Annotated in this window: 63 protein-coding genes (1 of these 63 running past the window's edge); 33 read left to right on the top strand and 30 right to left on the bottom strand. The window is 63.2% G+C overall.

Annotated features, from left to right (window positions below; genetic code table 11):
* Positions 1-53 precede the first annotated feature (53 nt).
* The gene (locus tag AX703_RS01785) at positions 54-659 is read right to left on the bottom strand and encodes a TetR/AcrR family transcriptional regulator (protein ID WP_062342225.1); all 606 of its coding nucleotides are present in this window, start codon (positions 657-659) and stop codon (positions 54-56) included.
* 383 nt (positions 660-1,042) lie between these two features.
* Here AX703_RS01785 and purS point away from each other — a divergent pair, with 383 nt between their 5' ends.
* Together purS and purQ are read left to right on the top strand one after the other, a co-directional pair.
* Positions 1,043-1,276 (top strand): phosphoribosylformylglycinamidine synthase subunit PurS, encoded by a 234-nt coding sequence (gene purS, locus AX703_RS01790; protein ID WP_039332834.1) that lies wholly within the window; start codon positions 1,043-1,045, stop codon positions 1,274-1,276.
* Positions 1,277-1,293: 17 nt separating this feature from the next.
* Complete coding sequence (purQ, locus tag AX703_RS01795; protein ID WP_062342227.1) at positions 1,294-1,971, top strand: phosphoribosylformylglycinamidine synthase subunit PurQ; 678 nt, start codon at positions 1,294-1,296, stop codon at positions 1,969-1,971.
* Here the strand turns inward: purQ and AX703_RS01800 are convergent.
* The 3 genes from AX703_RS01800 to AX703_RS01805 form a co-directional block, all read right to left on the bottom strand.
* A complete protein-coding gene (locus AX703_RS01800; RefSeq protein ID WP_062342228.1) occupies positions 1,968-4,331 on the bottom strand; it encodes a bifunctional diguanylate cyclase/phosphodiesterase in 2,364 nt (787 codons plus the stop codon). The genes purQ and AX703_RS01800 overlap by 4 nt on opposite strands.
* 172 nt (positions 4,332-4,503) lie before the next feature.
* Positions 4,504-4,662, bottom strand: coding sequence for a hypothetical protein (locus AX703_RS27725; protein ID WP_011444689.1), 159 nt, complete (start codon positions 4,660-4,662; stop codon positions 4,504-4,506).
* Between the two features lie 118 nt (positions 4,663-4,780).
* On the bottom strand, positions 4,781-6,376 hold the full coding sequence (locus AX703_RS01805) for an isocitrate lyase (protein WP_062342230.1): 1,596 nt from the start codon (positions 6,374-6,376) through the stop codon (positions 4,781-4,783).
* A 146-nt stretch (positions 6,377-6,522) separates the two neighbouring features.
* Between AX703_RS01805 and AX703_RS01810 the strand changes: the two genes are divergently transcribed.
* The gene (locus tag AX703_RS01810; protein WP_062342232.1) at positions 6,523-7,917 is read left to right on the top strand and encodes a short-chain fatty acyl-CoA regulator family protein; all 1,395 of its coding nucleotides are present in this window, start codon (positions 6,523-6,525) and stop codon (positions 7,915-7,917) included.
* On the opposite strand, the gene AX703_RS26365 is transcribed toward AX703_RS01810, so the two are convergent.
* Genes AX703_RS26365 through AX703_RS01820 form a run of 3 tightly spaced genes read right to left on the bottom strand, consistent with a single transcriptional unit; the run spans position 7,898 to position 10,450 of the window.
* Positions 7,898-8,059, bottom strand: coding sequence for a DUF2474 domain-containing protein (locus tag AX703_RS26365; RefSeq protein WP_082734349.1), 162 nt, complete (start codon positions 8,057-8,059; stop codon positions 7,898-7,900). The genes AX703_RS01810 and AX703_RS26365 overlap by 20 nt on opposite strands.
* Positions 8,046-9,044 (bottom strand): cytochrome d ubiquinol oxidase subunit II, encoded by a 999-nt coding sequence (gene cydB / locus AX703_RS01815; RefSeq protein WP_062342235.1) that lies wholly within the window; start codon positions 9,042-9,044, stop codon positions 8,046-8,048. The genes AX703_RS26365 and cydB overlap by 14 nt, the downstream gene beginning before the upstream one ends.
* Positions 9,041-10,450: a cytochrome ubiquinol oxidase subunit I gene (locus AX703_RS01820; RefSeq protein WP_039332823.1), complete on the bottom strand. Its 1,410-nt coding sequence runs from the start codon at positions 10,448-10,450 to the stop codon at positions 9,041-9,043. Before AX703_RS01820 ends, cydB begins: the two co-directional genes overlap by 4 nt.
* A 239-nt stretch (positions 10,451-10,689) precedes the next feature.
* Between AX703_RS01820 and AX703_RS01825 the strand changes: the two genes are divergently transcribed.
* Genes AX703_RS01825 through AX703_RS01840 form a run of 4 tightly spaced genes read left to right on the top strand, consistent with a single transcriptional unit; the run spans position 10,690 to position 13,585 of the window.
* On the top strand, positions 10,690-11,199 hold the full coding sequence (locus AX703_RS01825) for a GNAT family N-acetyltransferase (protein ID WP_062342330.1): 510 nt from the start codon (positions 10,690-10,692) through the stop codon (positions 11,197-11,199).
* A 22-nt stretch (positions 11,200-11,221) separates the two neighbouring features.
* Positions 11,222-11,791 carry a DUF1285 domain-containing protein gene (locus AX703_RS01830; protein ID WP_062342237.1) on the top strand — a complete coding sequence of 190 codons (570 nt, stop codon included), beginning with the start codon at positions 11,222-11,224 and terminating at the stop codon, positions 11,789-11,791.
* Complete coding sequence (locus tag AX703_RS01835) at positions 11,788-12,390, top strand: CoA pyrophosphatase (RefSeq protein ID WP_062342239.1); 603 nt, start codon at positions 11,788-11,790, stop codon at positions 12,388-12,390. The genes AX703_RS01830 and AX703_RS01835 overlap by 4 nt, the downstream gene beginning before the upstream one ends.
* Positions 12,383-13,585 carry a CCA tRNA nucleotidyltransferase gene (locus tag AX703_RS01840; protein WP_062342241.1) on the top strand — a complete coding sequence of 401 codons (1,203 nt, stop codon included), beginning with the start codon at positions 12,383-12,385 and terminating at the stop codon, positions 13,583-13,585. The genes AX703_RS01835 and AX703_RS01840 overlap by 8 nt, the downstream gene beginning before the upstream one ends.
* Here the strand turns inward: AX703_RS01840 and AX703_RS01845 are convergent.
* The 16 genes from AX703_RS01845 to hisB form a co-directional block, all read right to left on the bottom strand.
* Entirely contained in the window at positions 13,503-14,390 is an 888-nt protein-coding gene (locus AX703_RS01845) for a phytanoyl-CoA dioxygenase family protein (RefSeq protein ID WP_062342243.1), read from the bottom strand. The genes AX703_RS01840 and AX703_RS01845 overlap by 83 nt on opposite strands.
* Position 14,391: 1 nt before the next feature.
* Positions 14,392-14,925, bottom strand: a complete 534-nt coding sequence (locus AX703_RS01850) for a J domain-containing protein (RefSeq protein WP_039332814.1) — start codon at positions 14,923-14,925, stop codon at positions 14,392-14,394.
* Between the two features lie 109 nt (positions 14,926-15,034).
* The gene (pal, locus tag AX703_RS01855; RefSeq protein ID WP_062342245.1) at positions 15,035-15,553 is read right to left on the bottom strand and encodes a peptidoglycan-associated lipoprotein Pal; all 519 of its coding nucleotides are present in this window, start codon (positions 15,551-15,553) and stop codon (positions 15,035-15,037) included.
* A 92-nt stretch (positions 15,554-15,645) separates the two neighbouring features.
* Positions 15,646-17,025, bottom strand: coding sequence for a Tol-Pal system beta propeller repeat protein TolB (tolB, locus tag AX703_RS01860; protein WP_062342247.1), 1,380 nt, complete (start codon positions 17,023-17,025; stop codon positions 15,646-15,648).
* A complete protein-coding gene (locus AX703_RS01865) occupies positions 17,022-17,966 on the bottom strand; it encodes a hypothetical protein (protein ID WP_062342249.1) in 945 nt (314 codons plus the stop codon). The genes tolB and AX703_RS01865 overlap by 4 nt, the downstream gene beginning before the upstream one ends.
* A 10-nt stretch (positions 17,967-17,976) precedes the next feature.
* On the bottom strand, positions 17,977-18,429 hold the full coding sequence (locus AX703_RS01870; RefSeq protein WP_196274954.1) for a biopolymer transporter ExbD: 453 nt from the start codon (positions 18,427-18,429) through the stop codon (positions 17,977-17,979).
* A gap of 3 nt (positions 18,430-18,432) precedes the next feature.
* Entirely contained in the window at positions 18,433-19,134 is a 702-nt protein-coding gene (gene tolQ / locus AX703_RS01875) for a protein TolQ (protein WP_062342253.1), read from the bottom strand.
* Entirely contained in the window at positions 19,131-19,595 is a 465-nt protein-coding gene (locus tag AX703_RS01880; RefSeq protein ID WP_062342261.1) for a YbgC/FadM family acyl-CoA thioesterase, read from the bottom strand. Before AX703_RS01880 ends, tolQ begins: the two co-directional genes overlap by 4 nt.
* Before the next feature lie 75 nt (positions 19,596-19,670).
* Positions 19,671-20,048 carry a histidine triad nucleotide-binding protein gene (locus AX703_RS01885; RefSeq protein ID WP_062342263.1) on the bottom strand — a complete coding sequence of 126 codons (378 nt, stop codon included), beginning with the start codon at positions 20,046-20,048 and terminating at the stop codon, positions 19,671-19,673.
* 1 nt (position 20,049) lies between these two features.
* Positions 20,050-20,373 carry a phosphoribosyl-ATP diphosphatase gene (locus AX703_RS01890; RefSeq protein ID WP_039332801.1) on the bottom strand — a complete coding sequence of 108 codons (324 nt, stop codon included), beginning with the start codon at positions 20,371-20,373 and terminating at the stop codon, positions 20,050-20,052.
* A gap of 33 nt (positions 20,374-20,406) precedes the next feature.
* The gene (locus AX703_RS27145; RefSeq protein WP_156135729.1) at positions 20,407-20,571 is read right to left on the bottom strand and encodes a hypothetical protein; all 165 of its coding nucleotides are present in this window, start codon (positions 20,569-20,571) and stop codon (positions 20,407-20,409) included.
* 98 nt (positions 20,572-20,669) lie between these two features.
* Positions 20,670-21,431, bottom strand: coding sequence for an imidazole glycerol phosphate synthase subunit HisF (gene hisF, locus AX703_RS01895; protein WP_039332799.1), 762 nt, complete (start codon positions 21,429-21,431; stop codon positions 20,670-20,672).
* A gap of 1 nt (position 21,432) precedes the next feature.
* Positions 21,433-22,158, bottom strand: a complete 726-nt coding sequence (hisA, locus tag AX703_RS01900; RefSeq protein ID WP_039332797.1) for a 1-(5-phosphoribosyl)-5-[(5-phosphoribosylamino)methylideneamino]imidazole-4-carboxamide isomerase — start codon at positions 22,156-22,158, stop codon at positions 21,433-21,435.
* Positions 22,159-22,180: 22 nt separating this feature from the next.
* Complete coding sequence (locus tag AX703_RS01905) at positions 22,181-23,320, bottom strand: glycosidase (RefSeq protein WP_062342265.1); 1,140 nt, start codon at positions 23,318-23,320, stop codon at positions 22,181-22,183.
* Between the two features lie 67 nt (positions 23,321-23,387).
* On the bottom strand, positions 23,388-24,017 hold the full coding sequence (gene hisH / locus AX703_RS01910) for an imidazole glycerol phosphate synthase subunit HisH (RefSeq protein ID WP_039332793.1): 630 nt from the start codon (positions 24,015-24,017) through the stop codon (positions 23,388-23,390).
* Complete coding sequence (hisB, locus tag AX703_RS01915) at positions 24,010-24,603, bottom strand: imidazoleglycerol-phosphate dehydratase HisB (RefSeq protein ID WP_039332791.1); 594 nt, start codon at positions 24,601-24,603, stop codon at positions 24,010-24,012. Before hisB ends, hisH begins: the two co-directional genes overlap by 8 nt.
* Positions 24,604-24,689: 86 nt before the next feature.
* Here hisB and AX703_RS01920 point away from each other — a divergent pair, with 86 nt between their 5' ends.
* From AX703_RS01920 to gmk, 3 genes are read left to right on the top strand one after another with little or no spacing between them, the layout of a single operon-like run.
* Entirely contained in the window at positions 24,690-25,187 is a 498-nt protein-coding gene (locus tag AX703_RS01920) for an SspB family protein (RefSeq protein WP_062342268.1), read from the top strand.
* 34 nt (positions 25,188-25,221) lie between these two features.
* Entirely contained in the window at positions 25,222-25,614 is a 393-nt protein-coding gene (locus tag AX703_RS01925; protein WP_062342271.1) for a hypothetical protein, read from the top strand.
* 51 nt (positions 25,615-25,665) lie between these two features.
* Positions 25,666-26,316, top strand: a complete 651-nt coding sequence (gene gmk / locus AX703_RS01930) for a guanylate kinase (protein WP_062342273.1) — start codon at positions 25,666-25,668, stop codon at positions 26,314-26,316.
* Between the two features lie 116 nt (positions 26,317-26,432).
* Here gmk and AX703_RS01935 read toward each other — a convergent pair whose 3' ends face one another.
* From AX703_RS01935 to AX703_RS01945, 3 genes are all read right to left on the bottom strand, one after another.
* The gene (locus AX703_RS01935; protein ID WP_039332784.1) at positions 26,433-27,236 is read right to left on the bottom strand and encodes an SDR family oxidoreductase; all 804 of its coding nucleotides are present in this window, start codon (positions 27,234-27,236) and stop codon (positions 26,433-26,435) included.
* A 70-nt stretch (positions 27,237-27,306) separates the two neighbouring features.
* Positions 27,307-28,446, bottom strand: a complete 1,140-nt coding sequence (locus AX703_RS01940) for an acyl-CoA dehydrogenase family protein (RefSeq protein WP_062342275.1) — start codon at positions 28,444-28,446, stop codon at positions 27,307-27,309.
* 3 nt (positions 28,447-28,449) lie between these two features.
* Positions 28,450-29,610 carry an acyl-CoA dehydrogenase family protein gene (locus AX703_RS01945; RefSeq protein ID WP_062342277.1) on the bottom strand — a complete coding sequence of 387 codons (1,161 nt, stop codon included), beginning with the start codon at positions 29,608-29,610 and terminating at the stop codon, positions 28,450-28,452.
* A gap of 193 nt (positions 29,611-29,803) precedes the next feature.
* Between AX703_RS01945 and AX703_RS01950 the strand changes: the two genes are divergently transcribed.
* The 6 genes from AX703_RS01950 (at position 29,804) to AX703_RS01975 (ending at position 36,050) form a co-directional block, all read left to right on the top strand.
* Entirely contained in the window at positions 29,804-30,652 is an 849-nt protein-coding gene (locus tag AX703_RS01950; protein WP_039332778.1) for an SDR family NAD(P)-dependent oxidoreductase, read from the top strand.
* Complete coding sequence (locus AX703_RS01955; RefSeq protein WP_062342279.1) at positions 30,649-32,076, top strand: MFS transporter; 1,428 nt, start codon at positions 30,649-30,651, stop codon at positions 32,074-32,076. Before AX703_RS01950 ends, AX703_RS01955 begins: the two co-directional genes overlap by 4 nt.
* 105 nt (positions 32,077-32,181) lie before the next feature.
* Entirely contained in the window at positions 32,182-33,474 is a 1,293-nt protein-coding gene (locus AX703_RS01960) for an acyl-CoA dehydrogenase family protein (RefSeq protein WP_062342281.1), read from the top strand.
* A gap of 11 nt (positions 33,475-33,485) precedes the next feature.
* Positions 33,486-34,574, top strand: a complete 1,089-nt coding sequence (locus AX703_RS01965; protein ID WP_062342284.1) for a Zn-dependent alcohol dehydrogenase — start codon at positions 33,486-33,488, stop codon at positions 34,572-34,574.
* On the top strand, positions 34,571-35,647 hold the full coding sequence (locus AX703_RS01970; protein ID WP_197423580.1) for a phosphotransferase family protein: 1,077 nt from the start codon (positions 34,571-34,573) through the stop codon (positions 35,645-35,647). The genes AX703_RS01965 and AX703_RS01970 overlap by 4 nt, the downstream gene beginning before the upstream one ends.
* A 13-nt stretch (positions 35,648-35,660) precedes the next feature.
* Positions 35,661-36,050, top strand: coding sequence for a reverse transcriptase-like protein (locus tag AX703_RS01975; RefSeq protein WP_062342286.1), 390 nt, complete (start codon positions 35,661-35,663; stop codon positions 36,048-36,050).
* A 62-nt stretch (positions 36,051-36,112) separates the two neighbouring features.
* Here AX703_RS01975 and AX703_RS01980 read toward each other — a convergent pair whose 3' ends face one another.
* On the bottom strand, positions 36,113-37,486 hold the full coding sequence (locus AX703_RS01980; protein WP_062342288.1) for a class II 3-deoxy-7-phosphoheptulonate synthase: 1,374 nt from the start codon (positions 37,484-37,486) through the stop codon (positions 36,113-36,115).
* A 146-nt stretch (positions 37,487-37,632) separates the two neighbouring features.
* Here AX703_RS01980 and AX703_RS01985 point away from each other — a divergent pair, with 146 nt between their 5' ends.
* From AX703_RS01985 to AX703_RS01995, 3 genes are read left to right on the top strand one after another with little or no spacing between them, the layout of a single operon-like run.
* Positions 37,633-39,627, top strand: a complete 1,995-nt coding sequence (locus AX703_RS01985) for a TadE/TadG family type IV pilus assembly protein (protein WP_231735313.1) — start codon at positions 37,633-37,635, stop codon at positions 39,625-39,627.
* Positions 39,624-40,208, top strand: a complete 585-nt coding sequence (locus AX703_RS01990) for a TadE/TadG family type IV pilus assembly protein (protein WP_039332766.1) — start codon at positions 39,624-39,626, stop codon at positions 40,206-40,208. The genes AX703_RS01985 and AX703_RS01990 overlap by 4 nt, the downstream gene beginning before the upstream one ends.
* On the top strand, positions 40,205-40,843 hold the full coding sequence (locus AX703_RS01995) for a TadE/TadG family type IV pilus assembly protein (RefSeq protein WP_062342292.1): 639 nt from the start codon (positions 40,205-40,207) through the stop codon (positions 40,841-40,843). The genes AX703_RS01990 and AX703_RS01995 overlap by 4 nt, the downstream gene beginning before the upstream one ends.
* Before the next feature lie 22 nt (positions 40,844-40,865).
* On the opposite strand, the gene AX703_RS02000 is transcribed toward AX703_RS01995, so the two are convergent.
* Together AX703_RS02000 and AX703_RS02005 are read right to left on the bottom strand one after the other, a co-directional pair.
* On the bottom strand, positions 40,866-43,757 hold the full coding sequence (locus AX703_RS02000; protein WP_062342293.1) for a pitrilysin family protein: 2,892 nt from the start codon (positions 43,755-43,757) through the stop codon (positions 40,866-40,868).
* A gap of 54 nt (positions 43,758-43,811) precedes the next feature.
* Positions 43,812-44,378: an FKBP-type peptidyl-prolyl cis-trans isomerase gene (locus tag AX703_RS02005; protein ID WP_062342296.1), complete on the bottom strand. Its 567-nt coding sequence runs from the start codon at positions 44,376-44,378 to the stop codon at positions 43,812-43,814.
* 114 nt (positions 44,379-44,492) lie between these two features.
* Between AX703_RS02005 and AX703_RS02010 the strand changes: the two genes are divergently transcribed.
* From AX703_RS02010 to AX703_RS28625, 13 genes are all read left to right on the top strand, one after another.
* Positions 44,493-45,071, top strand: a complete 579-nt coding sequence (locus tag AX703_RS02010) for a NifU family protein (RefSeq protein WP_062342334.1) — start codon at positions 44,493-44,495, stop codon at positions 45,069-45,071.
* A 10-nt stretch (positions 45,072-45,081) separates the two neighbouring features.
* Positions 45,082-45,699, top strand: coding sequence for a tRNA (adenosine(37)-N6)-threonylcarbamoyltransferase complex dimerization subunit type 1 TsaB (gene tsaB, locus AX703_RS02015; protein ID WP_062342298.1), 618 nt, complete (start codon positions 45,082-45,084; stop codon positions 45,697-45,699).
* Positions 45,700-45,719: 20 nt separating this feature from the next.
* Positions 45,720-46,193: a GNAT family N-acetyltransferase gene (locus AX703_RS02020; protein ID WP_062342299.1), complete on the top strand. Its 474-nt coding sequence runs from the start codon at positions 45,720-45,722 to the stop codon at positions 46,191-46,193.
* Between the two features lie 165 nt (positions 46,194-46,358).
* Positions 46,359-46,796: a MucR family transcriptional regulator gene (locus AX703_RS02025; protein ID WP_039332761.1), complete on the top strand. Its 438-nt coding sequence runs from the start codon at positions 46,359-46,361 to the stop codon at positions 46,794-46,796.
* Between the two features lie 111 nt (positions 46,797-46,907).
* Positions 46,908-47,330 (top strand): Fur family transcriptional regulator, encoded by a 423-nt coding sequence (locus AX703_RS02030; protein ID WP_039332758.1) that lies wholly within the window; start codon positions 46,908-46,910, stop codon positions 47,328-47,330.
* Complete coding sequence (locus AX703_RS02035) at positions 47,314-48,087, top strand: 1-acyl-sn-glycerol-3-phosphate acyltransferase (protein WP_062342301.1); 774 nt, start codon at positions 47,314-47,316, stop codon at positions 48,085-48,087. Before AX703_RS02030 ends, AX703_RS02035 begins: the two co-directional genes overlap by 17 nt.
* Positions 48,088-48,121: 34 nt before the next feature.
* On the top strand, positions 48,122-49,444 hold the full coding sequence (gene miaB / locus AX703_RS02040; protein ID WP_062342303.1) for a tRNA (N6-isopentenyl adenosine(37)-C2)-methylthiotransferase MiaB: 1,323 nt from the start codon (positions 48,122-48,124) through the stop codon (positions 49,442-49,444).
* 87 nt (positions 49,445-49,531) lie between these two features.
* Positions 49,532-50,554 (top strand): PhoH family protein, encoded by a 1,023-nt coding sequence (locus AX703_RS02045; protein WP_039332754.1) that lies wholly within the window; start codon positions 49,532-49,534, stop codon positions 50,552-50,554.
* The gene (ybeY, locus tag AX703_RS02050; RefSeq protein WP_039332751.1) at positions 50,551-51,054 is read left to right on the top strand and encodes an rRNA maturation RNase YbeY; all 504 of its coding nucleotides are present in this window, start codon (positions 50,551-50,553) and stop codon (positions 51,052-51,054) included. The genes AX703_RS02045 and ybeY overlap by 4 nt, the downstream gene beginning before the upstream one ends.
* A gap of 20 nt (positions 51,055-51,074) precedes the next feature.
* Positions 51,075-52,025 carry a CBS domain-containing protein gene (locus tag AX703_RS02055; protein WP_062342305.1) on the top strand — a complete coding sequence of 317 codons (951 nt, stop codon included), beginning with the start codon at positions 51,075-51,077 and terminating at the stop codon, positions 52,023-52,025.
* A 9-nt stretch (positions 52,026-52,034) separates the two neighbouring features.
* A complete protein-coding gene (locus AX703_RS02060) occupies positions 52,035-52,916 on the top strand; it encodes a LysR substrate-binding domain-containing protein (RefSeq protein ID WP_052242137.1) in 882 nt (293 codons plus the stop codon).
* Positions 52,913-53,314 (top strand): hypothetical protein, encoded by a 402-nt coding sequence (locus AX703_RS02065; protein ID WP_062342306.1) that lies wholly within the window; start codon positions 52,913-52,915, stop codon positions 53,312-53,314. Before AX703_RS02060 ends, AX703_RS02065 begins: the two co-directional genes overlap by 4 nt.
* A 65-nt stretch (positions 53,315-53,379) precedes the next feature.
* Positions 53,380-53,505 carry a hypothetical protein gene (locus AX703_RS28625; RefSeq protein ID WP_255355015.1) on the top strand — a complete coding sequence of 42 codons (126 nt, stop codon included), beginning with the start codon at positions 53,380-53,382 and terminating at the stop codon, positions 53,503-53,505.
* 25 nt (positions 53,506-53,530) lie between these two features.
* Here AX703_RS28625 and AX703_RS02070 read toward each other — a convergent pair whose 3' ends face one another.
* Positions 53,531-54,310, bottom strand: coding sequence for an inositol monophosphatase family protein (locus tag AX703_RS02070; protein ID WP_062342308.1), 780 nt, complete (start codon positions 54,308-54,310; stop codon positions 53,531-53,533).
* A 166-nt stretch (positions 54,311-54,476) separates the two neighbouring features.
* Between AX703_RS02070 and AX703_RS02075 the strand changes: the two genes are divergently transcribed.
* A protein-coding gene (locus AX703_RS02075; RefSeq protein ID WP_062342311.1) for a helix-turn-helix domain-containing protein crosses the window boundary here: on the top strand, positions 54,477-55,088 show its 5' portion. It continues 330 nt past the right edge of the window; 612 of the gene's 942 nt are visible here — the first part of the coding sequence; its start codon is at positions 54,477-54,479; the stop codon falls past the right edge of the window.

Raw genomic sequence — 55,088 nt, forward strand, 5'->3', positions numbered from 1 at the left:
CTCCCGCAAGCGGGAGGGGTCGGGGGTGGGCATCCTGCACCCAGCTCCCCGCCCTACCCGGTCGTCAGCCCGTAAAGCACCAACGCCGCCTGGTTCTCGGCCATCCAGTCCACGTTCAGCGGCTCTGCTCCCACCGGTTCGAACACGTTGCGCCACAGTGCGGCAAAGATGATACCTCCTGCCACGCACTGTGCCGCCGTCTTCGGATCGGGGCAGGCAAACTCGCCCCGGGCAATGCCATGGGCAATCAGCCGCTCGATCGCCCCGAGGATGCATATCATTGCGGTTTCGTGGTAAAATCGGGCAAGTTCGGGGAAATTGCGGCCCTCGCCCACGATCAGGCGCGGCAGGAAGGCCATTTCCGGGCTGGCGATGCGCTTGATCGCGTTCTTCACGAAGGCGCGCAGCAATGCCGGCGCGGGCAGGCTGCCGTAGTCGCTCGGCAGCAGCGACGGCATCATTTCGGTGATGACTTCCGACACCAGCGCACGGAACAGCGCGTCCTTGCTGTCGAAGGCGAGGTAGAGCGCCGCGCGGCTGATGCCGACGCGCCTGGCCACGTCCTCCATGCGTGCGGCGGCAAAGCCCCGTTCGGCAAATTCCTCGCGCGCAGCGTCCAGAATGCGCTCGCGTCTGTCTGCTGGCGTAACTCGTGGCATGGCCGCAAAATAACTGACACGTCAGTCATGTAAAGCGGGAAAAGTCCGGTGGCAGGGTTTCCGGATGCGTTGCGTGGGGTGCAGTTATGGTGTCCAGGCCGCCCTGCCACCGAAAGGAGATTTCTCCTTGCGGAGTAAGGCCTTGATGCCATCTTTCTGCGGCTTCGTCTCAGCGTTTTCCTACGTAAGCGTTTTGTGCTATATCCGGAAAACTGGCGGTTTACCGGGGGTCCCGGCCCATCCCTCAGTGCGCCCGCGTGCCTTTGCCGAAGTTTCTCCGGACAGTGTAAACCCCGTAAACCCTTCGCCTTGCTCTTTCGGCTCTCCCGATGCATAGGCGCCCCCAAGATTCTCCAGCATTCAGGTTCCGAAAGGCCCCGCCGATGAAGGTCCGCGTCATTGTCACCCTCAAGAACGGCGTCCTCGACCCCCAAGGCCGCGCCATCCACCACGCGCTTGAAGGCCTTGGTTTCGAAGGCGTGAACGACGTGCGCGCCGGGCGGGTCATTGAACTCGACGTGGCAGACACCACTTCGGATGCAGCGCTTGACGAGATGTGCAGCAAGCTCCTCGCCAACATGGTGATCGAGAACTACCGCATCGAAAAGGCCGCCTGAGCTTAGGAACCCGCGCCATGGCTTTCACCTCCGCCGTCATCACCTTCCCCGGCTCGAACTGCGATCGCGACATGGCGGTGGCGATAGAGCAGGTCTGCGGCGGCACAGTCCATCGCGTCTGGCACGGCGATGCCGACCTGCCTGAAAATCCCGATTTCATCGCCCTGCCCGGTGGCTTCTCCTATGGCGACTACTTGCGCTCCGGCGCGATGGCGGCACGCTCACCGGTGATGCAGGCGGTAGTGCGCGCGGCTGAGCGCGGCGTGACCGTGCTCGGAGTATGCAACGGCTTCCAGGTGCTGACCGAGGCTGGTCTCCTGCCCGGCGCGCTGATGCGCAACGCCGGCATCCGCTTCGTCTGCCGCGACGTGAAGCTGACGGTCGAGAACAACCAATCGCTGTTCACCGCGGGCTATGACGCTGGCCAGCAGATCACGATCCCCGTCGCGCACCACGACGGCAACTTCTTCGCCGACGACGCGACGCTGGACCGGCTCGAAGGCGAAGGCCGCGTCGCGTTCCGTTATGCAGAGGCCGTCAACGGCTCGGCGCGCAACATCGCGGGCGTCCTCAATGATCGCGGCAACGTGCTGGGCATGATGCCGCACCCCGAGCGCATGATCGAAGCGGCGCAGGGTGGTTCGGACGGCCGCGCGCTGTTCGAAAGTGTCGTGCGCGGGCTCGTCGCCGCCTAACCTGCGGCCCGCTCCTTGAAGCGGGTCTGGCCAAACAGGGCCAGTGCGTCGGTCCGGTTCATCGGTCGGCCGAAGTAGTAGCCCTGGATCTTCTTGGCACCGAGACGGCGGATGCATTCGAGTTCGGCCTCGGTCTCGACGCCCTCGGCCGTCGTCGACATTTCCAGCGCGTCGGCCATGGCCACGACGGCGCGGACAATGGCAATGCTCTCCGGATTGTCCTTGGCCGCGCCCTGCACGAAGCTGCGATCGACCTTGATCGTCGAGAAGCGCATCTTCCTGAGGTAGCCCAGCGACGAGTAGCCGGTGCCGAAATCGTCGAGCGCGACGCCGCAGCCGATGCCCATGAGGTTCTCGAGCGTCATCTGCGCGGTGGTGCCATCGCGCACGAAGATGCTCTCGGTCACCTCGATCTCGAGCCGGTGCGGCGAAAGGCCGGTCGATGCGAGCGCGCCGACGACGGTTTCGGCAAAATAGGGATCGAGCAACTGTTCGCCGGACACATTGACCGCGATCTTGACATGCTCGGGCCAGTTCCTCGCCTCGGCACAGGCAGTACGCAGGACCCAATCACCGATCGGAACGATCAGGCGAGTGTCCTCGGCCAGCGGAATGAACTTGGCCGGGCTGACGAAGCCGTGCTCGGTGCTGTTCCACCGGATCAACGCCTCGAAGCTCAGCACCTGCTCGGTCGTCGCATCGACGACAGGCTGGTACATCAGCGAGAACTCGTTGCGCTCAAGCGCGTGGCGCAGCGAGAATTCGAGCTTGCGGCGTTCCTCGGCGTGGGCGTGCAGCGAAGGCTCGTAAGTACAGTGCCGCCCACCGCCCTCATCTTTGGCGCGGTAGAGCGCAAGGTCGGCGTTACGCAGCAGGGTCTCGACCGTCGAACCATCACGCGGCCCGATCGCCGAGCCGACGCTGGCACCGACATAGAGCATGTGGTGATCGATCTCGTAGGGCTGCGAGAGCGTGGAGATGATTGCCACGCTGAGATCGGTGACGCGCGCCTCGTCGGCCGCATCGCGGATGACGACAGCGAACTCGTCGCCCCCCAGACGTCCGCAGACCTCGCCTTCCTGCATGATCAGCTTGAGCCGATCCGAGACGAGGGCAAGAAGCTGGTCACCGACGAGGTGGCCGAGCGTATCATTGATCGCCTTGAAGCGGTCTAGGTCAATCATCAGGAAAGCGCAGCGCGTGCGCCACTTCTCGGCATAGCCCATCGCCTCGCCGAGGGCCTCGGTCAGCATCAGGCGGTTGGGCAGGCCGGTCAGCGTATCGTAGCGCGCAAGGTAGGCGATCTTCTCGGCGCTTTCGCGCTGCTCGGTCACGTCCGACCCGACGCCCCGGAAGCCGACGAAAGTGCCGTTTTCATCGAACTTGGGCGAGGCCGACAGCTCCCACCAGCGATAGCCGCCATGGAGCGGCACGCGCACAAGCAGGTTGGAGAAGCTTTCGCGGCGCTTGAGGCGCTCGGCCAGATCGTGGAGGCTGGAATGGAAGTGGCCGGAATCCCAGGCTGGCCCTGCGACAAGCTGGATCAACGGCTTGCCGTCGACATCCTCGGGGTCCTCGCCCAGCGCAAAGGCAAAACGCGGGCTGACCGAGCGGACCCGGCGGTTGGCATCGACCTGCCAGAGCCAGTCGGCGTCTCCTTCCTCGAATTCGCGCAGCAGCAGCGACACGACTTCGGCCTTTTCCGCCATGCCTGCTTCGGCGACCCGCGCGCCAAGGAAAGTGCGCGCGGCCTCGACCCCGCCGACGCTGACGATCAGCACAAAAGCGACCGCAACCGCTGCCGCGATGTATTCCCCCCAGAACAGGAATGCAGCTATGCCCGACAGACCGACAATCCCGCCGAACATCACTGTCGCCATCGGCATGGCGGCAAATGTCACGGCCATGCCGGTCATCAGCATGGCAAGGACTGTCCACAGCGTCATGCGCTGCGCCTGATCTCCGAACGGGGAGAAGGCCAGCATGGGGATGGCCCAGATCAATGCAACGAACAACGAGCTGATAGTCTGCCGGTGCATCTCCTGACGGCTTACCCGCCGCCGGTCCGCATCGATAAGTGTGCGATCGAACCTTGCGCCGGAGATAAGGACGCCAACCAGCAGCGCCATCCAACCAACCAGAAACGCGACGTGGACTTCGCCAGCATAGGTCTGCAGAACGAGTAGGGCCGCCATTGCGTGAGCGACAAGCCGGGCGAACGTCAACTTCGCGAGGCTGGAGTACTGCAAGCCGCGCAACCTGCCCCAATCGCCTTCGACCGGATCACGCAATCCGATCACGGCAAGGATCGGCAGCTTCACCGGTAAAGCATCGGGTTCGGGCGCGTTGGGGTTCGTCACGATGGTTGAATTACAAGGAATTCATTATCCAATCGTAAGCAGCGGTAAACTTTGGCGTGCCACCAACCCCGCAAAAAAGGCCCGCCGCGCCTGGCATGAGGCGCGACGGGCCGGACTTTCCTCCCCAGGAAAGGTCCTGTCAGGCAGCGAAGAGTGTTAACGTCGTGAAGTGTTAACGACCGAGGGCGCTGCCAAGCCGGTGGTAAAGGTTCGAGAACTTGACCGATTCGGGCTGGTCCTCGATTGCCTTCAGGTAGTGCAGTACGGCTTCGCGGATCAGCTTGAAGTCCTCGGTCGAGAGGACCGCGCGGGCACGTGCAGGTTCAGCCATGGTGGGTCTCCTTCTTGGATCTTCGAGGCTTGATTGCCGCGAGGATTTGCTTGGGTGGGAGGGGGAGCCCCTCCCCAACCCCTCCCTTGCAGGGGAGGGGCTTTCTGCAATTCGCAGGTTACGCTGCGAACTGGTTCATCGTGTTATGGGCGCCGCCAGCCTTCAGCGCTGCTTCACCGGCGAAGTATTCCTTGTGGTCGTCACCAATGTCGGAGCCGGCCATGTTCTGGTGCTTCACGCAGGCGATCCCCTGGCGAATTTCCTCGCGCTGGACCTGCTTGACGTAGCCGAGCATGCCCTCTTCGCCGAAGTAGCGCTTGGCGAGGTTGTCAGTGCTGAGCGCAGCCGTGTGATAGGTCGGCAGCGTGATCAGGTGGTGGAAGATGCCCGCCTGCGCCGCAGCGTCGCGCTGGAAGGTACGGATGCGCTCGTCAGCTTCGATCCCAAGCTCGGTGCCGTCATAGTCAACGCTCATCAGCTTGGCGCGATCGTAGGCCGAGACGTCCTTGCCCGCTTCGACCATGGCATCATAGACCTGCTGGCGGAAGTTCAGCGTCCAGTTGAACGACGGGCTGTTGTTGTACACCAGCTTGGCGTTCGGGATCACTTCGCGGATGCGGCTGACCATGCCACCGATCTGGCCGATGTGCGGCTTTTCGGTTTCGATCCACAGCAGGTCCGCGCCGTTCTGAAGCGAAGTGATGCAATCGAGCACGCAGCGGTCCTCGCCGGTTCCGCTGCGGAACTGGTAGAGGTTCGAAGGCAGGCGCTTCGGCCGCATCAGTTTGCCATCGCGGGCGATCAGCACATCACCATGGCCGAGGTTCGCGGCATCGACTTCGTCGCAATCGAGGAAGCTGTTGTACTGGTCGCCGAGGTCGCCCGGCTCCTTCACGTAGGCGATCTGCTTGGTCAGGCCGGCGCCCAGCGAGTCGGTGCGGGCAACGATCACGCCATCATCGACGCCGAGTTCCATGAAGGCGTAGCGGACCGCGCGGATCTTCGCGAGGAAGTCCTCGTGCGGAACGGTGACCTTGCCATCCTGGTGGCCGCACTGCTTTTCGTCCGAGACCTGGTTCTCGATCTGGATGCAGCAGGCGCCTGCTTCGATGAACTTCTTGGCGAGCAGGTAGGTCGCCTCCGCATTGCCGAAGCCCGCGTCGATGTCGGCGATGATCGGAACCACGTGGGTTTCGAATTCGTCGATCTTGTGCAGCAGGCGGTGGGTATTGACCGCGTCGCCCGCCTTCTTGGCAGCATCGAGATCGCGGAACAGCATGCCGAGCTCGCGAGCGTCAGCCTGCTTGAGGAAGGTGTAGAGTTCCTCGATCAGCGCCGGAACGCTGGTCTTCTCGTGCATCGACTGGTCGGGCAGCGGGCCGAACTCGCTGCGCAGCGCGGCGACCATCCAGCCCGAGAGGTAGAGGTAGCGGCCCTTGGTGGTGCCGAAGTGCTTCTTGATGGAGATCATCTTCTGCTGGCCGATGAAACCGTGCCAGCAGCCGAGCGACTGCGTGTAGTTCGCCGGATCAGCGTCGTAGGCTTCCATATCGCGGCGCATGATCTTCGCGGTGTAGCGGGCGATGTCGAGGCCGGTGTGGAAGCGGTTCTGCAGGCGCATGCGGGCCACGCTCTCGGGCTCGATGCCATCCCAGGTCTGGGCGAAAGGCGCGATGGCCTTGCCTGCTTCGACGATCTTGCTGTGGTAGGTCATGTCCCGTGTTCCCTCACGTGGTGTGCGTCTGTGTGAGATCGGGGTAACGCTCGAATCGCTGATACGGAACGGCGCGCGGAGTGATGTTGTCAAACTTTACAGGATATGCTTGTAAAGTTGTGCAGGAACGACAAGAGGCGTGTGAAGTGTCGACAAGACCGTTGTACCTTGGACCTCGGCTCAAGCGCATCCGTCGCGAACTGGGGCTGACGCAGCAGGCGATGGCGGACGAGCTGGGTATTTCGCCCAGCTACATCGCGCTGATTGAGCGCAACCAGCGCCCGCTGACGGCAGACCTGCTGCTGCGGCTGGCACGGGCCTACAAGCTGGACATGGCGGACCTCGCCAGTGATGAGCGCGACGATTACGCGCGGCGGCTGACCGATGCGCTGCGCGATCCGATCTTCAACGACATCGACCTGCCGGCACTGGAAGTGTCGGACGTGGCGGCAAGCTTTCCGGGGGTGACCGAGGCCCTGCTGCGGCTTTACGGCGCGTGGCAGCGCGAGCAGCAGGCCCTGGCCGAGCAGCGCAGTGCTGTTCCAGGCACCGGGGCGAGCGATCCGGTGGGCGAGGCACGCCGCTTTGTGGCAGCGCGGCGCAACTATTTTCCGCCGATCGATTCGAAGGCGGAGGAACTTTCGGACGAAATCGCGAAGGCGGGCGGCGCAGCGGAATGGCTGCGGCTGCGCGGAGTGCGGGTGCGCTTTCTCCCGCCAGACGTGATGATGGATGCGGTGCGCAGATATGACCGGCACAACGAGCAATTGCTAATTGATGACACGCTGTCGCCTTCTGGCCGCGCCTGGCAACTGATGCAGCACATTGCCTACACCGCGCTGCGGGGTGAGATCGCGGGCGTGATTCGGGGGGAAAGCTTTGCCAGCGAGACGGCGGCGCAATTGGTGCGGCGGGCGCTGGCAGGATATGCGGCGGCGGCGCTGGTGATGCCCTATGACCGGTTTGCAAGGGCAGTGGATGCCCGCAGGTACGACATCGAAGCGCTGTCCGGGCAGTTCGGCGCGAGTTTCGAGCAGGTGGCGCACCGGCTGACCACGCTCAACCGGCCAGGGCAGGAGCGCGTGCCGTTCTTCTTCATCCGCGTCGATACGGCGGGCAATGTGTCGAAACGGCTGGACGGCGCGGGCTTTCCCTTTGCCGCGCATGGCGGCGGATGTCCGCTGTGGAGCGTGCACGAATGCTTCCGCACCCCGGGCGAGATCGTGACGCAGTGGGTGGAGCTGCCGGACGGGCAGCGCTTTTTCTCGCTGGCGCGGACGGTGACTTCGGGCGGTGGCGGGTTCGGTCGGGCGCGATGGACGCGCGCGATCGCGCTGGCCTGTGCGGCCGAGCACGCACCGCGACTGGTCTATGCGGCGGGGGCCGACCCAAAGGCTGTGGAAGCAACGCCGATCGGGGTGACCTGCCGGCTGTGCCACCGCGCGCAATGCACGGCGCGGGCCGAGCCGCCGATCGGGCGCGAGATCCTGCCCGACGACTACCGGCGCGGGGCCGAGCCCTTCAGCTTTGCGGAGAGTTGAGCCAGTAGCGGATGACCATGGCGACAGCGCCGAGCGCAGCCACGCTCCCCAGCCAGATCGCCGCCATCCAGCCCAGACGCTGCCACAGGGGCTTTGCCTCGGCCTGCTCCGCACCATCGAGGCGGGGGTCAATGATAGCCATGTTCGCCCACCTTGCCCCGGAAGACCCAGTAGGCCCAGCCCGTATAGGCGAGGATCAGCGGCATGATCAGGCCGACGCCGATGAGCATGAAGACCTGTGAGCGTTCCGGCGCGGCGGCGTCCCAGATCGAAATGCTCTGTGGCACGACCCATGGCCACATCGAGACGCCCAGCCCGATCATGCCGAGCAGGAACAGGCCGAGCGCGTAGAGGAACGGACGCACGGCGTGGCGCTGTTGGAGCGAGCGCAGGAGCGAGATGGCGAGTGCTGCCGTCGCCAGCGGAACCGGTGTAAGCCAGAAGACCATCGGTTCGGTGAACCAGCGCTGGAAGTACTGTCCCGCAAGGAACGGCGTGGCGAGGCTGACAGCTGCCATGAGCGCCAGCGTGGCCCATGCGGCGCGGCGGGCGAAGGCGAAGGCCTTGTCCTCGGCGCGGCCCTCGACCTTGATCGCCAGCCAGCAGGCGCCGAGCAGCGCATAGCCCGCGACGACGCCCGCACCGGTCAGGAGCGAATAGGGTGACAGCCAGTCGAGCCAGCCCCCGGCATAGGCCCTCCCCTCAACGTGGATGCCCTGCAGCAGCGCGCCGAGAGTGATGCCTTGTGCGAGGGCCGCGACAAGCGAGCCGGCGAAGAAGGCCCGGTCCCAGAACGCGCGGTGGCGGGGATCGCGCCAGCGGAACTCGAAAGCGACGCCGCGGAAGACGAGGCCGAGGAGCATGGCGATGATCAACGGGTAGGTCGCCGGCAGGATGATCGCATAGGCCAGCGGGAAGGCGGCGAGCAGCCCTCCTCCGCCCAGCACCAGCCAGGTCTCGTTGCCGTCCCACACCGGGGCGATGGCATTCATCGCCTGATCGCGCTCGGCGCCTTCGTCAAACCACGGGAAGAGGATGCCGATGCCGAGGTCGAAACCGTCCATCACGACATACATCAGCACGGCGAAGGCGATGATCAGGGCCCAGATGACAGTGAGGTCGATCATTGCACTTCCTCCTGCTGCTGGGCGGGCGTGATGCCGGCAGAGCGGATCGGGGCGCGCTCTTCCTGTTCCGGGCCCGGCTCGTGCGGATGTGGCGCGTCCTTCATGAGATGCAGGATGTACCACGTGCCGATGCCGAAGACCGCGAAGTAGACGACGACGAAGGCGGCGAGCGAGGTGGCGACGGCAGGCGCGGCGATCGGGCTGACCGAATCTGCGGTGCGCAGCAGGCCGTAGACTGTCCAGGGCTGGCGGCCGACCTCGGTCGTCACCCAACCGGCGATCACCGCGATGAAGCCCGAGGGCCCCATCAGCACGGCAAGGCGGTGGAGCAGCGGCCAGTCGTACAACTTCTTGCGCGTGCGGGCGAGCAGGCTCCACAGGCCGAGGCCGAGCATGAGAAAACCGAGGCCGACCATGATGCGGAATGACCAGAAAACGATCCACACCGGCGGCCGGTTGTGCGGCGCGATGGTGTCCAGTCCCGCGAGGGGGGCGTCGGGATCATGCTTCAGGACAAGGCTCGAGGCCTTGGGGATGCCGATGGCGTAATCGAGCTTCTGGTCCTTGTCGTTTGGAATGCCGAACAGGTAGAGCGGTGCGCCTTCAGGGTGGGACTGGTAGTGCCCTTCCATGGCCATGACCTTGGCGGGCTGGTGCTCGAGCGTGTTGAGGCCATGCATGTCGCCGACGAAGATCTGCACCGGCGCGACGATTGCGGCCATCCACATCGCCATCGAGAACATCTTGCGGGCGTGAAGGTTCGCGCGGTCACGCAGCAGGTGCCATGCCCCCACCGCGCCGACGACGAAGGCCGTGGTCAGGTATGCAGCAATCACGGTGTGGACGAGGCGATAGGGGAAGCTGGGGTTGAAGATGATCGCCGCCCAGCTTGGACCGGGCAGGAACTCCCCGTTCGGTCCCATCTCGAAGCCGGTGGGGGTCTGCATCCAGGAATTGACCGAGAGAATCCAGAACGCCGAAATGAAGGTGCCGATGGCCACCATCAGCGTGGCGGCGAAGTGCAGTCCCCTGCCTACCCGGTTCATGCCGAACAGCATCACGCCAAGGAAGCCAGCCTCGAGGAAGAAGGCGGTGAGAACCTCGTAGGCCATGAGGGGCCCGATCACGCCGCCGACCTTGTCGGAAAAGACCGACCAGTTGGTGCCGAACTGGTAGGACATGACCAGACCCGAGACCACGCCCATCGCGAAGGCGACGGAGAAGATCTTCAGCCAGTAGCGGAACAGGTCGAGATAAAGCTGCTTGCCGGTCTTCAGCCAGAGTGCCTCAAGCACGGCGAGATAGCTGGCGAGGCCGATCGAAAAGGCCGGGAAAATGAAGTGGAAGCTCACCGTGAAGGCGAACTGCATCCGCGCCAGAACCAGCGCGGCCGTTTGGCTGTCCATACCTGCGAACACGTTTATCTCCCCTGCACGGGATCGGGCGTCTTCTCGTGGCGCCTCAATCACTTCCTAGCCATATATGAGCATGAGCTAAAGTGATATTCCCGAAGCAGCGCTTGCAGTTTCTGCATCCTGCAAACCGCTGTGCAAGCGCGCCGTTCCTCCAAACTTGCAGCATGTGGCCTTGGGGGCTATCGGCGCGCATCCCGCCCGCCTTCGCAGGGCCGAAGAAAGCACCGCCGTTGTCCAAGATCATCCCGCTTGCCGATGTCGATCCCGCGCTGGTCGAGCAGTTGCTCGATGCTGCGTTCGAGCCGACGCGGCACCAGCGAACCGCCTACAAGGTGCGCGAGGGCATGGAATGGCTGCCAAACCTGTCGTTCGCCGCGCTCGACGACGAGGACATGCTGGCGGGCACGATCCAGTGCTGGCCGGTGGCGCTGACCGATGACAGTGGCCGCATGCATCCGATGATCATGGTCGGCCCGGTGGCGGTCATGCCGCATCTTCAGGGCGAAGGTTTCGGCAAGGCGCTGATGACGGCGGCGCTTACCGCGATCGATCCGCGCGCGCCGCTGCCGCAAGTGCTGATCGGCGATCCCGAGTATTACGAGCGCTTCTTCGGCTTCAGCAACGCCCAGACTGGCGGATGGCGCCTGCCGGGGCCGTACGAGCAGCATCGCCTGCTGTGCCGCACCGCCAATCCTGCCGTCCTGCCGCAAGAGGGCATGTTGGGGCCTTGGCGGCGCTGATCCGATCTGGCATCGGCAAACGGTGCCTTACACTCCCCCGCCCGAACTCGCATCCTTGAGCCTTGCCGAACTTGCCGCGCAGGTTGCTGCGCGCAAGCTGCCGCCCATCGACCAGTGGAGCCCGCAGGAGATCGGAGACAGCGAAATGCGCATCGCCGCAGATGGCCGCTGGTTCCATCAGGGTGGCGAAATCCGGCGTCCAGCAATGGTGCGCGCGTTTTCCTCGCTGTTGACGCGCGACGAGCAGGGCCAGCACTGGCTGGTAACGCCGTTCCAGAAGCTGGCGATCGCTGTGGAGGACGCCGCCTTCCTGGCGACTGACATGCAGGCCAAGCTGGACCCCGAGGGGCGCACGGCATTGGCTTTCCGGCTCAATAGCGACGATCTGGTGGTCTGCGGGCCGGACCATCCGCTGCGGGTTTCGGGCACGGCTGAGATCCCGGCCTTTTACCTCGCCGTCCGAAACGGAACAGAGGCCCGGCTCAACCGCAGCACCTACGGACAGCTCATCGATCATGCCCTGTCGCTGGGCAGCGCTGACCTTGCCGTGGAAAGTCTTGGCCACCGCTTCGTGCTGGTGCCCGGCACATGAATTTGCTGACAAGGCTTACGGACCTGTATGCCGAAGGACACCGGGAGCCTGCCAAGGAGCTCTACGAAGACTGGCGCCCACTGCCCGAGCACGGTTTGCGCCCTGCCGCTGTACTGATTGCGGTGACCGAGCGACAGAACCATCCGGATGGCCCCGGGGTTCTCCTGATCCACCGGCCTTCGCACATGCGCGCGCATCCGGGACAAGCCGCTTTTCCGGGCGGCAAGCTCGATCCCGGCGAGACCCCGGTCGAGGCAGCCCTGCGCGAAGCCAACGAGGAATTGGGCATCCGGCCGGAAGACGTGTCCGTGATCGGCGAAACCGACCGGTTCCGCACGGGCACGGGTTATGACATCACGCCCGTGCTGGCGCTGGTGCCGCCGGATCTGCCGCTTCAACCCAATCCAGCGGAAGTGGCGAGCTGGTTCGAGCCCCCTTTGGGCTTCCTGCTCGACCCGATGCGGCATGTCTGGCAAGCGGCGGAATGGAACGGGCGCAAGGGGCGCTTCATCGAGATCCTTTGGAACGAGCATCGCATATGGGGCGTGACGGCGGCGATCATTTCCAACCTGGCCAAGCGGATCAGCTGGCATGACTGAGCGCCTGCCCGCCGCTGCGTGGACAAGACGCGAGGACCTCGCCGCCCTTGTAACCGCGCTCGATCCGCATGCCGAGGGCAACTGCCGGTGGGTGGGCGGCGTGGTGCGCGACACGATTCTCGGCCATGCCCCGAAAGACGTAGACATGGCCACGACGCTGCTGCCAGAGGAAACCGCCGCCCGGCTGGGCCAGGCGGGGATCAAGGCCGTGCCGACGGGCATTGCCCATGGCACGATCACTGCGGTTCTCGACGGTGGCACGGTCGAGATCACCACGCTGCGTCGCGACGTTTCCACCGATGGCCGCCATGCGACGGTGGCATTTTCCACCGACTGGCGCGACGATGCAGCCCGCCGGGATTTCACGATCAACGCGCTTTACGCCGATCCGCGCAGCCTGGAACTGTTCGACTATCACGGCGGCCTTGCGGATCTGGCCAATCGGCAGGTGCGTTTCATTGGCGATGCCCGCGAGCGCATCCGCGAAGATTACCTGCGCATCCTGCGTTACTTCCGCTTTCAGGCCCGCTTTGGCTCCATTCCCGCAGACAAGGCTTCAGAGGAAGCCGTTTCCGAGCTTGCCGCGGGATTGAAAGGGCTTTCTCGCGAACGTGTCGGCTGGGAGCTGATGAACCTGCTGGGCCTGCCAGATCCCGCGCCGACCGTCCGTCGCATGGCCGAACTCGGCGTTCTGGCCCATGTCCTGCCAGAGGCAACCGAGGCTGGCCTGGCATTGCTGGATACCCTTATCGACAACGAGCAGGCTGCCGGAGCGCAGGCCGTGGCACTGCGTCGTCTTGCCGCGCTCCTGCCTGCGGACCCGGCTCTGGCCGAACAGGTTGCCGCTCGACTGCGCCTTTCGATCGCCCAGCGCAAGCGGCTTGCCATTGCTGCGGCCCGCCATGGGGAAGAGACCGACGCGCGTGCCCTTGCCTACCGCGTGGGTATCGAGGAAGCGCGTGACCGGCTGCTGCTGGCAGGTCAGGCAACGGCTCCGCTGGAGGGGTGGAACGTGCCCCAGCTGCCGATCAAGGGCGGAGACATTGTTGCCCGCGGCATAAAGGCTGGCCCGGAGGTTGCGCGCATTCTTCGTCAGGTGGAAGCGCGGTGGATCAAAGCGCAGTTTCCGGACGCCGGGCAAGTCTTCGCAATGCTCGATGAAATCGTGGCGCATACCAGCGCACAAGGCGGTTGAAGGTCTGAGCCGCGCTGACGACACCGGGCATCGGCTTGGCCCGCGCGAAATGCTTGCGGCGATCGGCGGCAATCCTTGCCCGCGCGTCCCGCCCGATGACAAGCTTGCGCGCATCCGGCACGAAGTTGGTGGAGTCCTGCCAGAAGGCGCGACAGGCGGTTGCGTAGAGCATGGGCCGTGGCTCGGCGCTGTTGTTGGGCTGTCCGCGATGCCGGACCCGGTAATCCCAGATCATGCAATTGCCGCGCAGCACGGAATTCCACACCGAACCATCTGCAGTATCCGGTGATTGCAAGAAACGGTGCGTGCCCGGCAGGAATTCGGTCGAGCCGTTGACTTCGTCTACATCGACGAGCGGGATGGAAATCGTCAGCGCAAATGGCGGCAGCATCGCTGCAATTGCCTTGTCCTCGAACAGGTGCGGACTGTCAGAGTGCAGCTTCTGCATCGTGGACCCCGGAAAGGAGCTGATGACACCGAAGGATTCGTAGACCCAGTTGTTGCCCAGGGCACTGTCCAGCAAGGCAAGCAGCGCCGGGTTTTGCAGAAGGTCGATGCAGCCCGCCATCCTGCCGGCGATCGGGACAAGGCCGTTGATCCGCTTCGTGCCAACCACCCAGATGTCCTCCGGGAGCGGAGCGCCCGTGTCGAACGCGCCGGGAATGGATTGGCGCAGGGCCAGGGCCAGTTCGTCAATCCGCTGCGCAGGCCAAAGCCCTTCGAGGGCGACCACCCCGTCTCTTAACAACGCCTCGGCAGCCTCATCCGCGGCCTCTCCGCCGAAACGCGAGATGCCTGCGGTCATGTCAGCCCTTCCACTCGCGACGTTCTTCGGCAGCACGAAGCACCTCGTAGGACACCTGCAGCTTCTGGAACTGCTCTGCCGCGGCCTTGTCGCCGGGCCGCACATCGGGGTGGACTTCCTTGGCCCTGGAGCGCCAGGCCTTCTTCACCGCGTCGAAATCGGCATCCGGATCGAGGCCAAGGGTTTCGAGGGCGCGCAGTTCGTCCCGGCTGCGCGTGCCATCGCCAGAACCGCCCCATTCGGCCCATGCAGCCTGGCGAAAACCAGAGGCTTCGCCACGCTCTTCGGCTTCGCGACGTTCGGCCTCTTCCTTGTCCAGCCCTTCGAAGTAGTTCCAGCCCTGATTGTATTCCGCCGCGTGCTGCTGACAGAAATACCAGCGTTCGGGGTTGTTGGGGGACTTGGGCGCCGGGCAATCGCCCTTCTGGTCGCATCCCGCACGGTCGCACAGCCGCACTGGCGCAGCCTCGAAGGCGCTGCCGTAGCCACGCCAGCGCGGGAAGCCCCAGTCAGACGATCGTGTATTGCGTGCCATGCCTCAATCCCAAGCCAAACCCGCAGGAAAGGTCAAGATGGGTGTGGTGCCGGCAATGCGAAAGGCCCGAACCTGGCGGGGTTCGGGCCTTGCCTGCATTGTCGGGTGATCAGTTGACCGTGACGGTGACCGCGCGGCGGTTGCGCGCCCACGAATCCTCGTCCGAACCAAGCGCCAGCGGGCGTTCCTTGCCATAGCTGACAACCGTGATTCGCGATGGATCTACGCCGAGGCTGACCAGGTAGTTCTTGGCCGCATTGGCGCGGCGTTCACCCAGAGCAATGTTGTAGTCGCGCGTGCCGCGCTCGTCGCAGTGGCCTTCGATGGTGATGGCCTTGGCCGGATAGCGGGCCAGCCACGAGGCTTGGCTTTGCAGGATGCCCTGGTCGGATGCGTCGATGTTGTAGCGGTCCGTATCGAAGTTCACGGTGTCGGAAATGACCGAAGCCACGAAATCGGCCTGGCTGCCAGGAACAGGCCCGGACGGCTGCGTCGTCTGCGGGGTCGTCTGCGTTGTCGTGGTGGCACCGGGCTCAGGCGGAAGCTGCTTGGGCTTCGATGCGCAGGCACCGAGGCCAAGCGTGAGAGCAGCAAGGCCGGCAATCAGGATCGGACGGGTCATGGGCATTCTCCTTGGGAGAGAGGGGGAGAGATGGCGACGCAAGGTGCAGTTTCAGCGATGAATTGACAAGGGCGCAAATCGCCCTTGCCAAGGCAGGGTCAGGGCAGAACCGGCCCCCATGCAGGGTCTGAACCATCAACCGGCGTGTTGAGTTTCCGTTCATTTCGACCAGTCAGGTCGACTTGCCAGATGCCGGTCTTGCCGCTGCCGCGCTCGGTGCGGAAGAATTGCACGATACGGCCGTTGGGCGACCACGTCGGGGCTTCATCCTGCCACGAATCCGTGAGGAACCGCATGCCCTTGCCGTACGGGTCGGTCACAGCGATACGGAAGTTGCCGCCGATGTGGGTAAAGGCGATCTGGTCTCCACGTGGCGACCATTCCGGCGTGGCGGCGCGACCTCCGAAGAAGCTGATGCGCTTCTGGTTCGAGCCGTCCGCGTCCATCACGTAAAGCTGCTGGCTGCCCGAACGGTCGCTTTCGAAGACGATCTTGCTGCCATCGGGCGAGTACGAGCCGCCGACGTCGATGCCGGGGCTGTCGGTGAGACGTGTCGACTGGCCGCCAGTGGCGGGCACGCGATAGATGTCTGTGTTGCCGGCGATGGCCATCGAATAGAGGATCCACTTGCCATCGGGCGACCAGCGTGGGGCGAAAGTGGGATTGGTGCTTGAGGTTACCAGCGTCTGCTGGCCGGTACCGACGTTGTAGACGTAGATGCGCGGCGCACCGTTCAGGTAGCTCAGGTAGACGATTCGGCTGTAATCAGGGGAATAGCGCGGGGTAAGAGCTGTCGCCTGCCCGTTGGTGATGAAGCGATGGTTGGCGCCATCGGAATCCATGATCGCAAGTTGCTTGCGGCGACGGTCCTTGGGGCCGGTCTCGGCAATGTAGGCAATCTTGCTGTCGAAGAACGGGCTTTCGCCGGAGAGGCGCGAATAGACCATGTCGGCGCACTTGTGCGCGGCGCGCCGCCATTCCTCAGGCTTGACGACATAGCCCTGCCGCGCGAGTTCGGACCCGAGCGCAACGTCATAGAGATAGCAGCCGACTGTGAGGCGGCCATCTTCGTTCGCCTTGACGAAGCCTTGTACCAGCATTTCAGCCGAACGCCCGCGCCAGGTGTCGAACGTCGGCGCAGCGACTTGCGGGAAGGCGACTTCGGGAAGCTGATCGGGACCGACCGGCTTGAACAGACCGTTGTTGCGCAGGTCGTTGTAGACGACGCGCGCGACATTGCGGCCGAGCGCTTCGGTGTTGCCGCCTTCGGCTGCGGTGGCGACCGAGGCGTTGGTGGGAAAGGACGGGATGGCAATGCCAAGGTCCTGCCATTCGTTCTCATCGGAGACAGAGCCGGTCAGCCCTTCGTCGGCAGAGGCCTGCGCCGCAGTGGAGGAAGGAAGCGCAGTCTGCTGTGCAGCGACGAGCGCAGGCACCGAGACAAGCCCTGCGGCAACAACAAGGAAACGCATCTTCATTGGGACAACTTCCTGTCAAAGCGGAAGGCGGCAACGCGCTTCCAGCCGGAATAGTAGGTATCTGGCAGATCGAACGGAGCGGCCAATTGCACAGCGCGAATCGCCTGCTCGGCATGCCGTTTGGCTTGCGCCTCGTTGGCGGGGGTAATGCCCTGCTGATCGACGACGCGAGGGCGACCGGCGAGGCTGCCATCCGGGTTGAGGTCCCAAGCCAGGATAGTCACCAGCTTGTCGGCGTCGACGCCCTGGGGCGCCGCCCAGTGCGGCTTGATCTGGCGCGAAATCGCGCCCGCCAGCGACGACCTGACCTCGGGTCCTATCGTTGCTGCAGGGGCCGCCTTTGCTGTTCCCGGCTTGGTCGAGCCGGGAATGCCTTTCAGAAAGTCCGAGCCGATTCGCGAACCGCCCGTGGGAGCATCCGGCCTGCGGCGGGGGCTGGTATCACCGGAACCGGACTTTGGCGTAGTGGCCTTCGCCGGTGCAGGCTTCGCCGCCGGTTTCGCTGGCGCAGGCTTGGCCGGAGCCGGCTTTGCAGGAGCGGGCCTTGGCGGCGCCGGTTTGGGCGGTGCAGGCTTTGGTTGCGGCTGCGGCTTGGGCGCGGGCTTGGGCGGCGCGGGCACCGGCTTGGGCTGCGGTTGCGGCGGCGGTGGAACGGGTCTGGGCGGCTCAGGCAGCGGCTGCGGTTGCGCAACCGGCTCAGGCGCGGGCTCGCCTAGTTCGGGCGCAACGTCAGGCGCCGCCTCGGCCATGGGGTCGGGCGAGGTCGACTGATTGGCAATCTCTTCGGAGAACGTCACTTCCATGCGCTGCGGCGGTGGCTTCACCGTCTTGCCCGGTGGGGAAAGCATGAGGAAGCCGAGCAGGCCCGCGTGAGCCAGCGCGGCAATGGCCAGCCCTGCGCCTTCCTGCTTCGAGAGTCCTCCTGCGGTAGGATCGCGCATCGCTTAAGACCTATTGCGGTGCGGATGAACTGTTGGTGACCAGCGAGATCGACTTGAAGCCCGCAGCGTTCAGCTCTCCCATCACGGCAGCGACGCGGCCCCAATCGAGCACGCGATCTGCGCGCAAGGTCACCAGCGGGGGCTTCGGCCCCTTCTGCAGCCCGGCAAGGCGATCGGTCAGCTCGCCGGGGGCAAGCTGCTGATCATCGAGGAAGACGTTGCCCTGAGCATCGATGGTGACAGTGATCTGGTCCTGCTGCTGGTCGAGCGGGTCAGCCTTGCTGTCGGGCAGATCGACCGGCACGCCAGCGGCCAGCATCGGCGCGGTGACCATGAAGATGATCAGCAGCACGAGCATGACGTCCACCAGCGGGGTGACGTTGATCTCGCTCATCGCGGCACGACCGCCACGACCCCTGCGACCTCTGCCGCCTCCGCCGCCGGAACCCATGGACATCGCCATGACTCAGGCCTCCAGTTCGCGGCTGAGCGAGGCGTGGAAGCGGTCGGCGAAGCGATAGAGGCGGGTCTCGAAGCGGTTCACGCGATGCGAAAAGCGGTTGTAGGCGATGACGGCGGGAATGGCTGCGAACAGACCGATGGCGGTGGCGAACAGCGCCTCGGAGATGCCGGGCGCGACGACGGCAAGCGAAGAGTTCTGCTGCGCACCGATGTTGAAGAAGCTGTCCATGATGCCCCAGACAGTACCGAAGAGGCCGACAAATGGGGCCACCGAGCCGACGGTCGCGAGGAAATTGAGGCGGCTGGCAAGCACGTCTGTTTCTGTAACGACTGCGCCATCGAGCGCCGTGGTCAAACGCTGGCGCGTGCCTTCGCGATCGATGGCCTTGCCCGAGGTGGAGCGGCGCCATTCGACGAGCGCTGCATTGACAACCCGCGCCGAAGGCAGATCGCGGCCCTTGTTGTCCTTCTGGAACTGGTCGATGTCGCGTGCCTCCCAGAATTCGCGCTCGTACTTGTCACAGCCCTTCTGGACGCTGCCCATCTTCAGCGAAAAACCGATGATGATCGTCCACGTCCAGATGCTGGCGAGCACGAGCCCGACCATGACACCCTGGACGACATAGTCTGCATCGAGGAACAGCTGCACGGGGTTGAGCGAAGTCGGCGCGAAGGCAACGCCATTAGCGAGCATCGGGAGAATCATGCGGTATCCTGTCCTTCGGGAGCAGTTGTGATTGTCTGGAAAGCGGCCATCCATTCGCGCGGCTGGCGGCGGGGGCGACCATTCGGCGCGACGAAGGCAACGCGCACCCTCGCCTCGCACAGAAGCGTCCCGTCCCTGAACGCACGCTGCACGATTCGGCAGGTGGCTGGGGAAAGTTCGGCGACGTGGCTGTGGACCATGACCTCATCATCAAGCTTGGCGGGGCGCAGATAACGCAGGTCCATCTCGTTGACGGCATAGGCGCCCTCGCCCGCTTCATGCGCAGCGCGCTGGTCTATGCCGAGCAGGCGCAGCATGTCGGAGCGGGCACGTTCAAACCAGCGCAGGTAATTGGCGTGATAGACTACGCCCGAAAGGTCCGTGTCCTCGAAGTAGACGCGGACCGGGTAAAGGTGCTGAGGGCCATCGAACAGGCCGGAAGGTGCAAGCGGAACGGACATTCGGCGGTGACCCTACCCTTGCGACGAGTCGAAGGGCAAGGGGTGGTTAACGCCTTACCCCCGTGTTCCCCCCGTTCAGCGCACCAGCATCGGGCCAAGCGGCTGGCCGGCAAAGAGGTGGACGTGCAGATGCGGCACTTCCTGATGGCTGTTGGTGCCGGTGTTGGCGAGCAGGCGATAGCCCGGAGCCACCAGACCGAGATCACGCGCTACCTTGCCGACTGCGCGGACGAAGCCGGCGATTTCGGCCTCCGAAGCCTTCTCGGAGAAATCGTCCCAGCACACGTAGGCGCCCTTGGGGATCACCAGGACGTGGGTCGGCGCTTGCGGGTTGATGTCGTGAAATGCCAGCGCATAATCGTCTTCATAAACCGTACGGTTGGGGATCTCCCCGCGCAGGATCTTGGCGAAGATGTTCTGGTCGTCGTAGGGGAGCGTTGCATCAACGGTCATGTCAGTTGCTCCGGCTGGCTTTTTCAGCGATGCCCGAGGTGCCTTCGCGCCGCTCGAGTTCGGCAAGCACTTCGGCGAGCGGCACGTCCTTGGCGGAGAGCAGCACCATCAGGTGGAAGATGAGGTCCGCCGCTTCGCCGACGAGTTCCTTGCGGTCCCCAGCCAATGCAGCAATGACAGTTTCCGTCCCCTCCTCGCCAACCTTCTGGGCTATCTTGGCGATACCCTTGGCATTGAGCTTGGCAACATAGCTGGCGGAAGGATCGCCCGCGCGGCGCTGGGCTATCGTGGCTTCGAGCCGGGCGAGGATTTCACCGTGTTCCATGGGCAGCGCAATGGCGCGGAACGGGCGGTGCGGTCAACCCCGGCGCTTGGCGATCTGGCGGCCGACGATGAGACCGACGAGCCCCAAGGCGAAGAGTGCGCCGTCAGTCGGTTCGGGAATCGAGATGCCGGCCGACTGCGCCAGCGACGGAGAGACCGACGCGAGGACCGCAAGAAGGATGGTACCGATACGAAGCACAGGGCAAGCGACCTTGAGTTGTTAACCCCAACCCAATGCCAGACCGCGTGATTCGGTAAAATCCCTTATAACAAATGGTTAATGACCCATCTTGGGACTCAGGAGCGTGCTGGCAGACCTGCAGCCCGCAGCGCGGCGTGGGCTTCTGCAATCGAGTGGGTTCCGAAGTGGAAGATCGATGCCGCCAGCACCGCGCTGGCATGGCCTTCGGTTACACCTGCGACAAGGTGTTCGAGACTGCCGACGCCACCGCTGGCAATCACCGGGACCGGCACGGCATCAGCGATGGCGCGGGTCAGTTCCAGGTCGTAGCCCTTTTGCGTCCCGTCACCGTCCATCGAAGTGACGAGCAGTTCGCCCGCGCCCAGCGTGGCAAGGTTCACGGCGTGGGCCAGCGCGTCGATGCCAGTTGCCTTGCGCCCGCCGTGGGTGAATATCTCCCATTTGCCCGACCCGGTGCGTCGCGCATCGACCGAGCCAACCACGCACTGCGCGCCAAACTTCTCGGCAATGTCGCGCACCAGTTCGGGACGGGCGACGGCGGCGGAATTGACCGCGACCTTGTCGGCACCAGCGAGGAGGAGGGCGCGGGCGTCCTCGACTGCCCTCACCCCACCGCCGACTGTCAGCGGCATGAAACAGACTTCCGCAGTCCGGGCGACGACATCAAGCAGGGTGCCGCGGCCTTCATGGCTGGCGGAGATGTCGAGGAAGCACAACTCGTCCGCCCCGGCCTTGTCATAGGCGCGCGCCTGCTCGACCGGATCGCCGGCATCGCGCAGGTCGACGAAATTGACGCCCTTGACCACGCGGCCATTGGCGACGTCGAGACAGGGGATGACGCGGACGCGGACGGTCATGTCAGGCCTCGGCCATCGCAATGGCAGCCGCAAGATCGAGCTTGCCTTCGAACAGCGCACGGCCGGTGATGACACCTTCGATGCCGTCGGCTTCATGAATCTTGAGCATCCGGATGTCGTCGATGCCCTTGACGCCGCCGCTGGCGATCACGGGAATGTCGACGCGGCGCGCGAGTTCGACGGTGGCGTCAAGATTCACGCCCTTGAGCAGGCCGTCGCGTCCGATGTCGGTGAAGAGCAGGCTGGCAACGCCCGCATCCTCAAAGCGGCGGGCGAGATCGACGACCGAGACGTCGGACACGTCGGCCCAGCCCTCGGTGGCGACCATGCCGTCGCGTGCGTCAACCGCGACGACGATGCCGCCGGGGAACTCCTTTGCCATGTCCTTGACGAACTGCGGGTCCTTGAGCGCAGCCGTGCCCATGACGACCCGGCTGACACCGACGTCGAACCAGCCCGAGACCGCCTCACGCGTGCGGATGCCGCCGCCGAGCTGGACGTGGCCGGGGAACGACTTGAGGATTCCCTCCACCGCCTCGCGGTTCTCGGCGCGACCGGCGAACGAACCGTCGAGATCGACGACGTGGAGGTACTGCGAACCGGCCTCGGCGAAGAGGCTGGCCTGATGGGCGGGGTTATCGCCGTAGACCGTGGCGCGGTCCATGTCTCCTTCGGCGAGGCGAACGACCTGGCCAGCTTTCAGGTCAATGGCGGGAAAGACGATCATGGACCGCGCGCCTAGCAGCGGATTACGCCGAACGGAAGGCTTCCTTGGGCACATGGGTGATGCGGCAGGCAAGATCGGCCTCGCCCGAGGCGACGATGTAGCGATCCTCCAGCTCAGCGATGCCGGTCGTGAACACGACATCGCGCAAGTAGAGCAGGTCCTCGAGCGGTCGGGTGAGTTCCGGGTTGGGCTCCAGCAGCGGGGTGTGGCTGCCGCCGATGGTCTTCCATGGCTCTTCCGGGTCGAGGAGGGTCCAGTAGGTACGGTAGATGCCCACGATCTCCTTCGGTTCGACGCCGTGCCAGAGGGTAAGCCAGCCACGCTGACCGTCAATCTCCGTGAGGATCGGGGGGGTGCCACCACCCATGCGCGCCGTTGCGGCGGTACCAGCATGCGGACGAATGCCTGGTTCGAGGCGAGGACGCCAGTGAAGGGCATCCGGCGAAGTCGCAAGGTTGATCGAGGGGCCGGAGCGCCATTCGCTGCCAGGCGGGTAGGCGAAGTAGAGGTCGCCCAAAGGGCGGGTCTGTGCCCAGTATTCGCCGTGAACAAGGCCCTCGAAGATCAACATGTCCTTGTTCTGATGATCGAGAGCGATGCCTTCGAAATGCCAGTTCAGGCCATCTTCCGAGGAATAGAGCGTGGTCGAGTGTCGTTCCGGGCTGACCGAGCAGGTGGTCATCAGATAGGCGCCCTCGCGCATGCGCGAGATGCGGGCATCCTCGATGCCGTAGCACTGGAACGAACCTTGCGGCGCGATGGCCTTGTCATAGTGGATTGCGATGACATCAAGCCCGTCGGCCGACATCTCGACCGGCAACAGCCATGACAGGGAGGTCAGCGCCATGATCTTCCAGCCGCCACCATGCAGAAGGAACTTGCGAGGGTCCGAAGTATCGGCAAGCTCCAGCGGCCAGCCATCGAGAACATAGCCCCCGTCGTGCCAGCGAATCGCATGGACCTTGCCATCGCGGATTGGCTGGCGCAGCGCCTCGGCCACGCGGACCATGAAGAGCAGGTTGCCGTTCGGCAGGACCGTCATGCCGGGGTTGAAGGCCCCCAGAACGTAAGTTTCCGCATCGAAGTGGCCGCGCAACGGTGACTGCGCGAGGTCCACCATGAAGGGCGTGAATACCAGGCGGTCGAACGGAAACGTGGTCATGCGGCAGGGCCTCCTTCAAAGGAAGGAAAGGTCTGGGCGCGTGTTACAGTTCCCTCAGGCTAACCTGTCAGGGCTTCCATTCAAGGAAGCGATTGAGCAGCGACAGGCCGTAGGACTGGCTTTTTTCCGGGTGGAACTGCACGCCGAGAATATTGTCGCGCGCGACGGCGGCGACGATCCCGCCGCCGTGATCGCTCATCGCCGCCACGTGCGTGCCCTCTTCGGGCACGAAGTGGTAGGAGTGCAGGAAATAGGCTTCGCCGGGCTCGAGCAGTTCGGCACCGCCCTGGTGCGGCATCGGCGCGACATCGTTCCAGCCCATGTGGGGCACCTTGATCGACGGATCGGCGGGTTCGATTACGCGGACTTCGCCCCCGATCCAGCCAAGCCCGTCGGTCGTGCCGAACTCGATGCCGCGATCCGCCAGAAGCTGCATGCCGACGCAGATGCCGAGGAAAGGAGCACCGCCGACGAGGACGCGCTCTTCCATTGCCTCGACAAGGCCGGGCACAGCGCAAAGCGCCGAGATGCAGGCGCGGAAGGCACCGACGCCGGGCAGGACGATACGATCCGCGGCCCGGACGACATTGGGATCGGCCGTCACCACCACGCCTTCGGCACCGGCTGCCTTGAGGGCGTTGGCGACGGAGCGCAGATTGCCCGCGCCGTAATCGACCAGCGCGAGGGTATCAGCCACCGAGAATGCCCTTGGTCGAAGGGACGGCATCGGCCTTGCGCGGATCGATGGTGATCGCTGCACGCATCGCGCGGGCAAAGCCCTTGTAGATGCCCTCGATGATGTGGTGGTTGTTCGAGCCGTAGAGGCTTTCGATGTGCAGCGTGATGCCGGCTGCCTGGCTGATCGACTGGAACCAGTGCTCGAACAGCTCGGTATCCATCTCGCCCAAGCGAGGCTGCGTGAATGAGGCCTTCCAGATCAGCACCGGACGGCCCGAAATATCGAGCGCGACGCGGCTCAGCGCCTCGTCCATCGGCGAATAGGTGTGGCCGTACCGGGTTATGCCCTTCTTGTCGCCCAGCGCCTGCGAGATGGCCTGGCCGAGCGCGATGGCGCTGTCCTCGGTGGTGTGGTGCTGGTCGACATGGAGGTCACCCTTCACCCGGCATTCGATATCGATCAGCGAGTGCCGGCTGAACTGCTCGATCATGTGATCGAGGAAGCCGATGCCCGTTTCCACCTTGTAGGTGCCGGTGCCATCGAGGTTCACCGACACGGCAATGTCGGTTTCCTCGGTCTTTCGCGTGATCGATCCGGTGCGCATGGGAAAGCGCCTATACGCCGCTCCGGTTTAGAATCAATGTCCGTCCCCACTTGACCCGAAGGGCCGGGGCGGTCAGTTGTGGCGGCATGAGCGATGCACCTGACAGCCTGATCCCCTACGACGAAATCGTGCAGGAGGCGCTGCGCGCCGTTGTCGGACGCGTGCTGGGCGAAGTGGCAGCGGGCGGCGGGATGCTGCCGGGCACCCATCACTTCTATATCACCTTCAAGACCGGCGCTCCGGGCGTGGACATTCCGCAGCGCCTGCGCGAACGCTTCCCCGACGAGATGACGATCGTGCTCCAGAACAAGTTCTGGGACCTCAAGGTCGAGGCAGATCAGTTCAGCGTTGGCCTTTCATTCAATCAGATCCCTTCGACTCTGGTGATTCCGTTCTCGGCAATCACGGCTTTCGTCGATCCAGCAGTCGATTTCGGTCTGCAATTCCAGGCAGTTGTCGATGACGAGGCGGAACCTGTCGAGCCTGCCGAAAACGATTCGCCGGAACAAGCCGACACGCCTGCCGTTGAGCGGACCGAGGACGGATCGAACGTCGTCACTGTCGATTTCGGCAAGAAGAAGTAAGGGGCACAACGCCCCGCTGACAGAAGGCAAGGGCATGGCTAAGAAGGGCAAGAAGCTGACAAATGCGGCCAAGGATGCCGCTGATAAGGTGCCTGCCCCCAGCCCCAACCCGATGACCAACTTGATCCTGGCCGATATTGCCCTCCGCGCCGGGGGCTCGTTGCTTCGCCGTGGCGTTGAAAAAGGCCTGATCGGGACGAAGATGGGTTCAAAGAAGGCGGGTCGTGTGATCCAGGGGCGCACGATGATGCAGACTCTGGTCGGGACTGCCATCGCCCGGGTTGCAACCCGCTCCGTTCCCGGCGCGATCGTTGTCGGGGGTGGTCTTCTCGCCAAGACGCTTTACGATCGCCGCCGTAGAAGAACCGCCGAGGCAGCTGGCGAAGCGGCAATCGAGGAACAGGCCGAGCGCGGCAAGAAGGGCTGATCGGAGCCGTCCCCCCTTGACCGGGCGGGAACCGATGCGCCACTAGCGCACATGGTCCACGAGTCCCAAGACGACGACACCCTGCACCGCCGGGGCCTGATGCTCATCCTGTCCTCGCCCTCCGGCGCCGGCAAGACGACGATCGCGCGCAAGCTTCTCGCCGAAGATGACGAGATTGCGGCATCCGTTTCCGTGACGACGCGGCCGATGCGGCCTGGCGAAGTCGAGGGCAAGGACTACTACTTCGTCGACAAGGCCGAGTTCGACCGCATGGTCGAGGCGAACGAGTTCTATGAATGGGCAGTGGTCTTCGGCAATTGCTATGGCACACCCAAGGCGCACATTCGCGACCGGCTGAAAGCGGGCGGAGACGTCCTGTTCGACATCGACTGGCAGGGCACGCAGCAGCTGTACCAGAAAGCGCAGGCCGACGTGGTGCGCGTGTTCATCCTGCCGCCGAGCCTCGATGAACTGCGCCGCCGCCTGACCGGACGCGGCACCGACAGCGCCGAGGTTATCGCGGCGCGCATGGACCGGGCACAGGCCGAGATCAGCCACTGGGACGGTTACGATTACGTCGTGATCAACGACGACGTTGAGGGCTGCTTCGACAAGGTGCGCGAGATCCTTGCCGCCGAGCGCATGAAGCGCACGCGCCAGACCGGGCTGATCGACTTCGTGCGTGGGTTGATGCGGGGGTAGTATCTCATCTGGAAGTGTTGCGTCCCCGCGCAGGCGGGGACCTCAGCCGTTTGACTCCAAAATTCCGTAACAACACTTGCGTCCCCGCCTTCGCGGGGGCGCAAGTGTCAGCGCCATCAATGCCCCGATGGATCCACGGCATTCTCAGGAATCCAGCCGTTGACGATACCGCCATCGATCGGCAGCGGCGTGCCGACGACATAGTCGCCCGCGCGGCTGGCGAGGAAGATCGCGCCCCCGGCCATGTCTTCAATCGTGCCGATCCGCCTGGATGGGATGCCCTTGGCAGAGGCTTCGGGATTCTTCGCCGCAGCCTTGTTCATCTCTGATGGGAAAGCTCCTGGACAGATGCAGCTTGCGACGATCTGGTCCCGGATCAGCCGCGCCGCCATGCGCTTGGTCAACTGGATGACGGCAGCCTTTGATGCCTGGTAGCTGTAGGTCTCCCAAGCATTGAGACGCAGGCCATCGACCGAGGCGATATTGATCACCTTGGCGGGCTGTTCCTTGCTGGCGGCGGCCTTTAGCAGTCCGTGCAGCTTCTGAGTGAGGAAGAACGGCGTCTTGACGTTCAGGTCCATGACCTTGTCCCAGCCAACTTCGGGAAAATCCTCGAAGTCTGCGCCCCAGGCAGCGCCCGCGTTGTTCACGAGAATGTCGAGCTTGTTTTCGCGGCCAGCAAGGTCTGCGGCGAGCTGTTCAATGCCGGCGACGTTGGAAATGTCACCGGGCAGTGCGATGCACCGATCGCCAAGGCGGCTGGCGGTTTCCTCGACCACAGCAGCCTTGCGAGCGGTGATGTACACCCGCTCGCAACCTGCGGCGAGGAAGCCTTCGGCGATCATCTCGCCAATCCCGCGCGAACCACCAGTCACGACCGCAATGCGGCCTTCAAGGCTGAAAAGCTTGCTGAAATCCATGTTGTCGTTCCCCTGCGCGCCCGTTTCCCGGGTCGTGTCCCCCTCCCCTGCCGAAGAGAGGGCGATTGCATCAATAGCCGCTAAGCTGGGCCACGCGCTCGGCATGGTAATACTGGTCGCCCATGAACTCGGCGAGCGAACGGTCGCGCTTCATGTAGAGGCCGATGTCGTATTCGTCGGTCATGCCGACGCCGCCATGCATCTGAACGCCTTCGCGAACCGAGAGGTTGCAGGCCTTGGCCGCCTTGGCCTTGGCAACCGAAACCATGAGGTCGGCCTTCTCCGAATTGCCGTCGAGCAGTTGCTGCGCCTTGATCACGGCGGCTTCGGCGATTTCCAGCTCGGAATAGAGGTGCGCGGCGCGGTGCTGAAGCGCCTGGAATTCTCCGATCAGCTGGCCGAACTGCTTGCGCGTCTTGAGGTAGGCGGTGGTGATGTCGAATGCCCCCTGCCCGACACCGGTCAGTTCGGCAGCAGCGCCGATGCGGCCTGCACGGAGAACCTTGTTCAGCAGCTCGCGACCGCCATCGACTTCGCCGATAACGCAATCGCCATCGAGTTCGACACTGTCGAAGGTGACGTTGCTGGCCATCGCGCTGTCGACGAGGCGCAGGTTCTCGTGGGACACGCCCGATGCGTCCTTGGGTACGGCGAACAGCGTGATGCCGTCGTTGTCGGTATCGCTGCCCGACGTGCGCGCAGCGACGATGATCGCGTCAGCCGAGGCTCCATGCACGACGAAGGCCTTGCTGCCCTGAAGGCGGAAGCCGTTACCAGCCTTTTCGGCCTTGCAGGCGATGCGTTCGGGGCGATGTTTCGGACCTTCGTCGACCGCTACGGCCAATACACTGTCGCCGGCGATTACCCCTGGGAGCCAGCGGCCGCGCAGCTCGTCCGATCCGCCCGCAAGCGCCGTCACGCCCATGACCGAGGTGGTCAGGAATGGCGAAGGGGTAAGGTTGCGACCGATTTCGCGCAGGACGATGCCTGCCTCGACGTGGCCCATCGCCAGACCGCCATCGGCCTCGGCAGCAAGCATGCCGGTGAGGCCCATCTCGGCGAACTGCTTCCACAGGGCATGGCCGAAGCCATCCTGGCAGTTCATGTCGCGATAGTGGCGCAGCTGCTTCTTGATGCCGCCTTCATCGGCCATGAAGCCGGTGACGCTTTCGGCCAGCATGGCCTGATCTTCGGTGTGGAAAAGGGGCATCGATCAGGCTCCCGGCAGTTCGAGGATGCGTTTTGCAACGACGTTGAGCATGACTTCGCTGGTGCCGCCCTCGATCGAGTTGGCCTTGGTGCGCAGCCACGAACGCGACGGGGAGCCGCCATTGGTGCGCTCGCTCTCCCATTCGAGTGCCGTCGCTCCGCCTGCCGACATCAGCAGTTCGTGACGGCGCTTGTTCAGTTCAGTGCCGGCATACTTCATCATGTTGGGCTGCGCGGGATGGGCACGGCCGACCTTGGCCTCATCCAGGAACTTCTCGCCCATGCAGGCATAGGCCAAGGCATCGACATCGAACATGGCGAGGTCGGCGCGCAGGATCGGGTCTTCGAGACCGTTACGGGCAACGATCGCGCCGATGGCGTTGAGGCGATCGCCGCCGCCCGCACCCGAGATCATCTCGCGCTCATGCCCGAGCAAGTACTTGGCGACGTCCCAGCCGCGATTCAGTTCTCCGACTATCTGGTTCTTCGGCACCACGACGTTGTCGAAGAAGGTTTCGCAAAACGGCGAATTGCCGCTGATCAGCTTGATCGGCTTGGTCGTCACGCCCGGGGTGGTCATGTCGAACAGCAGGAAGCTGATGCCCTGGTACTTGTTGGTCTTGTCGGTGCGGACAAGGCAGAAGATCCAGTCAGCCTTATCAGCATAAGAGGTCCAGATCTTCTGGCCGTTGACGACCCAGTGATCGCCCTTGTCCTCGCCGAAAGTCTGCAAGCTGACGAGGTCCGAGCCCGAGCCGGGTTCCGAATAGCCCTGGCACCAGCGGATTTCGCCGCGGGCGATCTGGTTGAGGTAGTGAACCTTCTGCTCCTCCGTGCCGAACTTCAGCAGCGCGGGGCCGAGCATCCAGATGCCGAAGCTGGACAGCGGCGGACGGGCGCCGATGCGGGCGCATTCCTCGCGCCAGATCTTCGCCTCGGCCGGAGACATGCCGGCGCCACCATAGGGCTTGGGCCAATCGGGCACGGTGTATCCCTTGGCTGCGCAGCGCTCCATCCAGGTCTTCTGCGCCTCGTTCTTGAACTTGAAGTTGCGTCCGCCCCAGCAGACGTCGCCCTCGTCGCGGACGGGCTCGCGCATTTCGGCAGGGCAGTTCTCTTCAAGCCATGCGCGGATTTCCGCGCGGAAAGCATCAAGGTCTGACATGGTTATGCTCCTCTCTTAATCGGAAGGTTAAGGCGAGTCGCGATGGTCTGGCAAGGGCGGATTTGCGGCGCCTTTCCTGCGCTTTCGGGCAAGTGCCGCTTGCCGTAGCGTAAACCCCATCGCCATTGACGGACGGTCTTTCGCGCCTAAGCTGACGTAAACGTAAAACGACATAAGAACGCTGGAGAGAGGGATGCGATTCAACGGCAAGACGGTCGTCGTGACCGGCGCAGCTTCGGGAATCGGGAGGGCGAGCGCGATCGCTTTTGCGGCCGAGGGGGCAACGGTCTACGCTGCCGACATCGACGAGGCCGGCCTTCTGGCGACGGCGAGCGCATCCAATGGCAAAGTCGTCACTGCCCGCTGCGATGTCACGCGTTGCGAGGACATCAAGGCCCTGATGGACCGCGCCGCGGCAGAAACCGGCGGCATCGACTCGGTCTTCAACAACGCAGGCGCTGGCGGCGACAGAGCCCCGATCGACGAGATCGAGCCCGAAGGCTGGGATCGGACGATGGACCTGCTGCTGCGTTCGGTCGCATTCGGCATCCGCTACGCCGTCCCCCACATGATCGGGCGCAAGGGCGCATCGTTCGTCAATACTTCAAGCGTTGCCGCAGTCGGCCCGGGCTATTCGCCCACTGCCTATGCGGTCGCCAAGGCTGGCGTCCTGCACCTGACCAAGGTCGCCGCGGCCGACCTTGCCAAGCACCAGATCCGGGTCAACGCGGTCCAGCCGGGCTTCATCAACACCAACATCTTCACCGCTTCGCTGGATATGCCCGCCGAACTGGAGGCGCAGGCCAAGGGCGCGATTGCCGCAATGTCGCAGCAGGCGCAGCCGGTGGCGCGCGGCGGACAGCCTGACGACATTGCGCAAGCCGTGCTGTTCCTCGCCAGCGAGGCGGCGGGCTTTGTCACGGGTACATCGCTCATCGTCGATGGCGGGATCACCATCGGGCCGCGTCATAGCTGGGATCCGAATATGCCGGGCCTGTTCGACGCGCTTCAGCAGATGGTCGACAGCGGAAAGGCTGCATGATCCCGATCGAAGGCCGCGTGCCGACCCGGCTCGCCCTGGCGAACGGGTTGGGCAGTGTCGCCTATGGCGTGAAGGACAATGGCTTCGCCACGTTCCTGCTGCTGTTCTACAATCAGGTCCTTGGCATGGACGCGCGGCTGGTCAGCCTGGCCCTCCTGATCGCGCTGGTCTTCGACGGGTTGATCGACCCGATAGTAGGGCATTTCAGCGATCGTACCAGAACCGCCTGGGGCAGGCGATTGCCCTACCTGTATGTCGCGCCAATCCCTCTCGGGCTTGCCTGGATATTCCTGTGGTCTCCGATCGGGGAGCCGAGCTTTGCCGTGTTGCTGGCATCAGCCATCATCGTGCGCGCATTGGTGGCGATGTGCGAAGTTCCGTCTGCAGCCTTGGTTGCCGAGATCAGCCGTGACTACGACGAGAGGACGCGCCTGACACGCTTCCGCTTCCTGTTCTCATGGGGGGGCGGGCTGCTGATGCTTTTGCTCGCCTATGGCGTGTTCCTGCCCGACGCGATGCTGGCACGCGAAGGTTATCGCAACTTCGGCCTGTTCGGCGCAGCGCTGATGGTGACTTGCGTGCTGGTTTCGGCATTCGGGCAACATCGGGCAGTTGCCGGCTGGCCACCGGAACGGCGGGCGACAGGGAAGAGCGCCCTCGCCTCTCTGGGCGAAATTCGCGAGAGCTTCTCACATCCTGCCTGCCTCATCGTGATGGCAGGCATTGCAGCGGCGCTGACCGCGCAGGGCATCACGTTTGCCTTGTCCAACTACCTTTACCTCTACGTCTGGAAATTCACGCCAACCGCCTTGCAGGCCTTCCCATTCCTGCTCTTCGCCAGCGTCGTGGGAGCATCGCTGCTCGTCGGACGCGCTCAACTGCGCTGGGGCAAGGCGGGGACAGTCATGCGGATGGCGCCGCTGGGCATGATCTTCTGGGCAGGCCCGCTACTGTTGCGCTGGCTGGGTCTGTGGGCAGCAGACGGTTCTACCTTGTCGCTGGGGGGAATGTTTGCATGCACTCTGCTTTCGAACACCTTCACCGTCACCGGCACCATGACCTTGTGGTCCATGGTTGCGGATGTTGTGGAGGCGTCCGAGGAACAGACCGGGCGAAGGTCGGAAGGGACACTGTCGGCAGGCGCATTCCTTGCCTCGAAGTGTGCAGGCGGGCTTGGCGTGTTCTGTACCGGGCTGCTGCTGAGCTTTGCAGGACTGGAACCCAACACCGCCCCCGATGCCGTCGCGCCGGAAGTGACATATCGCCTCAGTCTTGCCTATTGCGCCAGCATTGCCGTGCTGGCGGGAATGACCGCATTCGTCGTCCGGCGATTTCCGATTGACCGGGCGACGCACCAGGCTCGACTTGAACGGCTCAATCAGGTGGCAAGGGCCGATCCCGATGCCGCGGGATTGCATCCCTGACGCCGCAATGATCCCAATCAACGACAGAACTTAATCGGTCACTTAATTTCCGCTTGAATTCGCGCATGGCCCGATGGACATTGCCGGGCAACCAAGGAGAGGCTCATGGATTTCGAACCGACCGACCGCCAGAAGTATTGGCGTGACCGCGTCCGCCAGTTCATCGAGGACAATGTCCGCCCGCGCTACAAGGACTACAAGGCCGAACAGGCGACGGGCGACCGGTGGAAGGTTTTGCAGACGGTCGAGCAGGAGAAGGCCAAGGCCAAGGCTGCCGGAATCTGGAACCTGTTCATGCCGCCACGCAACGGCGGTCACCATCATGTCGAGGAAAGCTTCGAATTCGAAGGCCCGGGCCTGACCAACCTTGAATATGCACTTTGCGCCGAGGAAATGGGCCGCATCGGCTGGGCCAGCGAGGTGTTCAACTGCTCGGCACCTGATACCGGGAACATGGAAGTGTTCCATCGCTACGGCACTCTCGAGCAGAAGGAGCAGTGGCTGCGCCCATTGATGAACGGCGAGATTCGCTCCGCCTTCCTGATGACCGAACCGGCCGTCGCCTCGTCGGACGCGACCAACATCGAAACCTCGATCCGCCGCGAGGGCGACGAGTACGTGATAAACGGGCGCAAGTGGTGGTCGTCGGGCGTGGGCGATCCGCGTTGCAAGATCGCCATCGTCATGGGAAAGACCGACTTCGAGGCCAAGCGTCACCAGCAGCAGTCGATGATCCTGATGCCGCTCGACACGCCGGGCGTGGAGATCGTCCGTCACCTGCCTGTCTTCGGCTATGACGACGCGCCGCACGGCCACATGGAAGTGGTGATGAACAACGTGCGCGTGCCCGCATCCAACATCCTGCTCGGCGAAGGTCGCGGCTTCGAGATTGCGCAGGGACGCCTCGGGCCGGGCCGCATCCATCACTGCATGCGCACGATCGGCGTGGCCGAGGAGGCGATTGCCAAGATGGCCAAGCGCCTGCAATCGCGCGTGGCCTTCGGCAAGCGCGTGGCTGATCAGTCGATCTGGGAATGGCGCATCGCGCAGGCCCGCATCGACATCGAAATGACCCGCCTGCTCTGTCTCAAGGCGGCGGACATGATGGACAAGGTCGGCAACAAGTCGGCTGCGCTGGAAATTGCGATGATCAAGGTCCAGGCGCCGAACATGGCCTTGCGGATCATCGACGATGCGATCCAGGCCCATGGCGGCGGCGGCGTTTCGGAAGACTTCGGTCTTGCCGAAGCCTATGCCCACCAGCGGACGCTGCGACTGGCCGATGGACCAGACGAAGTTCACGCCCGCGCCATCGCCCGCATCGAATTTGCCCGTCATTCGGAATTGCCCTCGGGCGACCGTGGCTTCAGTTCGGGCGATCTGGGCGTGGCTCGGTAAGGAGAGAGAAGATGAAAGCCGCCGTACTCGTCGAACCGGGCAAACCGCTCGAAATCCAGGACCTGACCGTTTCGAAGCCGGGTCCGCACGAAGTTCTGATCCGTACGGCCGCTTGCGGGCTGTGTCATTCGGACCTGCACTTCATCGAGGGCGCCTATCCGCATCCGCTCCCGGCCGTGCCAGGACATGAAGCAGCCGGGATCGTCGAGGCCGTGGGTTCGGAAGTGCGGACCGTGAAGGTGGGTGACGCGGTCGTCACCTGCCTGTCGGCCTTCTGCGGGCACTGCGAGTTCTGCGTCACCGGACGCATGTCGCTGTGCCTCGGTGCCGACACCCGGCGCGGGGCTGGCGCGCCCCCGCGCCTCACCCGTACCGACGATGGCAGCACCGTGAACCAGATGCTGAACCTTTCGGCCTTTGCCGAGCAGATGCTGGTGCATGAACATGCCTGCGTCGCGATCACGCCGGACATGCCGCTCGACCGCGCCGCCGTAATCGGATGTGCGGTGACGACCGGTGCCGGCGCCGTGTTCAACGCCGCCAAGCTGACGCCGGGCGAAACGATCTGCGTCGTCGGCTGCGGCGGCGTGGGACTGGCCACCGTCAATGCCGCAAAGATTGCAGGGGCCGGACGAATCATCGCTGTCGACCCCATGCCCGAGAAGCGCGAACTGGCGCTGAAGCTCGGCGCGACCGATGCGATCGACGCAGGGCCGGATGCGGCCAGGGAAATCGTCGAGATGACCAAGGGCGGCGTCCACCATGCCATCGAGGCAGTGGGCAGGCCGGCTTCCGGCGACCTGGCAGTTGCTTCGCTGCGGCGCGGCGGGACGGCCACTATCCTCGGCATGATGCCGCTTAATCACAAGGTCGGTCTGTCGGCGATGGACCTGCTGTCGGACAAGAAGCTGCAAGGCGCCATCATGGGCGGCAACCACTTCCCCGTGGATCTGCCGCGTCTGGTTGACTTCTACATGCGCGGGCTTCTCGATCTCGACACCATCATTGCCGAACGAATTCCGTTGGAGGGCATCAACGAAGGGTTTGAGAAAATGAAGCAGGGCAATTCTGCCCGCTCGGTCATCGTGTTCGGCCAATGAGCGAGGCGGCGATGGACGCACAGGCAGCGTTTACGGGAACGGTCGTTCCCGAAGGCGCGGACAAGCTGGATGAGGCGAGCCTGACCCGCTGGTTCGAGGAAAACGTGGCGGGCTTTCAGGGCCCGCTTACGGTCTCGAAATTCAAGGGCGGGCAATCGAACCCGACCTACAAGATCGACAGCCCTTCAGGGCCCTACGTGCTGCGGCGAAAGCCCTTCGGCAAGCTGCTGCCATCGGCCCATGCGGTGGACCGCGAATACAAGGTTCAGGCGGGGCTATCAGGAACAGGCTTCCCGGTTGCTCGCCAGTATGGGCTGTGCACGGACGACAGCGTCATCGGGTCGTGGTTCTATGTCATGGGCTGTGTCAACGGGCGGACGATCTGGGACGGCGCAATGCCGGGCGCCACACCGGAATTCCGGCGTGCGACCTACGACGCCATGGTCGATACGCTTGCCGCATTGCATTCGGTTGATATCGAGCAGGCCGGGCTTTCCGACTTCGGCAAGCCTGGCAACTACTTCGGCCGGCAAGTCGATCGCTGGACCAAGCAGTATCGCCTTTCGGAAACCGAGACGATGCCCGAGATGGAGCGGCTTATTGAATGGCTGCCCGCAACCCTCCCCGAGCAGACGCGGACCAGCGTGGTGCATGGCGATTATCGCATCGACAACATGATCTTCCATCCCACGCAAGCCAAGGTCGTTGCGGTGCTCGATTGGGAACTGTCCACGCTGGGCGATCCGCTTGCCGACTTCACCTATTTCTGCACGGCATGGGTGCAGGACAATGGCGGACGTTCGGGCGTGCAGGACTTGGACCGCAAGGCGCTGGGCATTCCGGAACTTGAAGAAGTGGTTGCACGATACTGCGAAAAGACCGGACGTGACGGATTGCCAAGGCTTGACTGGTACATTGCCTACAACTTCTTCAGGCTGGCAGGCATCATCCAGGGGATCAAGAAGCGCGTGATCGACGGGACAGCCTCAAGCGCTCACGCCAAGGCGATGTCGGAAAGAGTCCGACCGCTGGCAGAGCTGGCGTTGAGTTTTGCGGTGAAGGCCGGGGCCTGATACCGCCCCACCCATGGCAGAGCACAAGCGTCTCAAGGTCTACTTCGACGGCGGCTGCCGGCCCAACCCGGGTCCCATCGAGGTTGCGGCTGTAATGCGTGGGATGGCCCAAGTGCGCACCGATCTTGGCAACGGCACCAATGGCGATGCCGAATGGCTGGCCCTGATCCATGCGCTTGAAGTGGCACAGGCCAGTGGCGCCGCCGCATTCGATCTGTTGGGAGACAGCCGTTCGGTGATCGCACAGGCCAATGGCCGCGCGAAAGCGGCTTCGCCAAGTGACCGGGTGCATCTGGAGCGCTTCCGGAAGCTGGCTGGAGCGAATCCGCCCACGCGTGTTCGATGGGTTAAGCGCGAGCAGAACCTTGCGGGCATAGCCTTGAACGCCAGACACCCGCGCTAGGCAAAGAAAAAGCCCCGGAGGCAGAACCCCCGGGGCCATGATTTTGCAGTCTGGGAAGGACGTCAGGCAGCTTCGGCCTTTGCCCCTTCCCGCTCGGCATTCAGTGCCTCGGCCAGCAGGAATGCCAGTTCGATCGACTGCGCTGCATTGAGACGCGGATCACAATGGGTGTGATAGCGATCGGCCAGCCCTTCCTGGGTGATCGCGACGGCACCACCGGTGCACTCGGTCACATCCTGGCCGGTCATCTCGATGTGAATCCCGCCAGCGTGGGTGCCTTCGGCGCGGTGGACCGCGAAGAAGCCCTTCACCTCTGTCAGGATGCGGTCGAACGGGCGGGTCTTGTAGCCGTTGTCGGCCTTGATGACGTTGCCATGCATCGGATCGCACGACCACACCACCGGATGGCCTTCGCGCTTCACGGCGCGAACCAGCGGAGCCAGCCCTGCCTCGACCTTGTCGTGGCCGAAGCGGCTGATCAGCGTCATGCGGCCGGCCTCGCGCGAGGGATTCAGCGTATCGAGCATGCGCAGCAGCGCATCGACGCTGAGCGAAGGACCGCACTTCATCCCGATCGGGTTGTTGACGCCGCGCAGGTACTCGACGTGGGCCGAACCTTCGAAGCGGGTACGATCACCGATCCACAGCATGTGGGCGCTGGTGTCGTACCATTCGCCGGTCAGCGAATCCTGCCGGGTCATCGCTTCCTCGTAAGCCAGAAGCAGCGCTTCGTGGCTGGTGTAGAAGCTGGTGCCCTGAAGCTGCGGCACGGTACGCGGATCGACGCCGCAGGCTTCCATGAAGTCGAGCGCTTCGCCGATCTTGTCGGCGGTTTCACGGAACTTCGTGGCCCACGGGCTCTTGCCGATGTGGTCCAGCGTCCACTGGTGGACCTGACGCAAGTTGGCATAGCCGCCGCCCGCGAAGGCGCGCAGCAGGTTCAGTGTCGCCGCTGCCTGGCTGTAGGCCCGCAGCATGCGCTCAGGGTCGGGAATGCGCGATTCCGCAGTGAAATCAATGCCATTGATATTGTCACCGAGGTAGCTCGGCAGTTCAACGTCACCGATTTTCTCAACCGGGGAGGAACGCGGCTTGGCAAATTGTCCGGCCATGCGGCCCACCTTCACCACCGGTTGCTTGCTGGCAAAGGTCAGCACGACCGCCATCTGCAGCAGCACGCGGAACGTGTCGCGAATGTTGTTCGGATGGAATTCGGCAAAGCTCTCGGCACAGTCTCCGCCCTGCAGCAGGAAACCCTTGCCTGCGGCCACCTGCGCCAGGTCGGCCTTCAGAGCACGCGCCTCACCTGCAAAGACCAGCGGCGGAAAGCTCGTCAGGGTCTTCTCGACCTCGTTCAGCTTTTGCGCATCGGGATAGACCGGCAGATGCCGCCCTTCAAACCCGCGCCACGAATCCGCAGTCCAGTTCTGTGCCACTTTCCATTCCTTTCAAGAGGCGCGCCCATACGCCGCCTGCGCAGGAAAAGCAAAGGAAGGCTTGCTGTCACAGCAATCGATCATCGCGATCACGCCCAAGGCCACCGATAGGGAATTTACCTTAGTCACCTCATCAGGATGTCTTGGTGGACGAGCGGTTAACCGTGCAGATCCCACCAAAGGTCGATCGTTTTCCCATGCTTGCCCTTCGCCGCTTCCTGATTTTACTGGCCCGAAGCCGCGGTGGAAACATCCTGCCTCTATCGGCCATGGCAATCTTCGCCGTGGCCGCGCTGATCGGCGGCGCCATCGACATAAGCCGCGCCTGGCGCACCCAGACGAGGCTGCAGGCGGCATGCGACGCAGGTGTTCTGGCAGGCCGTCGAGCCGTAACCACAAACGGCTTCGATGCCGCGGCAAAGACGCAGGCGGACAATTACTTCTTCGCAAACTTCGACGAGACCCACCAAGGTTCACGAGACACGACTTTCGAGCCGACTTCGGCGGACAAAGGCGGCACGATCGACGCCGTGGCCACAACCATGCTTCCGCCCCTGATGATGCAGATCTTCGGCTTTCAAGGTTTTGATCTGAGCGTCAGATGCACGGCCTCGATGGGCGTGGGCAACAGCGACATCATGATGGTGCTCGATACCACTGGCTCCATGGCCTCACTGCTGGCGGGAAGTACGCAGACACGCATCGAAGCACTGCGCGCTGCCATGAAGAACTTCCACAGCACTGTCGAGAACGCCTTGTCGGGCACAAACGCACGTGTGCGATACGGATTCGTGCCGTACAGTTCGTCAGTCAACGTTGGCAGGCTTCTACACGACCTTGATCCGTCGTATCTGGTTGACAGTTGGACAATCCAGTCTCGTCATGCGGTTTACCGAACCGTTCAGACCTTGAGTGGCTACGGCACGCCGAGAAGCGGGACACCGACGACCACAACTACAACGCCAACCTACTCCCTCTGGGCCAACTACGGCTCCAACATCTACCTGACGTCGACATCATGTAACAACGCAAAGCCAGCCGATACGGCCTGGGCCAATTCAGGGAGTGCCACCTCCACCTCAACGACGACAACGAACTCGTCCGGTCAACGGGTTGTGACGACCGTCGTGACCCAGCCGCAGACGGCGACTTTCTATCAGTGCGCCTGGCTGATCCTGAACTACAGGATCCAGTCGCGAACCGGCTCGCGCAACTCCGTGACGACGACGACCACGACGGCCGATCCGATCTATACAAGCTCGCAAGTCTTCGATCGTTGGGAGTATCGCCCGGTGACCTATGACACGAGCCGGTTCAAGAATTTCGAAGCGGTCTCCACACCAACCGGCGAGAACGGCGCGTCTGTTTCGTCAACTTGGAAAGGGTGCATCGAGGAGCGCGCAACCGTATCCGAGCCAAGCTTCACGTGGTCGTCGCTGGGGGGCTTCAACCCGTCCGGCGCCTTGGACCTCGAAATCGATTCCGCCCCTGACAGCTCCGCATCCAGCAAATGGGCGCCGATGTGGCCGAATGTCGCCTACATACGGACGGTCACCTACAACGGCACTGTTTACATGAACAGTGCGACACCCTCGGCTCAGGGCCAGCAGGCGGCGTCATTCTGCCCGACTGGCGCGCGCTTGCTGGCCACGATGAACAAGACCGCGTTCGACGCGTTCGCGGATTCGCTCGTTCCCGAAGGCGCGACCTACCATGACATCGGGATGGTATGGGGAGCGCGGCTGGCATCGCCAGACGGCTTATGGTCGAGCACTGTTCGCCAAGCGCCCACGAACGGCGGCGAGGTTTCGCGCCATCTGATCTTCATGACCGATGGCGAAATGGCGCCCAGCTACTCCATCCAATCGGCATGGGGCATTGAGTACCATGATCGCCGTGTGACCGATGATGGTGTAAACGAAGACGCTGCGCGCCATAACTCACGGTTCCTCGCCCTGTGCGAAGCCGTGAAGGCCAAAGGCATCCGCATATGGGTCATCGCGTTTGCACAGGCCATGACGCCCGAACTCCAGACATGCGCCTCCAGCGCGAGTGCCTTCACGGCAGCCAACGCAAACCAGTTGGATGCGGCATTCCAGTCGATCGCAAAACAGGTCGGCGAACTGCGAGTGGTGCAATGACCGAAATGCGGCTCAGGACTGACGACGAAGGTGCAACAGTCGTCGAATTCGCGATTGTCGTGCCCCTGTTCCTGTTGCTGCTGATCGGCATCATGGACATCGGGCAGATGGTTTATGGCAAATCGGTCCTGACCGGCGCTGTACACCGCGCAGCGCGCGATTCTTCATTGGAAACGCGCAACACCAGCGAAGCCGACGCCTCGGTACTAGACGCCATCCGTCCGGTGCTTCCTGGCGTAACCATCAAGACGAGCCGGACCAGCTATTACGACTTTGCCGACGTCGGCAGGGCCGAGAAATGGAATGACAAGAACGCCAACGCCGTGTGCGATGCCGGCGAGACCTTTACCGACGAAAACCGAAATGGCCAATGGGACCAGGATGTTGGGCAAAAGGACAGCGCCGGTACCGCCAATGACGTCGTCGTCTACAAGGTGACAGCAACCTTCAAACCCGTGTTCCAAGTGCCCTTCCTGCCCAAAATGTGGTCGGAACGAACGCTCACGGCTACCGCAGTGACCAAGAACCAGCCGTTCGGCAACCAGACGGGCTATGGCGCCACGGCCGGGAGCTGCCCATGAAGCTACTGCAAAGTCTGTTCAGCCGACAGGACGGGGTATCGACCATCGAGTTCGCTCTGGTTGTGCCTGTATTCATGATCCTGGGAATGTATGGGGCCGAAATCGCATGGCTCAACGCCGCTTCAATGGAAGCGAGCCAGGTTGCTCTGGCGCTTGCTGACAATGCTTCCCGTCTTGGCCAAACCGACAATAGCGGCGCGACCCCCACGATTACCAGCAACGACGTACACTCGGTCCTGACAGGCGCATTGGAGGAAGGCTCGAATATCGATCTGGCCGAGAATGGCCGGGTCATCCTGTCCAGCCTTGAAGTCCATCCACTGACTGGCAAGCAGTATGTTCATTGGCAGAAGTGCATGGGCAAGGGCCGCCAGACCTCTGCGCATGGCAAGCCAGATCTCACAGGCAGCGCATTGTCCTCGATAGCTTCGGGCATTTCGCTCGGCGGTAGAAAGATCACGTCATCCAGCAAGGGCGCGGTCATGGTCGCCGAAGTCTGGTACGAGTACAAAGGCCTGTTCGGAACGATGTTCGTCAAGCCGATCACCATACACGAACAGGCAGCCATCATCGTCCGTGACGACCGTAATGTCGGCCCTGGCCTGAGCGGTACGAACGACAAGATCGAATGCTGACACAGGCCTGAGGACATTTCGGTCAGCGTTTTTCCGGGACAACCTCCAGGCGCCAGCTCTTGTCCGCTCGCAGGTATTTCTGCGCCAGAGCCTGCATGCGCTCGGGCGTTGTCTGGCTGTAATCGTTGAGGATCGTGCGGATCGCAGCAATCTTGCGCGGATCGTATGCAGCTCCTTCCAGCTGGTACATGTAGAAGCCATTTCCAGTGCTGGCCCGCGTGATCAGTTGCTTGAGCGGTTCAGTCACCCGGCTGATCTCGTCTGCTGAAGGCGGCGTAGCAGCAAGTTCAGCTGCGATCTTGTCAACGGCAGCAAAGAAAGTGTCGAAATCTCCCGGCCGCAATTGGACCATCGCCGAGAGATACCCGCCCGATGGCAGATCCAGGGGCCAGCTTGAACCGACTTGTGGTGCGTAGCTCGCTCCCACCTTTTCGCGCATCGCATCGAACAGGCGATTGTTGAAGATCTGCGCCAGGATTTCGAGCTGGCGGCTTTCACGCACACCGGCCTGGCCGCCCCCGGTTGGCCATGCCACCACGGCTGCGGCCTGAGAGGGATCGCCGCGATGGGTCAGAACCAGCGGTTCGGGGTTGTGTGCCGGGATGTTCGGGGCGAGTGTCGGCGCCGCTGTCGGAGTGCGAACCGGCAAGGCGCCGAAAGTCTTTTCCAGAGCAGCCAATGCCTGTTCCCGTGTGAAATCGCCGAACATGTCGATCTCGATCGGTCCTTCCGAAAGCAGCGGCTCCCATGTCTTGCGGAAGCCCTCCGGAGTTACCTTCTCAAGCTCGGCCGGGTTTGGCGTCGCATAGCGCGGGTCTCCATCGCGCAACAGCCAGTTGAGATCGCGATTGAGTACCGCATTGGGAGCCGAATTGTAGCTTTCGTACTGGAGCTTTGCCGCGGCCTTGGCACGCAACACCGGATTGGCATCCCAACGCGGCATGCCCAGCTTGGCAGCCATGAGATAGAGCTGGTCGGCAAGGTCCGCCGGGCGCGTATCGGCCGAAAGCACGAATGCCGTGTCGTCTATGTCGAAATCGAGGCTCAACTTGCGGCCTGTCGCCAGACGGTCCAGATCATCCCGCCCGAGTGCGCCGATGCCGCTGTCCATCAGCGCCACCTCGCCGATCGGGCCATAAACCGCATCTTGGGGCTGGATCGCCGAGTACCCGCCGCCAAACCTAGCCTTGATGATGATGCGGCCTGGCTCGGCGTCATTGGGCCACAGCAGAACGCGAACACCGTTGGAGAGTTCGACCTGCTCGATGCCTAGCAACCCGATCGGTCGCGCGCTGGCGACAGTGCCAGGTGTGCCAACGGGTGGAAGGTCCGAAAACTTTAGGGCGTTTGCCGCCACGCGGCTTTCCGATGCCGCCTTGACAGGCGCAGTCAATGCCGCGCGCAGGGAGGCTTCGTCAGCTTCGCCAGCCTTTGGCGTGATCATCATCGGGCGTACCACGGTGCCCCTGAACAAGGCACGGGTATGTTCAAGCACGGCTTGCGGCTTGAACAAGGGTATGGAACGCCTGAATATGTCGTAGACGGTGTCGGGGTTGGCTACGGTCTCGCGGATATCGACGGCGTTGACGATATCGTCAGCCGCCTTGGACCCGGCAATGGTGGACTGCGTTTCGACCGAGACCTTGAAGGCGACTTCAAATTCGGCAACTTCGCGGTCGATCTCTGCCTGAGAGGGCGGCGTGGCCAAAGCATCGGCAATGACCGAGCGCACGTCTGTTACCGCACTTTTCCAGTCCTCGCTCAATGGCGTGACCGTCACGATCGTGGCGTCTGCGGATCGCGAAAGCTCCTGCTTCATCTCGTCCACGGACGCCACCAGGTAGCTCCCGCCGCCCCGCGCCCTGGCCTCAAGCCTGCGATTGATCAAAGCCAGCGCGAGCCGATCAATCATCAGGCCCTGGTTGTAGACAATGGTATCGTTGACCTTTGTCCATGGACGCAGGATCGCCCAGTTTACCAGTCGTGGCAGGTCCGGCTCGACCAGCACTTTCGCTTCGCCGACCGGGTTCTTGGGATCGATGCCGGCGGGCGCAATCGGCTTGCCGAAATCAGGCTGCAACGGCTTCTTGCCGGCCACCTGCCACCCACCGAACCATTGTTCGATCCGCGCGACCAGTGCTGCCGGGTCAGCATCGCCGGCCACCACGATCACGGTATTGTCGGGGCGATACCACTTGTCATGGAAAGCCTGTACCGCAGCAGCGTCGGCCGCTTCGAGAGTTTCCACCGTGCCGATCGGGCTGCGCGATGCCAGGAGCTGCCCCTTGAAGAACAGCCCCCGCGTTGCGTCCAGCACCCGCGATTGCGCGCTGGTGCGTTCGCGCATTTCGGCAAGGACGATCGGAACCTCGGTCTTGACGCCACGATCGGTGAAGATCGGCGCAGTGATCATCCCCGACAGCAGCTTGAACGTCTCGTCCAGCTTGGGTGCCGTCGCATTGGGAATGTCGAGCTTGTAAACCGTCTGCGTGGGACTGGTCTCGGCGTTGGTATCGCTGCCGAAGGTGGCACCCAGCCGCTGCCACGTGGGGATCGTCTCGCCTTCCTTGAGATACTTCGATTCGCGGAAGGTCAGGTGCTCGATGAGGTGCGCATAGCCCCGCTGCGGTTCGGTCTCGTACATCGAACCCGCGTCCACCAGAACGCGGATCGACACCTGCTCGGGCGGGACGCCGCTGTGACGAACCGCATAACGGATGCCGTTCGGCAGGATGCCAAAGGTCCAGGCCTTGTCCTGCGGAACGTCCGAGCCCTTGTAGAGCCACGGGACATTGGACTTCGTCGCCGCGCTCGGGGCCTTGGCAGGGGCTTCGGCAACCACGGGAGCCGCCGAAACCAGCAGGAGGGAAAGAAACAGGCCGAAGCGCCGGGCGCGCGTGTTACGGGATCGCATCACCCGACTATAGGAAGCCTTCTCATGAAGGACCAGTGAATAGACCCGTTACTTTCAGGGCGTTGTCGTGGCCGGCTGCGCAGGTTGGGTTGCAGATTGGGCAGCACGCATGGCTTCGACTTCTGCAACGGTCTTGAAGTCGACCAGTTCGACCTGGAACACGAGATCCGCATTTGCACCGATCGGGCCTGAGCCTTCCGCGCCGTAACCAAGCGCCGAGGGCACGCACAGACGCATCAGGCTGCCCTTGGATAGAAGCTGCAGGCCTTCAGAGAAGCCCGGAATGACGCCATCCACGGGAAATGCCGCCTGCATGCCCTGGTCGAACACCTCGCCATTGGCGGCAAGATAGCCGACGTAATTGACCAGCACGTAATCACTCTTGGTCGGCTTTGCGCCTTCGGCCGGCTTCAGGAGCATCGTGCCGAGCCCACTAGCAGTCTTGGCAGAGCAGAGGCGCTGTGCGGGCGCGACCACCGGATTCAGCGGCATCGGAATGGCGACAGCCGATGGGGCGACCGGCTTTGCCGCAGGTGCGGCGGCATTCAAGGCCGAAGCACCCAAGGTGCAGGCAAGAACGGCAGGGGCGAGGCGGACGAGCGCAAGGGGGAGCTTGATCATCTCGCTGCATTAGCGAGCCTTGCGAGGTTCCGCCATGAGACCTTGCGCTGAAACTGCGCAAAACCCTGCCTGTCGGGCCCTTGACCACGCCAAGGACCGGCCTACATGCGAATCATGTTCATCGAGACCGAAACCACGCCAAACCCCGCCACGCTCAAGTTCCTGCCCGGCGAGCAGGTCATGGCGACCGGAACGCGCGAGTTCACCTCGCCTGAAGCTGCTGAAGCATCGCCCCTCGCGCAGGCCCTGTTCGATCTTGGTGACGTGACCGGCGTGCTGTTCGGGCGCGATTTCGTTTCGGTCACCGCGGCACCCGGCGTGGAATGGGCAGGCCTCAAGCCTCAGGTTCTGTCGATCCTGCTCGATCATTTCGTCAGCCAGGCTCCGCTGTTCCTGGGGGGCACTGCCGCCGGCATCGCGGTTCCTGCCGAAGCTGATGAAAGCTTCACCGACGACCCGGCCGACGCCGACATCATCGACCAGATCAAGGATCTGATCGAAACGCGCGTGCGGCCTGCGGTGGCCAATGACGGCGGAGATATCATCTACAAGGGCTTCCGCGAGGGCGTGGTCTACCTCCAGATGCAAGGCGCCTGCTCAGGCTGCCCGTCGTCGACAGCTACGCTGAAGAACGGGATCGAGAGCCTGCTCAAGCACTACGTGCCCGAAGTTACTGAAGTTCGAGCAGCCTGATCTGACGGCGATGCGCAAACTCGTGATAGACTGCGCGACAGAAGCTTGTTCAGTCGCGCTGATCGAGGATGGCGTACTGGTGGCTGGTGAATACGCGCTGCTTGGTCGCGGCCATGCTGAACGACTGGTCCCCATGATTGCTGCCCTTCCCGACAAGGGCATGGCGGATGTGATCGCGATAGACGTCGGTCCCGGAAGCTTCACAGGCATTCGCGTTGGCCTTGCTGCAGCACGAGCCCTTGCGCTGGCATGGAATGCGCGATTGCAGGGGTATGAAAGCCTTGCGCTGGTTGCAGCGATGGCCCTTTCGGAACGGCCAGGCTCGGCTGTCGACGTCTGCATGACCGGCGGTCACGGCGAGTGGTTTTTCCAACCCTTCGACTCTGACGCAACACCGCTCGCTCCCCTCGCATCGCTCACGCCTGCCCAGGCCAGGTCGAGAAGCACGGCTCTGTTGCTGGCAGGCAGCCAGGCTGCAGAACTCGCCGACGACCGCACTCATGCGGTTGCGCTCAGCTTGCATCCCGATGCTCGCTGCGCTGGCCTTCTGGAGGAGCGGGCGTTCCATATCGATCCTAGGCCAAGCTACGGTCGCGCGCCCGATGCCCGCCTTCCTTCGGCAGCATGACCGAAGGGATAGGCTGACCGATGACTCCGCCTCCCGATGATATCGACCGGATCATGGCCGTCATGGACCAGGCATTCGCCGCGGAGTACGGTGAGGCCTGGAACCGCAAGCAGGTAAGCGACGCGCTACTGGTCGGCAATTGTCGCTACGGTCTCATTGCACCAGATGGTAGCGAAGACTTGGAATCCGGCGATGAAACTGCCGGTTTTTTCCTGAGTCGTGCGATCATCGACGAGGAAGAACTTCTCCTTTTCGCAATTTCTCCGAAGTACCGGCGAAAAGGATTGGGGCACGCACTTTTAGGTCGCTTTATCCTGTCCGCAAAGCAGAACGGGATGCGCCGCGTTTTCCTCGAGATGCGCGATAACAATCCCGCTGGCTTTCTTTATGCCGCACACGGATTCCGCCAAATTGGATTAAGACCGGCTTATTATCGCACCCCCAGCGGGGCCAGAATTGATGCGATAAGCCAGGAACTTGCACTCGGCAATTGAAACAATACTTAGGATTAACCTAAGTAGCATTGACAGCGTCGTCGATCTGTCGTGAAACCGGTTGTATCCTTGTGGGATGCGACTATAAATGTGATCTGGATCACCAAACCAAGTCGCGAGTCCAGATGCCTCCGCGCAGGACAAACATAGAAAGCCGGTTTTGCCATGAGTGAAATTCAGAACGACATGCGGGAGACGCTGATCACCCTCACTTCGGATATCGTTGCCGCGCATGTGAGCAACAACAGCGTCTCGGTGAACGATCTCCCGGCATTGATTTCAAACGTGTATTCTGCGCTGGCCGGGCTGGAAAAGCCGGTAGTTGCCGAAGAGCCCGCTCCGGAACCTGCCGTTTCGATCCGCGCTTCGGTGAAGAACGATCACATCGTCTGCCTGGAAGATGGCAAGAAGCTGAAGATGCTCAAGCGCCACCTCGCAACGCGCTACAACATGACGCCGGAACAGTATCGCGCCCGCTGGAATCTTCCTGCCGACTATCCGATGGTCGCGCCGGCCTACGCCGAAAAGCGCCGTGAACTTGCCAAGAAGATCGGCCTCGGCCGCAAGCCGGCGCCCAAGCGCGGCCGCAAGACCGCTGCCTGATCCGCGGGCAGATTGGTGGCAATGACTGTGCGCAATACGATTGCGTACAGTTGAAGATTTGGCCCGCCGGTCTATAGATCGGCGGGCCGATCCTTTCATGACGAGTACCCAGTGCATCAGCCGATCGACATCGAAGCTCTCTGCGCCGAACGCGGCCTGCGCATTACCGACCAGCGCAGGACAATCGCGCGCGTCCTTTCGGAGAGCGACGACCATCCGGACGTCGAGAAGCTGCACGAACGCGCCTCGGCCATCGACTCGCGCATTTCGATCGCGACGGTTTACCGCACCGTGCGCCTGTTCGAAGAAGCCGGCATTCTCGACCGGCATGACTTCGGTGATGGCCGCGCCCGTTACGAAGCGACGCCCGAGGCGCATCACGATCACCTGATCGACGTCGAGACCGGGAAGGTCATCGAATTCGTCGATCCCGAACTAGAACAACTCCAGCGCCAGATCGCGGAAAAACTTGGCTACCGCCTGGTCGATCATCGCATGGAGCTTTACGGCGTGAAGCTTGAACGCGACGGCTGACGCTATCCCTCGTCAGGCAATTTCGCTTGTCGGACGCCTGCGCATCGCAGTGCGGCTCGCAGCGATGCTGGTTCTCTTGCTCGTATGCGTACCGCTTTACTACGTCTGGCGGATCCTGCGACTGCACAACCCCTGGCCACGGGTGTTCCTTGGCGGCATCGCCCGCGTCGCCGGCGCACGCGTCGAGATCTCGGGGGAGCCTTCGCGCAAGGGCGCGTTTCTCCTCTCCAATCATGTCAGCTGGCTCGACATCCCGGTCATCTCAGGCGCAAGCGGTAGCGCCTTCGTTGCCCACTCAGGGCTTGCCGATGTCGGTCTGCTCAAATGGCTGTGCGAAATGAACGACACGGTGTTCGTCGCCCGTCATGACCGGCGCTCGGTCCATACCCAGGTCGAACAGGTGCGTGCAGCTCTCACCGACACTGGTGCGCTCACCGTGTTTCCGGAAGGCACCACGAGCAACGGCGCCAGCTTGCTGCCGTTCAAGTCGTCACTATTGTCCGCGCTGGATCCGCCCCCGCCCGGCATTGCGATACAGCCGGTCTGGCTCGACTACGGGCCGGACGTTGCCGCGATGGCATGGGTGGGGGAGGAACATGGGCTGGACAATTTCCTCAAGATCCTCGCCCGGAGTAAGCCGATCCCGGTGACAGTGCATTTCCTCACGCCACTCGGACCTGAGGAGACAGCGAACCGCAAGGTCATGGCTACAGCGGCACGCGAACGCATCCTCGCAGCGGTGAACGGCGCGCGTTAGACAAACCCTGCCAAATCCACTATCGGCGCGGCCCATGTCTTCCACCGCAACTTCTTCCCCCAAGACGTTCCGCGTCAAGAGCTTCGGCTGCCAGATGAACGTCTATGATGGCGAGCGCATGGCCGAACTCTTGGCAGCAGAAGGGATGTCTGCCGCGGGCGACGGGGATGACGCCGACCTCGTCGTCCTAAACACCTGCCACATCCGCGAGAAAGCGACCGAAAAGGTCTATTCCGATATCGGCCGGCTGCGCCGGGAAGATGGCTCGGCACCCATGATCGCAGTCGCGGGTTGCGTGGCCCAGGCTGAAGGCGAGGAAATCATGACCCGCGCGCCAAGCGTGAAGGTGGTGGTCGGCCCGCAATCGTACCACCGCTTGCCGGAAATGGTTGCCGAGGCCGCTTCCGGAAAGCGCGCCACCGAAACCGACATGCCGGCAGAGGCCAAGTTCGCGGCCTTGCCCAAGCGCCGCAAGTCAGCCCCCACCGCCTTCCTCACCGTGCAGGAAGGCTGCGACAAGTTCTGCACCTACTGCGTCGTGCCCTATACGCGCGGTGCAGAGATCAGCCGCCCGTTTTCCGATCTGGTCGAAGAGGCGAAGCTACTCGTTGCCGGCGGTGCGCGCGAGATCACGCTGCTTGGGCAGAACGTGAATGCGTGGACTGGAGAGGACGACAAGGGCCGCAGCATCGGCTTGGACGGGCTGGCGCGCGCCCTAGCAGCTGACCCGGACCTCAAGCGCATCCGCTACACCACCAGCCATCCCAACGACATGACCGATGGCCTGATCGCCGCGCATGGCGAACTTGAGAAGCTGATGCCTTTCCTCCACCCGGTGCAGGCGGGCAGCGATCGTGTGCTCAAGGCGATGAACCGCAGCCACACCGCAGACAGCTACCTCAAGGTGCTCGACCGGATCCGCGCCGCCCGGCCCGACATCGCGCTGTCGGGCGATTTCATCGTCGGTTTCCCGGGGGAGACTGATGCAGAATTCGAGGAAACACTGCGTCTCGTCGACGCCGTCCGCTATGCGCAGGCGTTCAGCTTCAAGTATTCCGCCCGCCCCGGCACCCCGGCTGCGACGATGCCCGACCATGTTCCGGCAGCAGTGATGGACGAGCGCCTTCAACGCCTGCAAGCGGCGCTCAACCGCGATCAATTGGCTTTCAATCAGGGCAGCGTCGGCAAGACCTGCGAAGTCCTCGTCGAACGCAAGGGCAAGCATCCCGGCCAGTGGCTCGGCAAATCGCCCTGGCTGCAATCCGTGCACTTCGCCGGCGAAGCCGAGATCGGCCAGATGGTTACGGTGAAGCTTGTTGAAGCCGGTCCGAACTCGCTGGCAGGTCAGCTCGTCTAATTGCCCTGTGCAAAGTCTGCGCGCGCGTCTTGTGCGCGCAACTTCCGTTCCTATGCTCTGAATCAGGCCCAAACCTGAAAGGAGCTCATGGCCCGTAAACCCCATCGCGCCGACGAGGCGCATCATCGCCCGGAAACACAGCATCGCCGTGCCCGGGTCGAGGTCGAGTTTGACGAGCAGACCGTGCTTGGCGCCCTGTTCGGCCAATTCGACACCAATCTCGTGCAGATCGAGAATCGGCTGGGAGTTTACATTTCGGCGCGCGGCAACCGCGTGCTGATCGAAGGGCCCGACGACGCTGTCGCCCGAGCGCGCGACGTGCTGAAGGGCATGCATCAACGGCTGCTGTCGGGGCAGGAACTTGATTCCGGCGCGGTCGAATCGCTGATCGCGATGAGCGTCGAGCCGACACTTGAGGGCATCATCACCGGGGCGCCGGGTGGTGCGCCGCCGATCATGATCCGCACGCGCAAGAAAACCATCATTCCGCGCAGTCCGACGCAGATCGACTACATGAAGGCGTTGATCAGCCACGACGTGATCTTCGCGCTCGGTCCGGCGGGTACCGGCAAGACCTACCTCGCCGTAGCGCAGGCCGTAGCGCAACTGATCTCCGGTTCAGTACAACGCCTGATCCTGTCACGCCCGGCTGTGGAAGCCGGCGAACGCCTCGGCTTCCTGCCCGGCGACATGAAGGAGAAGGTCGACCCCTACCTTCGTCCGCTCTATGACGCGCTGTACGATTGCATGCCGCCCGAACAGGTCGAGCGCCGCATTGCGAGCGGCGAAATCGAGATCGCGCCCATCGCCTTCATGCGAGGGCGCACGCTCGCGGATGCCTTCGTCATCCTCGACGAAGCGCAGAACACCACGCCTGCACAAATGAAGATGTTCCTCACCCGCTTTGGCCAGAATAGCCGCATGGTGATCTGCGGTGACCCCAAGCAGGTCGACTTGCCCGGCGGTGTCGGCGCCAGCGGCCTGAACGACGCGGTACAGCGTCTCGAAGGGGTCGAAGGCATCGCAACGGTGCGCTTCAATACCGCCGACGTGGTGCGCCATCCAATCGTCGGACGCATTGTCGAGGCATATGAAGGGAAGGACGCTTGAGCGCGCCAATCCTTGAAATCGACATCGATCCGGTCTGGGGCGAGGAAACCGATTGGGAGGACCTCGCCAATCGCGCCGCTGAAGCCACGGCGCAGATCGCCGGCGAACTGGCGCACGAGAACCTGCTGGTCAGCCTCGTCATGGCCGATGACGAGGAAGTTCACGCGCTCAACAAGCAGTGGCGCGCCAAGGACAAGCCGACCAATGTCCTGTCCTTCCCGATGTTGAGTCGCGAGGAAGTCCTTCATGCAGCGCGGGATACCGACGCGCCTGGAATGCTCGGCGACCTGATCCTTGCGCACGGGGTGTGCACGCGCGAAGCGGCGGAAAAGGGCGTGTCGGTAGAGGTCCATGCCACCCATCTGGTAGTTCATGGCCTGCTCCATCTTGCCGGCTACGACCACGAACTGGGTGAGGCCGAAGCCGAGGAAATGGAGAATCTGGAGCGGAAGGCGCTTGCGCTGATGGGCATTGCCGACCCATATGCGGTCGAAGACTGAACAAGTGAGGGAATACGACAGTGCCCGAGGGCAATGGCTCCGCCGGCGACAGCCGGTCGGGAGACGGAGACAGTAGCAGTAGTCGCGCCCTGTGGCGCGCGATCAGGGCCTTCTTCAGAGGTCCGGACCACGATCAATCGCTGCGCGCACAGATCGAGGAAGCGATCGACGAGCACGAGGGCGAGGTCCATCAGGATAACAGCAGCAACGGCAACGGCGACCTTGTTCCGCTCGAGCGCCAGATGCTGCGCAACCTGCTTCACTTCAGCGAGCACGACGCCGATGACGTAGCCATTCCGCGCGGCGAGATCATCGCCGTGCCAGCCTCGGCGACGTTCGAGGAGATGGTCGCGTCCTTTGCCGAGCACGGCCACAGCCGCCTGCCCGTCTATGGCGAATCGCTCGACGAGATCGTCGGCATGATCCACGTGAAGGACGTTTTCGTCATCATCGCTGGCATGATGCTGTCGAACAAGCAGCCGCCCAAGGACTGGACGAGCCTGATGCGACAGCCTCTGTTCGTGCCGCAGGCCAGGGGCGCACTTGACGTATTGGCCGACATGCGCAGCCGCCGTACGCATCTTGCAGTGGTGATCGACGAGTATTCGGGCACAGATGGCATCATCACCATCGAAGACCTGGTCGAGGAAATCATCGGCGAGATCGAGGACGAACACGACGATGCGCCCGAAGAACTGCTCCGCAGGATCGATCCTGATACCTGGGATGCCGATGCGCGGGCAGAACTGGATGACGTCGCGGACACCGTCGATCCAAGGCTTGCGGAAGTGGAGGAAGACGTGGATACGCTCGGCGGTCTGGCCGTGGTATTGGCAGGCGAAGTGCCGCCTGTCGGTCGCGTGCTTGAACATGCCAGTGGTTGGCGGCTTGAAGTGACCGGAGGCGATGAACGGCGCCTCACCCGCCTCAGGCTGCATGCGCCACAGGCAGTGCTGGCCGAAGAAGAATAGGACGAAGAGATGATCCGCCGCCTGCCCCCACTGCGTTCGCTCGAGGCGTTCATTCGCGTCGTGCGCGCAGGCTCGGCCAAGACGGCGGCCGCGGAACTTGCGCTAAGTCCTTCGGCCCTGTCGCGTCGTCTCGGCGCGCTTGAGGATTTCATCGGCAAGCCGCTGTTCGAACGCAAGCATCAGGCGCTGAAGCTCACTGAAGAAGGCCAGCAGCTTTACGATGCCGTTGCTCCGCTGATCGACGAGATGGCAGACCGCGTCGATCGACTGATCGATACCGGCAAGGTCATGCGCCTGCGGCTTGGCGTCCTGCCGCTGTTCGGCAGCCAGCGCCTGTTTCCGCGCCTCGGCGAACTGCGCAAGCTTCATCCGCAGTTGCACATCGATATCGATTCAGGCCACGCCGCCGAGACCAAGCTTGGCGACACCATCGATGCCGCCATCGTCCTTTCGGAAGGGCCGGACGCCTCTCTGCATTCGGTGCGCCTTGATCACAACCGGGTCCACGCGATAACTTCGCGCGAATTGGCCGCCGAGCTTGGCGAGCGTCCCGATATAGCCAAGCTCTCCAAGCAAACCTTCCTTGTACATAATGACCTTCCCGCCAGCTTCGAGGCATGGAAGAAAGCGCTACACCTCGAAAAACTCGAACCGGCCGCGATCGATCACTTCGATTCCGGTCAGCTGATCCTCGAGGCAGCGGCGCAGGGTCTTGGCATCGCGATCATGCACGATGACCATTACCATCGCAGCCATGATTCCCGCCTCGCCCGGCTTTACGATATCGATGTCGACAGTCCCTATTCGTACTGGTTCGTATGCCGCCCGCGGGCGCTGCAATCGCGGCCGGTGCGCCTGTTCCACGACTGGATGCTGAAGGCAGGGCTTTGAGCGCCAGCCGCCGCCGCGCCGTTGCAGTGAAGATCCACTGCCCGATTTCTGCCCTGACACTCACTGCATTGCTCAATGGCGAGGGCGACGCGATCGAACGCGACCCCGCCGCAGCTGCCATGCTCGCCGTGATCCGCGCCGACAATCCCTTGGGTGACTTCAAGCTCTACAATGGCGTTTGCGAGATATCGCCGGGATGGGAAAGCTTCCAGCCCGGGCCGGACGCCAAGCCGACGATGGGAAGTGCGGGCGAGCGCCCCCTCTCGCCGACCGCGATCATTACGACCTACGCCGATGCGGACGCAGACCTCGCGCCCGCACTCGATGCGCTCATGGCTGCGCACCCTTGGGAGATACCGGTCATCGAACTGTCGGAGGTACAGCTACTGGTGCGCTGAAGAAGATCTTTGCCTCTTGTTCGATAGCTGGAGCCCTGCGCTACACGATCCGCTGGAGCGATCAGGTGCCGCATCTGACAGACTATTGGATCGAGCCATCCGATTGCCTGCCGCTACTGCCGGTCCTGCCCTCAATAGGAGAGCGCTACGAGTTGATGGAACTTTCGCGCTCGCCCGGCAACTCGCGCTGAGGGGCGGACGGGATCATCGGCCAGCTCAGTGCGCGCAAGCCAACGCCTCCACCACGTCCTCCAGCCGTGCCGGATCTCCCAGTGCGATGACGTGGCCGTCGGAACCTGCGTGCAAGGGATCGCCATTCCAGTCGGCCATCGTGCCACCGGCACCTTCGACAATTGGCACCAGCGCGGCCCAGTCGTGAAGCTTGAGGTTCGCCTCACAGACAACGTCGAGCTGCCCCGTGGCGAGCATGGCGTAGTTGTAGCAATCGCCACCCATCACCATGCGCCTGTGATCGGTTTTCGCAGCAAGGCCCATGAAGTGCCCGCCATCGTGGTCGTCGAAATAATGCGGCCCGGTCGTCGCCAGCGTGGCTTCCGACAGTTCACGACAGATTCGCGTCTGCACCGGTTTGCCGTTAAGCGTAGTCCGCTTGCCCATGGCACCGACCCAGCGCTCCCCGGTGATGGGCTGGTCCAGCACGCCGAGCACCGGAAACCCTTCGACCACCAGCGCGATCAATGTGCCGAAGATCGGACGGCCGGCCAGGAAACCCGCTGTTCCGTCGATCGGATCAAGCACCCAGCTCCGACCCGACGAACCGGCGGTCGAACCGAATTCCTCGCCAATGATGGTGTCGCGCGGCACCTCTGCCGTCAAGATGCGCCGCATGGCCTCTTCGGCCGCACGGTCAGCCAGGGTTACCGGCGTAGCGTCGCCCTTCCGCTCGGCGGCTACTGTGCGGAAGTGCGGGCGAATGGCCTCCGCCGCCGCGTCGGCGAGACGCATGGCAAGGGCGATGTCGTTTTCAAGCTTCATCCCCCGGCTCTGCCTGCTTTCAACCAATACGGTCAACCCGCAAGACCAGAATCGGCATTGGACAAATGTGCCTGCGCAATTTTAAGGAAGGCGTGACAAACCGCACGCATGAAAGGTTTTTGGGGCGCTAGACCTTCATGCACCGATTGTCTTGGGGGCACGCTAGATGAGTCGCAGCAACAGGCCGGGCGTTGATCGCGCGATAGTTTCGCCGATCGCCACGCGCGATGGCCAACCGATTTCCTACAGCCGGGCCCCGGCTCCCGACCTCGATCGCTGGATTGGAAGGCTCTACGTCACCATCGTCGGGACCCCGCCCGAACATCGCCTGGACTGTGGACTGTTGAGCGATTTCGCGTGCATCCGCATTCAGTTGCGCGGCAAGTGGGAGGCCACCACGGCGGATGGCTTGCGCACTTCCGAGCAAGCGGCAATGCTGTTCGGTCCACATTCTCGTCGGATGCCGATCAGCGTCACCGGCAGCTTCGTCAGCATCGGCATCTTCCTGCGACCTGGCGTCTGTCATGCGCTGCGGGGCCCGGACATTGCCACGCTGACAGACAGGCTGGCCACTTTCGCCGATCTGGGGATGCCGGAACAGCGCTGGCTAGACCTGTTCGATCCTGATGCGTCGCCGGAAGACTGGGTCAAGGCCATGGAATGCGAGATGCGCAGCCTGATCGCTGATCGCGCCGTGCGCGAGCCGGATCCGATTTCAGCCCACTTCGAGGCCGCCGCATTTGCCGATCCCACGATCAGCGTTGCACGGCTTGCCGAA

The sequence above is a fragment of the Novosphingobium sp. CCH12-A3 genome, from assembly GCF_001556015.1.
Taxonomy (GTDB): domain Bacteria; phylum Pseudomonadota; class Alphaproteobacteria; order Sphingomonadales; family Sphingomonadaceae; genus Novosphingobium; species Novosphingobium subterraneum.

Bases quoted from the DNA above. Each gene is read 5' to 3' on its own strand.
- AX703_RS01785 (WP_062342225.1), bottom strand. From the start codon at position 659: ATGCCACGAGTTACGCCAGCAGACAGACGCGAGCGCATTCTGGACGCT.
- purS (WP_039332834.1), top strand. From the start codon at position 1,043: ATGAAGGTCCGCGTCATTGTCACCCTCAAGAACGGCGTCCTCGACCCC.
- purQ (WP_062342227.1), top strand. From the start codon at position 1,294: ATGGCTTTCACCTCCGCCGTCATCACCTTCCCCGGCTCGAACTGCGAT.
- AX703_RS27725 (WP_011444689.1), bottom strand. From the start codon at position 4,662: ATGGCTGAACCTGCACGTGCCCGCGCGGTCCTCTCGACCGAGGACTTC.
- AX703_RS01805 (WP_062342230.1), bottom strand. From the start codon at position 6,376: ATGACCTACCACAGCAAGATCGTCGAAGCAGGCAAGGCCATCGCGCCT.
- AX703_RS26365 (WP_082734349.1), bottom strand. From the start codon at position 8,059: ATGGCTATCATTGACCCCCGCCTCGATGGTGCGGAGCAGGCCGAGGCA.
- cydB (WP_062342235.1), bottom strand. From the start codon at position 9,044: ATGATCGACCTCACTGTCATCTGGGCCCTGATCATCGCCTTCGCCGTG.
- AX703_RS01820 (WP_039332823.1), bottom strand. From the start codon at position 10,450: ATGGACAGCCAAACGGCCGCGCTGGTTCTGGCGCGGATGCAGTTCGCC.
- AX703_RS01835 (WP_062342239.1), top strand. From the start codon at position 11,788: ATGAATTTGCTGACAAGGCTTACGGACCTGTATGCCGAAGGACACCGG.
- AX703_RS01840 (WP_062342241.1), top strand. From the start codon at position 12,383: ATGACTGAGCGCCTGCCCGCCGCTGCGTGGACAAGACGCGAGGACCTC.
- AX703_RS01845 (WP_062342243.1), bottom strand. From the start codon at position 14,390: ATGACCGCAGGCATCTCGCGTTTCGGCGGAGAGGCCGCGGATGAGGCT.
- AX703_RS01850 (WP_039332814.1), bottom strand. From the start codon at position 14,925: ATGGCACGCAATACACGATCGTCTGACTGGGGCTTCCCGCGCTGGCGT.
- pal (WP_062342245.1), bottom strand. From the start codon at position 15,553: ATGCCCATGACCCGTCCGATCCTGATTGCCGGCCTTGCTGCTCTCACG.
- tolB (WP_062342247.1), bottom strand. From the start codon at position 17,025: ATGAAGATGCGTTTCCTTGTTGTTGCCGCAGGGCTTGTCTCGGTGCCT.
- AX703_RS01865 (WP_062342249.1), bottom strand. From the start codon at position 17,966: ATGCGCGATCCTACCGCAGGAGGACTCTCGAAGCAGGAAGGCGCAGGG.
- AX703_RS01870 (WP_196274954.1), bottom strand. From the start codon at position 18,429: ATGGCGATGTCCATGGGTTCCGGCGGCGGAGGCGGCAGAGGTCGCAGG.
- tolQ (WP_062342253.1), bottom strand. From the start codon at position 19,134: ATGATTCTCCCGATGCTCGCTAATGGCGTTGCCTTCGCGCCGACTTCG.
- AX703_RS01880 (WP_062342261.1), bottom strand. From the start codon at position 19,595: ATGTCCGTTCCGCTTGCACCTTCCGGCCTGTTCGATGGCCCTCAGCAC.
- AX703_RS01885 (WP_062342263.1), bottom strand. From the start codon at position 20,048: ATGACCGTTGATGCAACGCTCCCCTACGACGACCAGAACATCTTCGCC.
- AX703_RS01890 (WP_039332801.1), bottom strand. From the start codon at position 20,373: ATGGAACACGGTGAAATCCTCGCCCGGCTCGAAGCCACGATAGCCCAG.
- hisF (WP_039332799.1), bottom strand. From the start codon at position 21,431: ATGACCGTCCGCGTCCGCGTCATCCCCTGTCTCGACGTCGCCAATGGC.
- hisA (WP_039332797.1), bottom strand. From the start codon at position 22,158: ATGATCGTCTTTCCCGCCATTGACCTGAAAGCTGGCCAGGTCGTTCGC.
- AX703_RS01905 (WP_062342265.1), bottom strand. From the start codon at position 23,320: ATGACCACGTTTCCGTTCGACCGCCTGGTATTCACGCCCTTCATGGTG.
- hisB (WP_039332791.1), bottom strand. From the start codon at position 24,603: ATGCGCACCGGATCGATCACGCGAAAGACCGAGGAAACCGACATTGCC.
- AX703_RS01920 (WP_062342268.1), top strand. From the start codon at position 24,690: ATGAGCGATGCACCTGACAGCCTGATCCCCTACGACGAAATCGTGCAG.
- AX703_RS01925 (WP_062342271.1), top strand. From the start codon at position 25,222: ATGGCTAAGAAGGGCAAGAAGCTGACAAATGCGGCCAAGGATGCCGCT.
- gmk (WP_062342273.1), top strand. From the start codon at position 25,666: ATGGTCCACGAGTCCCAAGACGACGACACCCTGCACCGCCGGGGCCTG.
- AX703_RS01935 (WP_039332784.1), bottom strand. From the start codon at position 27,236: ATGGATTTCAGCAAGCTTTTCAGCCTTGAAGGCCGCATTGCGGTCGTG.
- AX703_RS01940 (WP_062342275.1), bottom strand. From the start codon at position 28,446: ATGCCCCTTTTCCACACCGAAGATCAGGCCATGCTGGCCGAAAGCGTC.
- AX703_RS01945 (WP_062342277.1), bottom strand. From the start codon at position 29,610: ATGTCAGACCTTGATGCTTTCCGCGCGGAAATCCGCGCATGGCTTGAA.
- AX703_RS01950 (WP_039332778.1), top strand. From the start codon at position 29,804: ATGCGATTCAACGGCAAGACGGTCGTCGTGACCGGCGCAGCTTCGGGA.
- AX703_RS01955 (WP_062342279.1), top strand. From the start codon at position 30,649: ATGATCCCGATCGAAGGCCGCGTGCCGACCCGGCTCGCCCTGGCGAAC.
- AX703_RS01960 (WP_062342281.1), top strand. From the start codon at position 32,182: ATGGATTTCGAACCGACCGACCGCCAGAAGTATTGGCGTGACCGCGTC.
- AX703_RS01965 (WP_062342284.1), top strand. From the start codon at position 33,486: ATGAAAGCCGCCGTACTCGTCGAACCGGGCAAACCGCTCGAAATCCAG.
- AX703_RS01970 (WP_197423580.1), top strand. From the start codon at position 34,571: ATGAGCGAGGCGGCGATGGACGCACAGGCAGCGTTTACGGGAACGGTC.
- AX703_RS01975 (WP_062342286.1), top strand. From the start codon at position 35,661: ATGGCAGAGCACAAGCGTCTCAAGGTCTACTTCGACGGCGGCTGCCGG.
- AX703_RS01990 (WP_039332766.1), top strand. From the start codon at position 39,624: ATGACCGAAATGCGGCTCAGGACTGACGACGAAGGTGCAACAGTCGTC.
- AX703_RS01995 (WP_062342292.1), top strand. From the start codon at position 40,205: ATGAAGCTACTGCAAAGTCTGTTCAGCCGACAGGACGGGGTATCGACC.
- AX703_RS02000 (WP_062342293.1), bottom strand. From the start codon at position 43,757: ATGCGATCCCGTAACACGCGCGCCCGGCGCTTCGGCCTGTTTCTTTCC.
- AX703_RS02005 (WP_062342296.1), bottom strand. From the start codon at position 44,378: ATGATCAAGCTCCCCCTTGCGCTCGTCCGCCTCGCCCCTGCCGTTCTT.
- AX703_RS02010 (WP_062342334.1), top strand. From the start codon at position 44,493: ATGTTCATCGAGACCGAAACCACGCCAAACCCCGCCACGCTCAAGTTC.
- tsaB (WP_062342298.1), top strand. From the start codon at position 45,082: ATGCGCAAACTCGTGATAGACTGCGCGACAGAAGCTTGTTCAGTCGCG.
- AX703_RS02020 (WP_062342299.1), top strand. From the start codon at position 45,720: ATGACTCCGCCTCCCGATGATATCGACCGGATCATGGCCGTCATGGAC.
- AX703_RS02025 (WP_039332761.1), top strand. From the start codon at position 46,359: ATGAGTGAAATTCAGAACGACATGCGGGAGACGCTGATCACCCTCACT.
- miaB (WP_062342303.1), top strand. From the start codon at position 48,122: ATGTCTTCCACCGCAACTTCTTCCCCCAAGACGTTCCGCGTCAAGAGC.
- AX703_RS02045 (WP_039332754.1), top strand. From the start codon at position 49,532: ATGGCCCGTAAACCCCATCGCGCCGACGAGGCGCATCATCGCCCGGAA.
- AX703_RS02060 (WP_052242137.1), top strand. From the start codon at position 52,035: ATGATCCGCCGCCTGCCCCCACTGCGTTCGCTCGAGGCGTTCATTCGC.
- AX703_RS02070 (WP_062342308.1), bottom strand. From the start codon at position 54,310: ATGAAGCTTGAAAACGACATCGCCCTTGCCATGCGTCTCGCCGACGCG.